50 protein-coding genes and 2 riboswitches (1 of these 52 running past the window's edge) are annotated in these 57671 nt (G+C 39.6%); of the genes, 40 read left to right on the plus strand and 10 right to left on the minus strand.

What is annotated here, in order from left to right; translation table 11 throughout:
* Nucleotides 1-128 precede the first annotated feature (128 nt).
* The 4 genes from U1E44_RS14310 to U1E44_RS14325 form a co-directional block, all read right to left on the minus strand.
* Nucleotides 129-1583 (minus strand): NupC/NupG family nucleoside CNT transporter, encoded by a 1455-nt coding sequence (locus tag U1E44_RS14310; RefSeq protein WP_323673909.1) that lies wholly within the window; start codon nucleotides 1581-1583, stop codon nucleotides 129-131.
* A gap of 18 nt (nucleotides 1584-1601) precedes the next feature.
* Complete coding sequence (locus U1E44_RS14315) at nucleotides 1602-2225, minus strand: bifunctional nuclease family protein (RefSeq protein ID WP_322931789.1); 624 nt, start codon at nucleotides 2223-2225, stop codon at nucleotides 1602-1604.
* 88 nt (nucleotides 2226-2313) lie between these two features.
* Complete coding sequence (locus tag U1E44_RS14320) at nucleotides 2314-3282, minus strand: electron transfer flavoprotein subunit alpha/FixB family protein (protein ID WP_322931790.1); 969 nt, start codon at nucleotides 3280-3282, stop codon at nucleotides 2314-2316.
* A gap of 53 nt (nucleotides 3283-3335) precedes the next feature.
* Nucleotides 3336-4082 (minus strand): electron transfer flavoprotein subunit beta/FixA family protein, encoded by a 747-nt coding sequence (locus U1E44_RS14325; RefSeq protein ID WP_322931791.1) that lies wholly within the window; start codon nucleotides 4080-4082, stop codon nucleotides 3336-3338.
* A 353-nt stretch (nucleotides 4083-4435) separates the two neighbouring features.
* Here U1E44_RS14325 and U1E44_RS14330 point away from each other — a divergent pair, with 353 nt between their 5' ends.
* From U1E44_RS14330 to U1E44_RS14345, 4 genes are all read left to right on the plus strand, one after another.
* Complete coding sequence (locus tag U1E44_RS14330) at nucleotides 4436-5413, plus strand: pyruvate dehydrogenase complex E1 component subunit beta (RefSeq protein WP_322931792.1); 978 nt, start codon at nucleotides 4436-4438, stop codon at nucleotides 5411-5413.
* A 165-nt stretch (nucleotides 5414-5578) separates the two neighbouring features.
* Entirely contained in the window at nucleotides 5579-8074 is a 2496-nt protein-coding gene (locus U1E44_RS14335; protein ID WP_322931793.1) for a DUF5686 family protein, read from the plus strand.
* 426 nt (nucleotides 8075-8500) lie between these two features.
* Entirely contained in the window at nucleotides 8501-9028 is a 528-nt protein-coding gene (locus U1E44_RS14340; RefSeq protein ID WP_322931794.1) for an inorganic diphosphatase, read from the plus strand.
* Nucleotides 9029-9148: 120 nt separating this feature from the next.
* On the plus strand, nucleotides 9149-11536 hold the full coding sequence (locus U1E44_RS14345) for a sodium-translocating pyrophosphatase (protein WP_322931795.1): 2388 nt from the start codon (nucleotides 9149-9151) through the stop codon (nucleotides 11534-11536).
* 74 nt (nucleotides 11537-11610) lie between these two features.
* Here U1E44_RS14345 and U1E44_RS14350 read toward each other — a convergent pair whose 3' ends face one another.
* Complete coding sequence (locus U1E44_RS14350) at nucleotides 11611-12225, minus strand: deoxynucleoside kinase (protein WP_322931796.1); 615 nt, start codon at nucleotides 12223-12225, stop codon at nucleotides 11611-11613.
* A 296-nt stretch (nucleotides 12226-12521) separates the two neighbouring features.
* On the opposite strand from U1E44_RS14350, the gene metK reads away from it, so the two are divergent.
* From metK to U1E44_RS14480, 26 genes are all read left to right on the plus strand, one after another.
* Nucleotides 12522-13778, plus strand: coding sequence for a methionine adenosyltransferase (gene metK, locus U1E44_RS14355; protein WP_322931797.1), 1257 nt, complete (start codon nucleotides 12522-12524; stop codon nucleotides 13776-13778).
* 76 nt (nucleotides 13779-13854) lie between these two features.
* A riboswitch (SAM riboswitch) is annotated at nucleotides 13855-13966 on the plus strand.
* Nucleotides 13967-14100: 134 nt separating this feature from the next.
* Nucleotides 14101-17487 carry a bifunctional aspartate kinase/homoserine dehydrogenase I gene (thrA, locus tag U1E44_RS14360; protein WP_322931798.1) on the plus strand — a complete coding sequence of 1129 codons (3387 nt, stop codon included), beginning with the start codon at nucleotides 14101-14103 and terminating at the stop codon, nucleotides 17485-17487.
* 146 nt (nucleotides 17488-17633) lie between these two features.
* Nucleotides 17634-18410: a hypothetical protein gene (locus U1E44_RS14365; protein ID WP_322931799.1), complete on the plus strand. Its 777-nt coding sequence runs from the start codon at nucleotides 17634-17636 to the stop codon at nucleotides 18408-18410.
* 354 nt (nucleotides 18411-18764) lie between these two features.
* Nucleotides 18765-19937 (plus strand): trans-sulfuration enzyme family protein, encoded by a 1173-nt coding sequence (locus U1E44_RS14370; protein ID WP_322931800.1) that lies wholly within the window; start codon nucleotides 18765-18767, stop codon nucleotides 19935-19937.
* Between the two features lie 533 nt (nucleotides 19938-20470).
* On the plus strand, nucleotides 20471-20887 hold the full coding sequence (locus U1E44_RS14375) for an RrF2 family transcriptional regulator (protein WP_322931801.1): 417 nt from the start codon (nucleotides 20471-20473) through the stop codon (nucleotides 20885-20887).
* Nucleotides 20888-21095: 208 nt separating this feature from the next.
* Complete coding sequence (locus U1E44_RS14380) at nucleotides 21096-21719, plus strand: phosphoadenosine phosphosulfate reductase domain-containing protein (RefSeq protein WP_322931802.1); 624 nt, start codon at nucleotides 21096-21098, stop codon at nucleotides 21717-21719.
* A gap of 55 nt (nucleotides 21720-21774) precedes the next feature.
* Nucleotides 21775-22725 (plus strand): sulfate adenylyltransferase subunit CysD, encoded by a 951-nt coding sequence (gene cysD, locus U1E44_RS14385; protein ID WP_322931803.1) that lies wholly within the window; start codon nucleotides 21775-21777, stop codon nucleotides 22723-22725.
* 82 nt (nucleotides 22726-22807) lie between these two features.
* Nucleotides 22808-24055, plus strand: a complete 1248-nt coding sequence (locus U1E44_RS14390; protein ID WP_323673910.1) for a sulfate adenylyltransferase subunit 1 — start codon at nucleotides 22808-22810, stop codon at nucleotides 24053-24055.
* 197 nt (nucleotides 24056-24252) lie between these two features.
* Nucleotides 24253-26343, plus strand: a complete 2091-nt coding sequence (locus U1E44_RS14395; RefSeq protein WP_322931805.1) for a hypothetical protein — start codon at nucleotides 24253-24255, stop codon at nucleotides 26341-26343.
* A gap of 4 nt (nucleotides 26344-26347) precedes the next feature.
* Nucleotides 26348-27160, plus strand: a complete 813-nt coding sequence (cobA, locus tag U1E44_RS14400) for a uroporphyrinogen-III C-methyltransferase (RefSeq protein ID WP_322931806.1) — start codon at nucleotides 26348-26350, stop codon at nucleotides 27158-27160.
* The gene (locus tag U1E44_RS14405) at nucleotides 27160-27741 is read left to right on the plus strand and encodes a precorrin-2 dehydrogenase/sirohydrochlorin ferrochelatase family protein (protein ID WP_322931807.1); all 582 of its coding nucleotides are present in this window, start codon (nucleotides 27160-27162) and stop codon (nucleotides 27739-27741) included. The genes cobA and U1E44_RS14405 overlap by 1 nt, the downstream gene beginning before the upstream one ends.
* A 35-nt stretch (nucleotides 27742-27776) precedes the next feature.
* Nucleotides 27777-28838, plus strand: a complete 1062-nt coding sequence (locus U1E44_RS14410; RefSeq protein ID WP_322931808.1) for an NAD(P)/FAD-dependent oxidoreductase — start codon at nucleotides 27777-27779, stop codon at nucleotides 28836-28838.
* Between the two features lie 123 nt (nucleotides 28839-28961).
* A riboswitch (SAM riboswitch) is annotated at nucleotides 28962-29067 on the plus strand.
* Between the two features lie 248 nt (nucleotides 29068-29315).
* Nucleotides 29316-30317 carry a homocysteine S-methyltransferase family protein gene (locus U1E44_RS14415; protein WP_322931809.1) on the plus strand — a complete coding sequence of 334 codons (1002 nt, stop codon included), beginning with the start codon at nucleotides 29316-29318 and terminating at the stop codon, nucleotides 30315-30317.
* A 24-nt stretch (nucleotides 30318-30341) separates the two neighbouring features.
* On the plus strand, nucleotides 30342-30698 hold the full coding sequence (locus tag U1E44_RS14420; RefSeq protein WP_322931810.1) for a four helix bundle protein: 357 nt from the start codon (nucleotides 30342-30344) through the stop codon (nucleotides 30696-30698).
* Nucleotides 30699-30715: 17 nt separating this feature from the next.
* The gene (metH, locus tag U1E44_RS14425; protein WP_322931811.1) at nucleotides 30716-33421 is read left to right on the plus strand and encodes a methionine synthase; all 2706 of its coding nucleotides are present in this window, start codon (nucleotides 30716-30718) and stop codon (nucleotides 33419-33421) included.
* A gap of 130 nt (nucleotides 33422-33551) precedes the next feature.
* Nucleotides 33552-33797, plus strand: coding sequence for a hypothetical protein (locus U1E44_RS14430; RefSeq protein WP_322931812.1), 246 nt, complete (start codon nucleotides 33552-33554; stop codon nucleotides 33795-33797).
* Complete coding sequence (gene metF / locus U1E44_RS14435; RefSeq protein WP_322931813.1) at nucleotides 33794-34747, plus strand: methylenetetrahydrofolate reductase [NAD(P)H]; 954 nt, start codon at nucleotides 33794-33796, stop codon at nucleotides 34745-34747. The genes U1E44_RS14430 and metF overlap by 4 nt, the downstream gene beginning before the upstream one ends.
* A 94-nt stretch (nucleotides 34748-34841) precedes the next feature.
* Nucleotides 34842-35948, plus strand: a complete 1107-nt coding sequence (locus tag U1E44_RS14440) for an acyloxyacyl hydrolase (RefSeq protein WP_322931814.1) — start codon at nucleotides 34842-34844, stop codon at nucleotides 35946-35948.
* A 1-nt stretch (nucleotide 35949) separates the two neighbouring features.
* The gene (locus tag U1E44_RS14445; RefSeq protein ID WP_322931815.1) at nucleotides 35950-36729 is read left to right on the plus strand and encodes a head GIN domain-containing protein; all 780 of its coding nucleotides are present in this window, start codon (nucleotides 35950-35952) and stop codon (nucleotides 36727-36729) included.
* A 126-nt stretch (nucleotides 36730-36855) separates the two neighbouring features.
* A complete protein-coding gene (locus U1E44_RS14450; protein ID WP_322931816.1) occupies nucleotides 36856-37962 on the plus strand; it encodes a serine hydrolase domain-containing protein in 1107 nt (368 codons plus the stop codon).
* 188 nt (nucleotides 37963-38150) lie between these two features.
* Nucleotides 38151-38483 (plus strand): YtxH domain-containing protein, encoded by a 333-nt coding sequence (locus U1E44_RS14455; protein WP_322931817.1) that lies wholly within the window; start codon nucleotides 38151-38153, stop codon nucleotides 38481-38483.
* A gap of 2 nt (nucleotides 38484-38485) precedes the next feature.
* On the plus strand, nucleotides 38486-38839 hold the full coding sequence (locus U1E44_RS14460; protein WP_322931818.1) for a hypothetical protein: 354 nt from the start codon (nucleotides 38486-38488) through the stop codon (nucleotides 38837-38839).
* Complete coding sequence (locus tag U1E44_RS14465; protein ID WP_322931819.1) at nucleotides 38836-39039, plus strand: hypothetical protein; 204 nt, start codon at nucleotides 38836-38838, stop codon at nucleotides 39037-39039. Before U1E44_RS14460 ends, U1E44_RS14465 begins: the two co-directional genes overlap by 4 nt.
* Nucleotides 39040-39620: 581 nt before the next feature.
* Nucleotides 39621-39782: a DUF1328 family protein gene (locus tag U1E44_RS14470; RefSeq protein ID WP_322931820.1), complete on the plus strand. Its 162-nt coding sequence runs from the start codon at nucleotides 39621-39623 to the stop codon at nucleotides 39780-39782.
* Nucleotides 39783-39807: 25 nt separating this feature from the next.
* The gene (locus tag U1E44_RS14475; protein ID WP_322931821.1) at nucleotides 39808-40032 is read left to right on the plus strand and encodes a hypothetical protein; all 225 of its coding nucleotides are present in this window, start codon (nucleotides 39808-39810) and stop codon (nucleotides 40030-40032) included.
* 635 nt (nucleotides 40033-40667) lie between these two features.
* A complete protein-coding gene (locus U1E44_RS14480) occupies nucleotides 40668-41693 on the plus strand; it encodes a helix-turn-helix domain-containing protein (protein ID WP_322931822.1) in 1026 nt (341 codons plus the stop codon).
* A 190-nt stretch (nucleotides 41694-41883) separates the two neighbouring features.
* Here U1E44_RS14480 and gldA read toward each other — a convergent pair whose 3' ends face one another.
* Nucleotides 41884-42786, minus strand: coding sequence for a gliding motility-associated ABC transporter ATP-binding subunit GldA (gene gldA, locus U1E44_RS14485; RefSeq protein ID WP_322931823.1), 903 nt, complete (start codon nucleotides 42784-42786; stop codon nucleotides 41884-41886).
* Nucleotides 42787-43155: 369 nt separating this feature from the next.
* Here gldA and U1E44_RS14490 point away from each other — a divergent pair, with 369 nt between their 5' ends.
* The 10 genes from U1E44_RS14490 (at nucleotide 43156) to U1E44_RS14535 (ending at nucleotide 53584) form a co-directional block, all read left to right on the plus strand.
* Complete coding sequence (locus U1E44_RS14490) at nucleotides 43156-43983, plus strand: prephenate dehydratase (protein WP_322931824.1); 828 nt, start codon at nucleotides 43156-43158, stop codon at nucleotides 43981-43983.
* The gene (locus tag U1E44_RS14495) at nucleotides 43980-45125 is read left to right on the plus strand and encodes a pyridoxal phosphate-dependent aminotransferase (RefSeq protein ID WP_322931825.1); all 1146 of its coding nucleotides are present in this window, start codon (nucleotides 43980-43982) and stop codon (nucleotides 45123-45125) included. Before U1E44_RS14490 ends, U1E44_RS14495 begins: the two co-directional genes overlap by 4 nt.
* 230 nt (nucleotides 45126-45355) lie before the next feature.
* Entirely contained in the window at nucleotides 45356-46216 is an 861-nt protein-coding gene (locus U1E44_RS14500) for a prephenate dehydrogenase (RefSeq protein WP_322931826.1), read from the plus strand.
* An 11-nt stretch (nucleotides 46217-46227) separates the two neighbouring features.
* Complete coding sequence (locus U1E44_RS14505) at nucleotides 46228-47310, plus strand: bifunctional 3-deoxy-7-phosphoheptulonate synthase/chorismate mutase type II (RefSeq protein ID WP_322931827.1); 1083 nt, start codon at nucleotides 46228-46230, stop codon at nucleotides 47308-47310.
* Between the two features lie 704 nt (nucleotides 47311-48014).
* Nucleotides 48015-48689 (plus strand): head GIN domain-containing protein, encoded by a 675-nt coding sequence (locus U1E44_RS14510; protein ID WP_322931828.1) that lies wholly within the window; start codon nucleotides 48015-48017, stop codon nucleotides 48687-48689.
* A gap of 56 nt (nucleotides 48690-48745) precedes the next feature.
* Nucleotides 48746-50275, plus strand: a complete 1530-nt coding sequence (locus tag U1E44_RS14515; RefSeq protein WP_322931829.1) for a CocE/NonD family hydrolase — start codon at nucleotides 48746-48748, stop codon at nucleotides 50273-50275.
* 185 nt (nucleotides 50276-50460) lie between these two features.
* The gene (rsgA, locus tag U1E44_RS14520) at nucleotides 50461-51411 is read left to right on the plus strand and encodes a ribosome small subunit-dependent GTPase A (protein ID WP_322931830.1); all 951 of its coding nucleotides are present in this window, start codon (nucleotides 50461-50463) and stop codon (nucleotides 51409-51411) included.
* Nucleotides 51412-51864: a D-aminoacyl-tRNA deacylase gene (gene dtd / locus U1E44_RS14525; RefSeq protein ID WP_322931831.1), complete on the plus strand. Its 453-nt coding sequence runs from the start codon at nucleotides 51412-51414 to the stop codon at nucleotides 51862-51864.
* Nucleotides 51865-51874: 10 nt separating this feature from the next.
* Nucleotides 51875-52201: a nucleotide pyrophosphohydrolase gene (locus tag U1E44_RS14530; protein ID WP_322931832.1), complete on the plus strand. Its 327-nt coding sequence runs from the start codon at nucleotides 51875-51877 to the stop codon at nucleotides 52199-52201.
* A gap of 147 nt (nucleotides 52202-52348) precedes the next feature.
* Nucleotides 52349-53584: a 3-phosphoshikimate 1-carboxyvinyltransferase gene (locus U1E44_RS14535; RefSeq protein WP_322931833.1), complete on the plus strand. Its 1236-nt coding sequence runs from the start codon at nucleotides 52349-52351 to the stop codon at nucleotides 53582-53584.
* A gap of 58 nt (nucleotides 53585-53642) precedes the next feature.
* Here the strand turns inward: U1E44_RS14535 and U1E44_RS14540 are convergent, their stop codons facing one another.
* The 4 genes from U1E44_RS14540 to U1E44_RS14555 form a co-directional block, all read right to left on the minus strand.
* Nucleotides 53643-56099, minus strand: a complete 2457-nt coding sequence (locus U1E44_RS14540; RefSeq protein ID WP_322931834.1) for a hypothetical protein — start codon at nucleotides 56097-56099, stop codon at nucleotides 53643-53645.
* A 495-nt stretch (nucleotides 56100-56594) separates the two neighbouring features.
* The gene (locus tag U1E44_RS14545) at nucleotides 56595-56777 is read right to left on the minus strand and encodes a hypothetical protein (protein WP_322931835.1); all 183 of its coding nucleotides are present in this window, start codon (nucleotides 56775-56777) and stop codon (nucleotides 56595-56597) included.
* Between the two features lie 15 nt (nucleotides 56778-56792).
* A complete protein-coding gene (locus U1E44_RS14550) occupies nucleotides 56793-57011 on the minus strand; it encodes a hypothetical protein (protein WP_322931836.1) in 219 nt (72 codons plus the stop codon).
* A gap of 89 nt (nucleotides 57012-57100) precedes the next feature.
* Nucleotides 57101-57671, minus strand: the 3' portion of a protein-coding gene (locus U1E44_RS14555; protein ID WP_322931837.1) for a hypothetical protein. The gene runs 542 nt beyond the window's last position; 571 of the gene's 1113 nt are visible here — the last part of the coding sequence; its start codon lies off the right edge, out of view; its stop codon occupies nucleotides 57101-57103.

The following is a 57671-nucleotide window of genomic DNA, read 5'->3' on the forward strand; positions in this document are numbered from 1 at the left end:
CACCAACCCATCATTTAGAACTCACGGCGTAAACCGGGGAATGATGTAAAATTTACAAGCACCCAAATTGTTTTAATGCTTTAAGAAGGTATGTTTTGGCAACTACGGATCATAAAAAGAACTACAGATTAGCCCAATATCATTCCGGCCATGGCTGCTGATAATAGAGAAGCTAAAGAACCGCCGAGTACGGCTTTTAACCCAAATTCGGATAATAATTTTCGTTGTCCGGGAGCCAAGGAACCTATGCCTCCAATTTGGATGCCAATTGACGCAAAGTTAGCAAACCCACAGAGCATGTAGGTGGCCATAATGATTGATTTGTTGAAGGTGAAGTGTACATTGTTAGAAATATCCTTTAATTCGGCCAATTGGGTGTATCCTACAAATTCACTCGAAGCTAATTTTATACCTAATAATTGACCCATCAATAGAATATCTTCCGTAGCAACGCCAATGAGCCACATTAAGGGCGAAAAAATACTCCCTAAGATGGCTTCTAAAGATAATTTCTCATAAGACGTATGGGTGGCAATCCATGAATTTAAGGACGTGATCTCTCCGAACCATCCGAAAATTCCATTGCACAAAGCGATGAAAGCGACGAAGACAAGGAGCATGGCACCCACATTAACGGCTAATTTTAATCCTTCAGTGGTACCGTTGGCAATAGCATCCAAGAAATTACTTCCAATTTTTTCATGCGAAACCTGAACCTGTAAATTAATGGGCTCTGTTTGTGGGTAAAGTATTTTGGAGATGGTAATAGCACCCGGTGCTGCCATTACCGAAGCGGCCAACAAGTGTTTGGCAAATTGCAATCGCAACACAGGATCATCACCCCCCAAAAAACCAATGTATGCAGCCAAAACTCCACCGGCTACCGTCGCCATGCCACCAATCATCACCAATAAAATTTCGGATTTGGTCATTTTTTCCAAATACGCTTTAATTAATAATGGTGCTTCTGTCTGTCCTAGAAAAATATTTCCTGCCACAGATAGGCTTTCTGGTCCCGAGATTTTAAGTGATTTGGTAAGTAGCCACGCCAAGCCTTTGACTACTTTTTGGATGACTCCCAAATAAAATAACACGGAAGTGAGTGCAGAAAAAAAGATGATTGTTGGTAAAATTTGAAAGGCAAAGACATAGCCGATATTTGGGTTGTCTAGATCTACTAAATTGCCTAACAAAAATTTACTACCCACTAAAGTATAATCCAAAATATTAATGAAAACCCTTCCAACGGCTTCAAAGCCGGATTGAATGAATGGTATTTTTAAAATTCCAATAGCTAAGACAAGCTGTATACTTAATCCAATTCCAACCATTTTCCATTTGATTGCTTTTCTGTTGCTGCTAAAAAGAAATGCGATCAATACCAATACAAGCATGCCAAGAACACCACGAGAAAAACTAGCCACGCCAAATCCTTCGTTGGGAATAATCGTTGGCGTGTCCATATCATTTAGCAAAATAGTCTCCACTAATGTGGTAAGGCTTTCTGGCGGGGGATTGTTTTGAGATAGTACTAAGGAGGGCAAGAAAAGAATCAAACAAAAAAACCAACGGCTATTTTTCATGTAGTATGAGGTCAAGGATCAATTGCGTTTAGAAATCTCATCCCTCAACTTTGCCGCTTTTTCATAGTCTTCATTGGCAACTGCTTTGTCTAATTCCTGATGCAATTCATCTAAAGTTAACTCTTTATAGGCATCGGAAAGACCAGAATCTATTTCTACAGTTTCCCCATCTTGCAATATTTCATCTACAATAATGCTGTCGGCTGTTTCTTCTTTTTCTTTGGAAGAAAATTTCAAAAAGATACCGGCCTTATCCAATATGGTTTTGTACGTAAAAATAGGAGCATTAAAGCGTAACGCTAAGGCTATGGCATCACTGGTTCTGGCATCGATAATTTCTTCAATTTTATCCCGCTCACAAATAATGCTGGAGTAAAACACACCATCGACTAATTTGTGGATAATCACCTGCTTTACCACAATATCGAAACGGTCGGCAAAATTTTTAAAAAGATCATGCGTGAGAGGTCTGGGCGGTTTTATTTCCTTTTCTAAGGCTATAGCTATAGATTGCGCTTCAAAGGCACCTATTACAATAGGGAGCTTCCTGTCGCCTTCAACCTCGTTTAATATGAGGGCATAAGCACCATTTTGGGTTTGGCTATACGATATTCCCTTTATTTTCAATCGAACTAAACTCATACGTATTTTTAACGACTAAAGGGCTGATTAAACAAAAGGGGCAACCAATTATTTAAACAGCCTTTTGAGGGGTACAATTTAACAAAAATTAGGCGTTCTGGGCTTTAAATTCTTTTAATTTTTCGATGAGTTTTGGAACAACTTCAAATGCATCCCCTACAATACCATAATCGGCAGCTTTAAAAAAGGGTGCTTCAGGATCCGTATTGATAACTACCTTTACCTTTGAGGCACTTACACCGGCCAAATGCTGAATGGCACCTGAAATACCGATAGCAATATACAAATTGCTCGCTACAGGCTTTCCTGTTTGCCCCACATGTTCCCCATGAGGCCTCCAACCCAAATCGGATACAGGTTTGGAGCAGGCCGTTGCCGCTCCGAGTACTTGAGCCAATTCTTCTATCATACCCCAATTTTCGGGGCCTTTTAATCCTCTTCCCGCAGAAACGACTATGTCCGCATCTGCAATGGTGGCTTTTCCTACTACTTTGTCAATTTCTATTGATTTGGTTTGGAAAATGCTATTATCTAATTGAGGATCAAAATTTTCAGTAGCAATCGTAGTTTTGTTTTCAACGATGCCATGGGAGTTATTCGCAACCCCAATAATTTTTAGGTCGGAAAGTATTTCAGTGTGGGCAAACCCCTTATTACTAAAAGCGGTTCGTTTTACGGTAAAAGGTTGTGTGCTTTCCGGCAGCCCTACTACATTGGGCACATACCCTCCTTCTAAAATCGTAGTGAGTATGGGGGCTAAATACCGGGTATCAGCGCTAGAGCTCACGACAACTACGGCTGCATTTTCTTTCTTTGCGGCTTGCGCTATAGTGTGCGCGAAAGCGCTGGCGTTAAATGTTTTCAATTGATCGTTGGCAACATTTAACACCTTTGAAACTCCGTACGAACTGAGCTCTTCGGCAGTATGGGCATTCACAGAAACTGCCGTAACCGTAGTATTCAGTTGTTGTGCTAACTGATAGCCGTATGAGGCTACTTCAAAAGCATTTTTTTTGAATTTTCCGTTTTCGGATTCGGCGTATATAAGGATAGACATAGATTGAAAATGGGATTACAAATTAAAAAATTATATGATTTGATGGGTGGTACTTAAAGGACTTTAGCTTCCTGGTGTAAAAGTGTTATGAGTTCGTCAATTTGTTCGGGGCTAACCATTTTTATAGCCCCTTTTGGTGCAGGTTTCTCAAATTTTACATCTTTTGTTGCGCTTTTTACTTCAATAGGGTCTAGTACGTTCAATTTTTTTTGTCGGGCCATCATAATGCCTCGCATATTGGGTATTCGCAAGTCACTTTCTTCGACCAAACCTTTTTGTCCTCCGATAATCAGAGGCAGGCTTGTTGCAATTTTTTCTTTGCCACCATCAATTTCACGAAGGGCAATGGCATTCGTGCCATCGATTTCCAAGCCAATGCAGGTGTTTACGAAATTTATCCCTAACAAGGTTGCTAGCATTCCGGGAACCATTCCGCCGTTATAATCAATAGATTCACGACCTGCGATAATAAGATCATAATTTCCTGCTTTCGCCACGTGGGCAAGTTGTTTTGCCACAAAGAAGCCGTCTGTGGGCGCAGCATTTATGCGTATGGCTTCATCGGCACCAATAGCCAATGCTTTTCTAATGGTCGGTTCTGTTTCTACCCCGCCAACGGTGATTACGGTAACCGTAGCTCCTTGCTTTTCTTTTAACCACATGGCTCTGGTTAATCCAAATTCGTCATTAGGGTTTATCACAAACTGAACACCATTGGAATCAAACTGGGTGTTGTCTTGGGTAAAATTTATTTTAGAAGTCGTATCTGGAACATTACTTATGCATACTAAAACATTCATGGATTAACGTTTTTATAGGTTCAAAAATGAGAGGCTAATATAAGGATTAATTTTCAAATTTACTATGCATGCATAGTAAATATATTATTTATTTTATACGGGCTACTGAATGAATTGGTATATAATTTCCTATTTTTGCTTCGTTTTTAACTGAAAAATATAAACCAGTATCAACTCGTAAAAAATTAATGTTCACTCCGGTTTTAGCTTTGTTTAACGGTGTTGTTAGTGAGCAGTAACGTTAAAACGGTATTAGTGTCATAGGATAAAAACCAAAATGAGACAATAAAAGATTGGTGAAAGTCAGCCGAAATAAACAATTCATAATTAGTGTTTGTAAATAAGTTATATACATGAAAACAATACAATTCAGGGAAGCCATCTGTGAGGCCATGTCCGAAGAAATGAGAACCGATTCATCTATTTATCTGATGGGGGAAGAAGTGGCTGAATACAATGGTGCCTATAAAGCTTCTAAAGGAATGTTAGACGAATTTGGGCCAGAACGGGTGATTGATACGCCCATTTCCGAATTGGGTTTTGCCGGAATTGGAGTGGGCTCTACCATGGAAGGTAACCGACCTATTATTGAGTTTATGACCTTTAATTTTGCCTTGGTGGGGATCGATCAAATCATTAATAATGCCGCAAAAATAAGACAAATGTCGGGCGGACAGTTTAATTGCCCTATCGTTTTTCGAGGACCCACGGCCTCAGCGGGTCAATTGGCTGCTACGCATTCGCAAGCCTTTGAAAGTTGGTACGCCAACTGTCCGGGTCTTAAAGTAGTAGTACCTTCTAATCCTAAAGACGCTAAGGGGCTTTTAAAATCGGCGATTCGCGATAACGATCCTGTAATCTTCATGGAGTCGGAACAGATGTATGGCGATAAAGGTGAAGTTCCGGAAGGAGAATATACCATACCACTAGGTGTTGCAGATATTCGCAGGGAAGGAAAGGATGTTACCATTGTTTCTTTTGGAAAGATAATTAAAGAAGCCGATAAGGCCGCAGAAGAATTAGCCAAGGAAGGCATTAGTTGTGAAATTATTGATTTACGTACCGTGCGGCCTATGGATATAGACGCCATTTTAAAATCGGTGAAGAAAACCAATAGACTGGTAATCCTTGAAGAGGCTTGGCCTTTTGGCAATGTGGCTACAGAGATTACCTATCAGGTGCAGTCTCAAGCTTTTGATTATTTGGATGCGCCCGTAGTAAAAATCAATACAGCAGATACACCGGCACCGTATTCGCCGGTATTATTGGCCGAATGGTTGCCCAATCATGACGATGTCATCAAAGCCGTTAAAAAGGTGTTGTACAAATAATAAAGGAATTCTATTGTAAAGCTACAAGGACTTCGACGACTATGTGTTGGTCGAAGTTTTTTTAATAAGGCCTATTTGAGAATACATCTACTTTCCAAACGTTATTATAGTATCGGTATTTGGGTTAGCATTGTTGATTAATAAACGTCTAAACGACTTTTGTAGATGAGAGGCCTCCTTTTTGTAGTTCTTATTCTTTTTTCTGAATTTATTGTGGCGCAAACCAAGGTAAGTGGCATTGTCGTAGATGAAGATGGGGCACCCATTTCCTTTGCCAACGTCATGTTTAAAAATTCTACTGAAGGAACCATAACCAATGATGATGGTCGGTTTTATTTGGAGTCGGACAAAACCTATCCCGTACTTCTCATCTCCTTTATTGGTTTTGAGCCACAGGAAATAGAACTTGCGGCAAAAGTAAATTATAACCTCCGCTTTACCTTACTGGAAGGAAGTGAACAGTTGCAAGGCTTTGTCATTTATGCCGGAAAACAGTCTAAAAAGAACAATCCGGCGATCGATATTTTGCGAAAAATTTGGGAGCGGAAAAGAGCGAATGGTCTGCGCATGTTTAAACAATATGAGTATGACAAGTACGAGAAAGTAGAGTTCGACCTCAACACCATAGATAGCGCTTTAATGCGGAGTAAAATTTTCAAAGGGCTCGAGTTCGTTTTTGATGATTTAGACACTTCCAAGATTACGGGAAAAACCTATTTACCTATTTTTTTGAACGAGACTTTCTCCAAAGTGTACGGAGACAATGAAACAAAATCGGAAAAGGAAGATATTTTAGGGAATAAAAATTCGGGGTTTAGCAATAATCAGGCCTTAATAGCTTTCGTAAAAGACTTGTATTCCGATTATGATATCTATGAGAATTACCTCAAATTTTTCGATAAAAGTTTTACGAGTCCACTTTCCAAAACCGGAATAGACACCTACAATTACGTGTTGGCAGACAGTGCATTTATAGATCATAAGTGGTGCTATAATATCATATACTATCCAAGACGAAAGAACGAACTTACGTTTAAAGGTGATTTTTGGGTAAATGATACCACTTTTGCCATTAAAAAAATAAATATGGCGGTTACAAAAAGCGCCAATATCAACTGGGTAAAGGAGATTTATATTGAACAGGAATTTGAGGTGCTAAACGATTCGGTCTTTTTGTTAAAACGCGATTATATGCTCAGCGATTTCGCCTTGAATAAAAAGGAAAGTTCCAAAGGAATCTATGGAAAAAGAACCTCGATATTTAAAAATTACCGTTTTGATAACCCCAAACCAAGACCCTTTTACAAAACGGAGAGCAATGCCTTTGATCCTTTAGTGATCAATAGAGCCGATGCTTTTTGGGAAACCAATAGGTTAGAGCCTTTAAGCAAGGACGAAAAAGGGGTGTATGCCCTCTTAGATACGCTTAAAACAGTGCCAAAATTTAAGACCTACTACAATATTGTTAGTATATTAAACTCCGGTTACGTGGAAGTAGATAAGTGGAATCTTGACTTTGGCGATGTCTATAGCGTTTTTGGATACAACCAAGCAGAAGGTATTCGTATTCGCGGAGGGGCTCGTACCTATTTTGGGCAAAACGACCTCTGGCGTTTGGAAGGATACTTAGCCTACGGCTTTGATGATCAAAAATTTAAACACGGATTTTCGGCCAAGTGGCTGGTCGATCAAAAAAGCAGACTCATTCTCTCCGGCGGAAATCGTCGCGATATTGAGCAGTTAGGGATAAGTCTTACCTCTACAAATGATGTGCTAGGGCGCAGTATTGCCTCATCTTCTATATTGTCTGTAGGTAATAATGACCGTTTAAGCAATATTAACCTAACCACTTTTAATATTGAAATGGAGCCTTGGACTAATTTTAGAATTGGAGTGGGCAGTTCCTACAGAGTGCTTAGTTCGGCCTTACCGGACGCCTTTAGTTTAGATTATATAGACCCGACATCGGTTACAGGAATTTCTTCGGAAATAAAGCAAGTAGACCTTACCACGACACTAATTTACACTCCTGGAAAAAAAACCATAGGCTATGGCGTAGAACGTTTGACTATTAATGACAATTACAGTACGCTGTTTTTTAGATACACCAAGGGTATCGATGGTTTCTTGGAGAGCGATTTCGACTATGAAAAAGTACAATTTTCATATACCCAACCGTGGGCCTTAGGAGGCTTTGGAAGGCTATTAACAACTATTGAATTGGGGAAAACCTTTGGGGAAGTTCCTTTGGGCTTGCTCAACGTAATTCCTGGGAATCAAACCTTATTCTCCTTGTATAATACCTTTCCTAATTTAGATTTCTACGAATTTGTAACAGATACCTATGTGGCTTTGCATATGGAACATAATTTTAATGGTAGGTTGTTTGCAAGGATACCATTTATGCGCAAGTTAAACCTGCGTGAAATTGTTGGTCTTCGCGGAGTATGGGGCAAGTTGTCCGATGAAAATATAGCTTTGAGCAGCCCTACCAACATACCTCTTCTTGCGCCGGAAGACAATATTTACTGGGAATATTCTTTTGGTGTAGGTAATATTTTTAAAATATTTAGAATCGATTTTAACTTTCGAGGAAATTATTTGGATAGTCCCGAGGCACGCCCCTTTAGCGTAACGGGTACCTTTGGCTTTGTGTTTTAACAGCAGCTATTTTTTTAGAGGAACATTTTCTATGTGGCGCAACCATTCCAACAGGGTGTATTTTACGTAAAGCATTCTAAATTGGGTCGCAGCCTTTAATTTTTCAATCTAAAGATTCCCCGACCCTTGGGTCGGGGTTTCCTATTTACCTCTCCTTTGGAGAGGTCGGAACTGTCTTTTTGCAGTTCCGGGTGAGGTGAAATACAAAATTTCGGTTTTTGGCCCAAAGGCCAAAATGAAACTGGCAAAATACCCCTATGGCTTGCCTCGGGGATAGTCAGTTTCAAGAATTTTTTTATCTTTTCAGAGGGCGCCACAATTTTGCGAAGGACATTCTTTTTTCACGAGTATTTCTTGGACTTTTATCGATTTTAAAAAGGCATAACCAATATTCAAAGTATATTTGCATCCTAAAATAGGAGCAATATGAATGCCAATGAGTCCATTTCTTTTGATGTTTTAATAGAGATTCCCAAGGGGAGCAGAAATAAGTATGAATACGATTTTGTATTGAATAAAATTCGTTTCGATCGAATGTTATTTTCTTCTATGATGTATCCGGGAGACTATGGTTTTATTCCGGAGACTTTGGCTTTGGATAAAGACCCGCTAGATGTTTTGGTGTTAGGTACAGAACCTACCTTTCCGATGGTAGTTATGGAGGTAAAGCCAATAGGTGTTTTTCATATGACCGATGAAAAGGGACCCGATGAAAAAATTATCTGTGTTCCGGTTTCCGATCCTATTTGGAATCAGAACAAGGATATAAGTGATTTGAATCCACACCGCTTAAAGGAAATTGAGCATTTTTTTCAAGTATATAAAGATTTGGAAGAAAAAAAGGTAGACGTAGGAGGCTGGGGCAATGCGGAAGAAGCCATTAAAATATATCATAAATGTGTAAAGCGCTATGACGAGAGTGAACACAAAAAGAAACGCACCTTTACTATATAGTCCACCTAGGAATAAAAGATAAAATATCAAAGTCGACCTTAATAATAGGAGTCGACTTTTTTTATTGTTGTCATTTTTATACATTTGCCGCCAATTAAATAACAAAATCTCAAACTAATCATGGAATTAATCGTAAAGTTTCTACCTGCCTTCGGTCTGCTGGCTCTCGTTTTTGTTTTTCTTAAAAACGGCTGGATTTCCAAACAGGAAGCAGGTAACGAAAGAATGACAAGAATTGCAAAGAATATTGCGGATGGTGCGATGTCTTTTTTAAAGGCAGAATACAAGATTCTTTCAATATTTGTTATCGCCGTAGCCATCTTGTTGTATTTTAAGGGTACAGCAGAAACCGGATCTCACGGTATGGTAGCAGTATCCTTTATTGTGGGTGCCATTTGTTCTGCCTTGGCGGGATTTATTGGCATGCGCGTGGCTACAAAGGCTAATGTGAGAACCACACAAGCAGCCAGAACCTCGCTCGGAAAGGCATTAGAAGTCGCCTTTGCAGGAGGTGCAGTAATGGGTCTTGGCGTTGTGGGGCTTGGCGTTTTGGGGCTAAGTGGTTTATTCATAATTTATCAAGAAATATGGGCCGGAGCCGATAATTTATCCCTAGTGCTAAATGTGCTTTCTGGCTTTTCATTAGGTGCCTCTTCTATAGCTTTATTTGCCCGTGTAGGCGGCGGTATTTATACCAAAGCTGCGGACGTAGGTGCCGATCTTGTGGGCAAGGTAGAAGCCGGAATTCCAGAAGATCACCCTTTAAATCCTGCTACAATTGCAGATAATGTGGGCGATAATGTAGGTGACGTAGCCGGTATGGGTGCCGATTTGTTTGAGTCGTATGTGGGGTCTATCATAGGAACCATGGTTTTAGGAGCCTTTATCATCACCCCCGATTTTGCAGGATTAGGAGCAGTGTACCTGCCTTTAGTTTTAGCCGCTGTCGGAATTGTAATGTCTATCATTGGCACTTTCTTTGTAAAGGTTAAAGATGGAGGAAATCCACAATCTGCCCTAAATATAGGTGAGTTTGGATCTGCCGGTTTAATGGTGGTCGCTTCTTATTTTATAATCAATGCCCTTTTGCCCGAAACAGTGGCAGGCCTACCTTTTGGCGCTAACGGCGTTTTCTTTGCTACATTGGCGGGTTTAATTGCCGGGTTGGCTGTAGGGAAGATTACTGAATATTATACAGGTACGGGAACAAAACCGGTGAGCTCTATCGTTCGTCAGTCAGAAACCGGAGCGGCTACCAATATCATTGCAGGATTGGGGGTTGGTATGATGTCTACGGCAATACCAATTCTGCTAATAGCAGCTGCCATTATTGTGTCGCATTATTGTGCCGGCTTATATGGCATTGCCATTGCAGCCGTTGGGATGTTGGCCAATACAGGGATTCAATTGGCTGTAGATGCGTACGGTCCTATTTCGGATAATGCGGGTGGTATAGCAGAAATGGCCGAATTACCCAAGGAAGTACGGGAGCGCACCGATAAATTGGATGCCGTAGGAAATACTACAGCGGCCATTGGAAAAGGATTTGCAATTGCTTCTGCGGCATTAACTGCGCTGGCCTTATTTGCTGCATTTATGAAAGTGGCCAACGTCGTCGCTATTGATGTGTCTAAGCCAGATATTATGGCAGGTTTGTTGGTAGGAGGAATGCTTCCTTTTGTGTTTTCTGCCCTTTCTATGAATGCCGTGGGAAGAGCAGCCATGGCTATGATTGAAGAAGTACGTCGACAGTTTCGCGATATTCCTCAGTTAAAAGCCGCCTTGGAAGTAATGCGTAAGTATAATTCGGATATGTCTAAGGCTACTGAAGCAGATCGAAAAATATTTGACGCTGCCGATGGGTATGCCGAATACGATAAATGTGTGGCCATATCTACAAAAGCTTCCATTAAGGAAATGGTTCTACCCGGACTATTGGCCATTGCTGTGCCTGTTGCGGTTGGTTTTTTTGGTGGGTCAGAAATGTTGGGTGGACTTTTGGCAGGGGTTACCACTTGTGGGGTGCTAATGGCTATTTTTCAATCGAATGCAGGCGGTGCTTGGGATAATGCCAAGAAAATGATAGAAGCCGATGGTCGTAAAGGAACAGAAGCGCACAAAGCTGCTGTAGTAGGAGATACTGTTGGCGATCCTTTTAAGGACACCTCAGGCCCTTCTTTAAACATATTGTTGAAATTGATGTCTGTGGTAGCTTTGGTTATTGCGCCAAGTATTGCTTTAGATGTAGCTACCGGTACTGCGGCTAGCAGCATTGAATCGGAAACCAAGACCAATGTCATTATAGAAGTAAATGCGGCCAGTGAGGATTTAGCACAGGCCACCATATCGTATACTACCTTGGTTAACGGTGAGCAAGTAACTCAGGAAAAAACCTTTAATGGAACTCAAAAAGAAGTAAAGGCACAGTTAGAAGCTTTTGAAAATGGAATTAATGCCACAGGTTCTGAAGCTGAAAAGGTGATTCAAAGAATCGATATCAGGAAATAGATTTTCCAGAAAAGAAACTATAAAAAAAACCCGGAAATTTTTCCGGGTTTTTTTTGTTTTATAAAATTTTTCGCTCAAAACAATCCGTTGATCTCCGCATCAATTTTAGTGATGACCTGTCCTAAATCTTCAGGATTGTCTACAAAATCCAATTTATCTACATCAATAACTAAAAGATTTCCTTTTATGTAGCTTTGCGCCCACGCTTCGTAGCGTTCGTTTAATCTGCTTAAATAATCTATAGAAATCGTATTTTCATATTCCCGACCCCTTTTGTGTATTTGGTGCACGAGATTCGGAATAGAACTCCGTAAATAAATCAATAAATCCGGGGGCTGTACCAGGCTTTCCATCAATTCGAACAAGCCTGAATAATTTTTAAAATCCCTATTCGTCATCAAGCCCATGGCATGGAGGTTGGGCGCAAAAATAAATGCATCCTCGTAGATGGTCCTATCCTGTATGATATCTTTACCGCTTTCTCTAATCTGTAAAATTTGCCGATATCGGCTATTTAAAAAGTAAATCTGAAGATTAAAGCTCCATCGTTCCATCTGATTGTAAAAATCATCTAAATACGGATTGTCGTCTACTTCTTCAAAATGAGCCTCCCATTTATAGTGTTTGGCCAGTAATTTGGTCAAAGTGGTTTTTCCTGCGCCAATATTTCCGGCAACTGCGATATGCATTTTTAATCGTAATTAAAGGTTGGTGTTTATGTATTGTGTATTTCTGGGGATGCACAATATACGAAGTATCCGGGGGATCAAAAAAAATACTTGTTGAAATGCGCACTTAATTTAAAACAGGATAAATTTTTATTTCTTCTGCAATTATGTACTTTTGCCCTGTACAAGAACGAGGAGGGATTTGACTGATTGCAACCTCGATAAAAATGCTAAAGCAGTTATGGTTTGATGTTCCATCATTTCATAATCTTCTTTCGACGTTCACGTCAAATCCATCTTAAAAATTACATTAGTTTATGGCCTATCTTTTTACGTCCGAATCGGTAAGTGAAGGACATCCGGATAAAGTAGCAGATCAGATCAGTGATGCCCTATTAGATAACTTTTTGGCATTCGATCCCGAAAGTAAAGTAGCTTGCGAAACCTTGGTAACCACGGGGCAAGTGGTTTTAGCGGGTGAAGTAAAAAGCAGCACCTATTTAGATGTACAACAAATTGCGCGCGACGTCATTAACAAAATAGGCTATACCAAAGGAGAATATCAATTTAGCGGCGATTCTTGCGGTGTTATTTCCCTTATCCATGAACAGTCCAAAGATATTAATCAGGGTGTAGATCGCAGTGAAAAGGAACAACAAGGGGCCGGAGATCAGGGCATGATGTTTGGCTACGCCACCAAAGAAACAGATAATTATATGCCTTTGGCCTTAGATCTTTCACACCGCATATTAAAGGAATTGGCAGCTTTACGAAGGGAGCAGAAGGAAATTACCTATCTACGACCCGATGCCAAGGCTCAGGTAACCTTGGAATATTCGGATGAGAACCAACCTGTGCGTATCGATACCATTGTAGTATCTACCCAACACGATCCTTTTATGGCAGATGACGATAACATGTTGTCAAAAATAAAGCACGATATTCAGCATATTTTAATTCCAAGGGTTAAGGCTCAGCTTCCTAAAAGTCTACAGGTTCTTTTTAATGACAAGATCACCTACCACATAAACCCTACCGGAAAGTTTGTTATCGGTGGGCCGCATGGGGATACCGGTCTTACCGGACGTAAGATTATTGTGGATACCTATGGTGGCAAAGGAGCCCACGGGGGCGGTGCATTTAGCGGAAAGGATCCAAGTAAAGTAGACCGGAGTGCTGCTTATGCTACGCGCCATGCCGCCAAGAATTTAGTAGCAGCAGGTGTGGCCGACGAGATTTTGGTGCAGGTTAGTTATGCCATTGGGGTTGTAGAACCCACTTCCATTTTTGTGGATACCTATGGTACTTCAAATGTACCTTTAAGCGATGGAGAAATAGCCAAAATAGTAAATCAATTGTTTGACATGCGGCCTTTTGCGATCGAAAAAAGATTAAAACTGAGAAATCCTATTTATTCTGAGACGGCAGCTTACGGACATATGGGGAAGATGCCTGAGACGGTGGTGAAAGTGTTTGAGTCGCCTTATAATGGTAAGATTGAAATGCAAGTAGAACTGTATACTTGGGAGAAATTAGATGAAGTGGATAAGGTAAAATCGGCATTCAATTTATAATTTTAAAAAAATACTAGGAAAAAACGAAATTCCAGTACTATCTTTGTGCAGTAAAAGTTCAAAAATACATTTTGATAAGTTATCAAGAAAGGTGGAGGGAATAGACCCTTTGAAACCTTAGCAACCCTTTGCTTCCAAATGCAAAGAAGGTGCTACATTCTATCCGCCGATGGCGGACTAGATAACGAAATTGATTACTTCTGGTAATTGTCTCTTTCTTATAACGTATTTAAATTGTAATTCATTGTCATTATACCAATGAAGGTTTTGGCTTTAGTGTAATTAAAGAAAAAACTGAGTTAAATACGATTTAATTTGTACTATGTTACACCATATTAAACTACCAAATTTTACAACACTGAAAGGAAGCACTCAGGATATTTCGCTTTCCTATCAGTTGTTTGGCCCTAAACTGCATACTGCGCCTATTGTAATGGTAAATCATGCCCTTACCGGAAATTCTAATGTAGCCGGAAAGGATGGCTGGTGGTCTTCTGTAATTGGAGACGGAAAATGTATAGATACCGAGAAATTTACAGTATTGGCATTTAATATTCCAGGGAATGGATACGACGGATTTGTCATAGAAAACTACAAAGATTTTGTGGCTCAGGATATCGCTAGAATATTCTTAGTAGGATTAGAGGCACTACATATTAAACGCATTTATGCGTTAATTGGAGGTTCTTTGGGGGGTGGTATTGCTTGGGAAATGGCGGCCTTAAATCCAAACCTTACCGCACATTTAATTCCTGTAGCATCGGATTGGAAATCAACCGATTGGTTAATTGCCAATTGTCAAATTCAAGAACAGTTTCTCGTAAATTCTAAACAACCGGTACACGATGCCCGTATGCATGCAATGTTGTGCTATCGTACACCGGAATCCTTTAAGGAACGTTTTAAACGAAGCACCAACGAAGAGCTTCATGTTTTTAATGTAGAAAGTTGGCTTACACATCACGGTAAAAAACTACAAGAGCGATTTCAGTTATCGGCCTATAAATTAATGAATCAGTTGCTAAAAACGATCGATGTAACCCGAAATGGCGAAGATACGTTCCGCGATTTGCAAAACAGCGAAACCAATATTCATATTATTGGGGTAGATTCGGATCTCTTTTTTACAGCGAAGGAAAACAAAGATACCTTTAAACAATTGGCACAAGCCAACAGCAATGTTACCTATGGCGAAATACAATCCTTGCATGGACATGATGCTTTTCTTATTGAATTTGAGCAGATGGAACAATTGCTCAAAGGTGTTTTTGACAGTAATGGAAAAACCAAAAAGGTTAAAATTTTAAAGTTTGGAGGTAAATCGCTGGCCAACGGCGAAGGTATAGCCAATGTATTGCGGATTATTGCTGTAAAAGTTGAGAATGGCGAGCATATTGCCGTTGTACTTTCAGCTCGGGAAAAAGCTACAGATGAGTTGGAAATTATTTTAAAAAAAGCCGCAAAGGGCAAAGATTATAACAAAGAGTTTAGTTCCTTTAAGAAGTATCAGCAACATACCTTTACCCAAGTAGATTTGCAAACGGAATTTGCACGACTAGCCCGCTTATTTGATGGGGTGGCCATGTTAGGCGATTACAGTTCAAAAATTAAAGACGAAGTACTGTCTTATGGAGAACTTATTGCGGCCAAGGTAGTTACTCAATTATTGCAAGAAAAAGGAATTGCATCGCAGTTAATCGATGCCAGAGCATTGATTAAAACGGATAAGGCATTTGGCGATGCCAATGTTATGGAATTGATAACAAAAGAAAATGTAGTGCGGGCATTTGCAGCCTTACCGCCAGATACGGTACCCATTATTACAGGTTTTATAGCATCTAATATCGATAATGAAACCACTACCTTAGGACGTAATGGCAGTAATTATACGGCAGCCTTATTGGCTAATTTTTTGAATGCGGAAGAATTGCAAAACTACACCCATGTAGATGGGATTTTTACAGCGAATCCGGATTTAGTACCCGATGCCAAGCGGATCGCCGAATTGTCGTACAGCGAAGCTAATGAACTGGCCAATTTTGGAGCCACCATTTTGCACGCCAAGACCATAATTCCGCTGATAGAGAAGAATATTCCGTTACGTATTCTGAATACCTTTAATGGCGATAATGAGGGTACGCTCATTAGTGCCAAGACCAGTAAAGAAGGCATTAAGTCCCTGTCGGTCATAGAACATGTGGCACTCGTTAATTTAGAGGGAAGAGGGTTGTTAGGAAAGGTCGGAGTTGATGCGCGCATTTTTAAAACACTGGGAGCTAATAAAATAAGTGTAAGTATTATAGCGCAGGGTTCTTCCGAAAGAGGTATTGGTTTGGTCGTCGCCTCAGATAAGGCAGCATTGGCTAAATCGGTTTTGGATGAAGAATTCGAAAGCGATTTTCACTCCAAAGACATGAATAGAATTACGGTTACAGAAGATGTTTCTGTGATATCCATAGTGGGGCAAGATCTAAGTACCTTTCATAAACCTTATAATGCACTTATTAAAAATCAGATTGTACCCTTGTTGTTTAATAATACGGTTACGGGAAAGAATGTGAGTTTGGTCGTTCGCAGATCAAATCTAACGAAAGCCCTGAACGTAATGCACGGTCAAATTTTTGGTATCAGTAAGAATATAAATGTAGCGATTTTTGGTCATGGCAACGTGGGAGGTACTTTAATAGATCAGATTTTGAAATCTACCTTGGCCATAGAAGAACGCAAAGGGTTAAAACTAAATGTGTTTGCCGTGGCAAATTCAAGAAAGGTTCTGCTCCGCAAGAACGGAATTTCAAACAGCTGGAAAAATGATATTGAGGCTCATGGCAAATCCTATAGTATCCATGATATTTTTGATTTTGCTCGGGAAAATCATTTAGAAAACTTAATTGCGATTGACAATACGGCCAGTGAGGACTTTGTAGCGCATTATATCGATTTTATAGAAAACGGGTTCGATATGGTTTCTTCAAACAAAATTGCCAATACATTGGGCTTTCACTACTACCAACTCCTACGGGAGGAATTGGCAAAAAACCAGAAACAATACCTTTATGAAACCAATGTCGGTGCAGGATTGCCACTTATAGACACCATTAAATTACTGCATTTATCGGGCGAGAATATTACCCGTATTCGGGGAGTTTTCTCTGGTTCTTTAAGTTTTATGTTCAATACTTTTTCAGAAGAGGAGGTTCCTTTTTCTACCATCTTAAAACAGGCCATGGGTAAGGGCTATACCGAACCTGATCCGCGAGAAGATCTTTCGGGCAACGACGTGGGTCGTAAACTACTCATTTTGGCGCGGGAATTGGATTTGCGAAATGAATTTTCGGATATTGAAATCCAAAATTTAATTCCCCAGACCCTTCAAAAGGGAAAAGTGGATGCTTTTTTGTATAATTTAGAGGCGTTAGATGCCGCACTTCAAAAAATTAAGGATCAGCAAAAACCCATGCATGTACTGAGGTATGTCGGGGATTTGGATGGTGATTTGCAAAAAGATAAAGGTAACTTATCGGTAAAATTAGTCTCTGTCCCTAAAGAAAGTGCATTGGGGCAAGTAAAAGGATCAGATTCCATTATAGAGATTTACACAGAATCCTATGGAGATAATCCTTTAGTAATACAAGGTGCCGGTGCCGGTGCTGCAGTTACGGCAAGAGGTGTTTTTGGCGATATTTTACGCATCGCAGAAAAAGGATAAAAACGCTTTTAATGAAATGCATAGAAGGGGTATACACCATCAAATGGAACGTTATAAGACAGAGCAAACAAAATTTTAGGAAATAGGCATGGTTCATGTTTGCTTTTTAAACATTGAAAAAAGAAGGAACACTTAAAAGTAGTTGTATGAAAGAAAAAAGTAAAGTAATTAGTTTGTTTGATAAAAAAATGAATTTTCGAAATGAAATTGAAAATTACTCGGATCTTTTAAATGATTTTATTGCGCCGTTTCAGAACGACTTTCCGGAAGCGTATGAATTGCATGATGTTGTCCAATTTGCAATCTATGCCTGGAATTTTGCCAACATGAAAAATGAATTACCTGCAGCGGAATTTGAAAAGGTAAGGCATCCTCCTTTAATGCCAGACGAAGAAAATGCCATACTTCAAAAAATGCTTGCTTTAAAAGGAAGTAAATTTGCAAAATACTCCAATTATATCCTTGATTATGCACTTGAAGAGGTAGAAGAAGGGGAAGAAGATATGAAATTAACACTGCAAACTGCTGGATTTGAAGAATTTATGATCCACCTACAAAGTGAGACGGCCGATTCCCATACTCAGGAAGATTACGAAGAGAACTACATAAACAGGTATGCCGTCATTGTAAAGCCGAGACAACCTTTTTTCGATTGGCTAAATGCGCTATATCCTGACGATAAAATTGATGAAATTGACGAAGCTAATGTGTATCTGGTAGATGACGCTATTGGAGATCTTGAAAAATGGCTTCAAAAAAAATTTGATAAATTCTTTACCATGGAATTGTATGAATGGCATACCCGTAAAAAGGATTGGCCTCAAAAACGCAATTTTAAAATGTTTAAACAATGGTTTCAAGTAGATGTGGCAAGTATGGTATACGATATGGAGAAAATACCTGTAAGCAAGGCGCTATTTTAGTTTTTTTTTGACGCTATATGAGTAGGAATCATCCGAAATGAAGCCATAAAAAATAAGGAAGGAATTTTCATTCCTTAGAGAACAATTAGGCTGCCAAATATGAGGTGCACCTTCAGGTGTTTTCTATCTTTTTTTAAGTAAGTTCGGATACGATTTCCTTATAGCGAGTATCGAAAAGACAAGTAAAACGATACAACAAAAATTCATATCCACCTTTGTAAATAAAGAATAACATTTTAAAGGAAATAAGATCAACCAGCACTACCTGAGCCTGCGGAACACGGTTGGGTAAAGAGTTCCCCAACCCTAGGAAATGCTGAAAATAAAGTATACAATTTATGAAATTTTGTAAGAATGACTAAAAAGCGATATCAACCCGAAACAGAAGCTATACGCACGCAAGCGCAGCGAACCTCATTTATGGAACACGCTGTACCGCTGTACCTCACCTCCAGTTTTGTTTTTGAGGATGCAGAAGACATGAGAGCATCTTTTGCCGAAGAGAAAGATAGGAATATTTACTCGCGGTATTCCAATCCCAATTCGTCCGAATTTATAGAAAAAGTGTGTCAAATGGAAGGAGCGGAGGCAGGTTTTGCCTTTGCGTCTGGGATGGCCGCCGTATTTTCTACCTTTGCGGCACTCCTACAAAGCGGCGATCATATCGTTTCGTGTCGAAGTATTTTTGGATCTACGCATAGTTTGTTTACCCAGTTTTTTCCAAAGTGGAATATTACAACCAGCTATTTCGGGATCGACCAATTGGATGCTGTTGAAGGGCTCATTACACCGCATACCAAAGTAATCTATGCCGAATCGCCTACCAACCCTGGTGTAGATGTGCTGGATTTAGAGGCGCTATGTAGTATCGCCAAAAAGCACAATCTTATTGTGATCATTGATAATTGTTTTGCGACGCCCTATTTGCAGCAACCTTTAAAGTTTGGTGCCGATTTAGTAATCCATTCAGGCACTAAATTAATGGATGGCCAGGGTCGGGTTTTAGCCGGGATCACGGTGGGCAATGCAGCACTTATCGATAAGATATATCGTTTTGCACGAATTACAGGTCCTACCTTATCCGCTTTTAATGCCTGGATATTGAGCAAGAGTCTAGAAACACTGGCTGTTCGGGTAGATCGCCATTGTGAAAATGCCCTTCAATTGGCTACTTTTTTGGAGAGTCACCCTAAAATAAATTGGGTGAAATACCCTTTCTTAAAATCGCATCCCCAATATGAAATAGCCAAAAAGCAAATGAAAGCCGGAGGTTGTGTGGTGGCATTTGATGTAAAGGGCGGAATAGAAGCAGGGCGTCGGTTTTTTGATGCGATAAAATTATTGTCATTATCGGCCAATCTTGGTGACGCCAGAAGCATTGTAACCCATCCGGCGTCTACCACTCACAGTAAATTATCAACAGAGGAAAGGGCTTTGGTGGGCATTACCGACGGTATGGTGCGCGTTTCTGTAGGTTTAGAGCATATCGATGATATTATCGGCGATATTGCACAGGCGTTGGGATAGGTATTTGGCAGTGTTTGTATCCAAATACACAAAAGGTAGAATAAGCATAGAATACCACCCATAGTACTCAAGGTAGTAGCAGTGCTATTTTAAAAATGTGCGCACTCCTTGTTCCTTTGGATTTGAGTTCTTCAATCTAAAGATTCCCCGACCCTTGGGTCGGGGTTTCCTATTTATCGCTCCTTTGGAGAGGTCGGAACTGCCTTTTTGCAGTAGCGGGTGAGGTAAAATACAACACTTCGGTTTTTGGCCTAAAGGCCAAAAATGAAACTGGCGAAACCTGTACTGAGCGCAGCAGAAGTATACCCCTATGGCTTGCCTCGGTGTAGTCAGTTTCAGGAAATTTTTTATTTTTTGCCCTGACTCAAAGGATACATCCAAGAAATCTTCATTACTTCTTTCAGGATCGAGGCAAAGAATGAAGACTTTAGGGTTAAATAGGCACTAAATAATCAAAATGCACAACGGGTTGTGCTTATAAGATTTTGGTTCATTCTTATTTGTTAAATTCCAAAATTCCCTATCTTCGTACTATGCTATCAAAAAAGACCAAATACGGATTAAAAGCTTTGGCTTATCTGGGTTCCCAAAAGGACAAAACGCCGGTGCAAATTGTGGAAATTGCGGAACATGAGAATATTTCCCAGAAATTTTTGGAAAGCATTCTGCTCACCTTGCGAAAAACAGGGTTTTTGGGATCCAAAAAGGGGAAAGGCGGGGGGTATTACCTCATAAAGGACCCTGCGGATATTCCTATGATAACCGTAATGCGAGTGCTAGAAGGACCTATTGCCATGGTAGCCTGCGTTAGTCTTAACTTCTATGAAAAATGCGATGACTGCCCTGATGAAGCGGGCTGTGCGGTAAATAAGTTGATGGGAGCCGTAAGAGACAGCACATTGGAAGTGTATAAAAAGAACACCTTGGCCGATTTAATTCGGAAATCCTAAAATCACCCTAATTTTTTTAGTAAAATTCAATTCCTTGTTGTTTTTTGTGACAAATCATTAAAATAACATGGTTTACGTAATATTAATGCGCTTTTAACGTCTTAATTGGCAAATATGTATTAAATTTGTAAACCCTATCAAATCTATAGGATATAAGAAATAGTAAGCATTAAATTGTCATAAGGCATATTAAAAAAGAATTCTAAGAATGGCACTTACGGAAGCAGAAATTATCGCATTAAATGCGCAACTTAAAACCGCAGCACCGGAGGAGATTATTTCTTGGGCGGTAAACTATGGTAAAAATCCTGTAGTTACAACCAATTTCCGGCCTTATGAGGCGGCTATACTGCATGCTGTAGCTGCAATTAAAAAAGACATACCAGTCATTTGGTGCGATACGGGTTACAATACCCCTCATACCTATAAGCATGCGGAAAGTGTGATCCAAAAATTAGGATTACAGGTGCAATTGTACGTGCCCAAACAAACAGCAGCACACAGAGATGCCCTCATGGGTATCCCTGCCATAGATGATCCTAGACATGCCGAATTTACGGATCAAGTAAAGCTAGAACCGTTTAGGCGCGCGATGGAAGCGCACAAACCTGATGTTTGGTTCACGAATCTCAGAAAGGGGCAAACCGCACTGCGAGACACCTTAGACATTTTAAGTGTGAGTAAGGATGGTGTTCTTAAAGTGAGTCCTTTTTATCATTGGAGCGATGCCGAGTTGGATGTGTATTTAAGCGAAAATAACCTCCCCAACGAGCACCACTATTTTGACCCCACAAAAGCGTTGGAAAACAGAGAGTGTGGGTTGCATACCTAAAAAATAAAAATCAATAAAATAGTTACGGGATACCTACCCTTACACGGAGAAACTTATGTCGCATACAGAAACCTTAACGTCTCTAACAAAGACCAAAACAGAAACCCTTTCCGTATTGGATATTAATCCATTAGAAAGTGAAGCTATTTATATCTTTAGAGAAGTAGTTGCTCAATTCGAAAAACCGGTACTCTTGTTTTCAGGAGGCAAAGATTCCATCACTTTAGTGCGGTTGGCGCAAAAAGCCTTTTTTCCGGCAAAAATTCCCTTTCCGTTGCTGCATATAGATACGGGTCATAATTTCCCGGAAACAATAGCGTTTCGCGACAAACTGGTAAAGGAATTGGGCGTGGAGCTTATTGTGCGAAACGTGCAAGATTCTATAGACCAAGGCAAAGTGGTAGAAGAATCTGGGAAATACGCCAGCAGAAATATGTTGCAAACCACCACGCTTTTAGATGCAATTGAAGAATTTAAGTTTGATGCGTGTATTGGTGGTGCACGCAGAGATGAAGAAAAGGCAAGAGCTAAAGAACGGATCTTTTCGGTTCGAGACGATTTTGGTCAATGGGATGAAAAAAACCAAAGACCGGAACTTTTCGACATGCTTAACGGGCAAATAGAAATGGGGCAAAATGTACGTGTTTTTCCAATTAGTAATTGGACAGAATTGGATGTTTGGAGCTATATTCAAAAAGAGAAAATAGAAATCCCTTCAATTTATTTTGCGCATCAACGCAACATATTTGTGAGAGACGGACTTATTTGGTCGGCACAAGATGATGTGGTTTTTAGAGCGTCGGACGAAAAAGTGGAAGCGCGTACCGTACGTTTTAGAACGGTTGGCGACATGTCTTGTACAGCAGCCGTAGAGTCCGATGCAGATACCATCGACAAGGTGGTCTCGGAAATACGAGAATCTAAAATTTCTGAACGCGGAGCACGTATCGATGATAAGCGTTCCGAAGCAGCGATGGAAAAAAGAAAACAACAGGGATATTTTTAATCGGGTTTAGCGGTATTGGTTGTTCGTTGATACTATGTTGCGAACAACACCAACAACCATAAACTCACAACAAACAACGAAATTGGAAGTACTAAAAATAGCAACAGCAGGCAGTGTAGATGACGGTAAAAGTACCTTAATCGGTCGGTTACTGTACGATACCAAATCGTTAACAGATGATAAGCTAGAGGCCATAGAACGGACCAGCAAGCAGAAGGGATATGATTATTTAGATTTTTCCTTGGCTACTGATGGTTTGGTCGCCGAACGCGAACAAGGTATTACCATAGATGTGGCCCATATTTATTTTTCAACCCTTAAAAAAAGCTACATCATTGCAGATACGCCCGGTCATGTAGAATATACAAGAAACATGGTTACGGGAGCATCAACTTCTCAGGTAGCTATTATTTTGATTGATGCTCGCAAGGGGGTAATTGAACAGACCAATCGTCATTTTTTTATTAATAATTTGCTTAGAATTAAGGATGTAATCGTGGCCATTAATAAAATGGACTTAGTCGATTTTTCTGAGGAACGCTACAATGCCATCAAGGCCGATTTTGAGCACTTAATGGCCAAGCGAGATTATCAAGAACAGAAAATAACCTTTATTCCGGTTAGCGCTTTAAAAGGAGACAATGTGGTAAATGAGTCTCAGAATATGCCTTGGTATACCGGAGAAACCCTATTACAACATTTAGAGAAACTAGATCGAAAAGATATCTATAATGTGGGTACGCCTCGCTTTCCAGTACAATATGTAATTCGGCCAAAAACAGAAGAGTTTCACGATTTTAGAGGTTTTGCCGGTAAAGTATATGGGGGCGAATTAAGTGTGGGTGATGAAGTTGTAGTACTTCCTTCTATGACCAAATCACGAATCAAAGAAATTTATTTTTACAATAAAAAATATCAAACCGCCACAAGAAGGTCGTCTATTACGATAACACTAGAGGATGAGGTAAATATCAGCAGAGGAGATATGTTGGTAAAGGTGGGGGATTTGCCTACTATCGACAAACAATTATCGGCCACTGTAGCATGGATGGACTCCCAAAAACTGACCTCCGGAAGTAAATATGTGCTACAGCATGGTGTAAATAAGGTATTAGCCAAGGTAGAGGCCATTGAGCATAAAATATTACCGGATTACTCCGGTATCGATAACCAAGTAAGTGCTTTGGGAATGAACGATATTGCACAAGTATCTTTTAAGTTAAACCGGCCTGTTTATTTTGATGCCTTTAAAAGGCATAGAACCAACGGCTCATTTATTTTAATTGATACCAATACCAATGCCACGGCCGGTGTCGGATTTATTAATTAAATGTAGGTGCGTCTATTCGAGTAAAATACTTTACGAATTTTACATTGGTAACGGCGAACCTAATAAGTTCTGAATAGGAAAATAGAGGCCCTAAAAGCGGTAAGGTGTAGCATAATATACCCCTGACGCCGCCACGAAAATGAGGCAGATTGTTTAAAATTAACCTATACATAATATAGGAAAAATAGAGTATAATTATGCAGAGTTTTAGATCAGAAATAGAAAATCCGATTGTACAAAAGGATATCCTAGACTTGGAAGCCAAAATTCATTTATTTAAAGAAGGAAAGATAGATGAAGAAAAATTTCGAAGCCTGCGTTTAGCACGCGGAATCTATGGTCAGCGTCAAGAAGGAGTACAGATGATTCGAATGAAACTTCCCTATGGCAAGGTAAGTTCCAAACAGCTTCGACGCATTTGCGAGGTGTCCGATGAATACTCTACGGGACGCCTACATATTACAACACGTCAAGATATTCAAATTCATTATGTAGATATTAGCCGCACTCCCCAATTGTGGTCGGAGTTAGAAAAGGATGAGGTTACCATTCGAGAGGCCTGTGGCAACACGGTGCGCAATGTTACGGCCAGTGAAACCGCAGGTATAGATCCTAACGAGCCGTTTGATGTGTCTCCTTATGCGCACGGACTGTTTCAATATTTTTTAAGAAATCCTATCGGACAGGAAATGGGTCGGAAATTTAAAGTTTCCTTTTCTGCCAGTGACGCCGATACCGGACTTTCATATATGCACGATTTGGGCTTTATTGCCAAAATTGAAAATGAAGTACTCGGATTTAAGGTGATGCTGGGGGGCGGATTGGGTTCGCAGCCCCGACATGCCGACGAATTATTCAGCTTTCTTCCGGCAAACCAGATTATTCCGTTAATGGAAGCCGTAGTACGGGTTTTTGATCGGTTTGGAGAACGCAAAAGTCGCGCAAAAGCTCGCTTGAAATTTTTAATAAAGGATATCGGATTAGAAGCTTTCAAAGCACTTTTGGCTCAGGAAAAAACGGCTGTACCGTTCGACACTTTTGAAATTGATGTAGCAAACTATCCCAAAGTACAAATAGCCAAAACTACAGTTCCGGAGGTTCAAATTGCAGATCAAAAGGCGTTTCAACGGTGGAAATCGACAAACATAGTGTCCCAAAAACAAAAAGGGTATGTCGCCATAGGTATTAAAGTACTATTAGGCGATTTTTATACAGACAAAGCTAGAGCTTTGGCCGATTTGGTAGAAAAATATGCCGCTTCGGAATTGCGATTTTCGTTACGGCAAAATATTTTAATTCCCTTTGTTGCAGAGGATCTCATTCCTTTTTTCTATACCCAATTACAACAATTAGGCTTCACAGAAGAAGGGTACAATAAGGCCGTAGATATTACAGCTTGCCCAGGTACCGATACCTGTAACTTGGGTATTTCCAGCAGTACCGGTATTGCTGAAGAATTGGAACGGGTTATCAAAACCGAATACCCCGATTACATTTACAATAAAGATGTGGTCATTAAAATTAGTGGTTGTATGAACGCTTGCGGACAGCACAACATGGCCGATATTGGTTTTCAAGGGATGTCTGTGAGGACTAAAAATAAACTAGTAGCTCCGGCCTTACAAGTCTTGCTAGGTGGCGCCAATTTTGGCAACGGCACAGGGCGTTTTGCAGATAAGGTGATAAAAGTACCCAGTAAAAGAGGCCCGGAGGCACTGCGTTTAATTCTAAATGATTTTGACGCCCATGGTAACGGACGTTCTTTTGCCGCGTATTACGAACAAAAAGGACAAATGTATTTTTACGATTATTTAAAACCCCTTTCCGATGTGGATAATTTAACGGCAGATGATTTTATAGACTGGGGTAATACTGAAAAATACGAGCAAGCCATAGGTGTCGGAGAATGTGCCGGGGTAGTTATAGACCTAATAGCTACGCTTTTATTAGAGAGCGAAGAAAAGATTCAAAATGCACAGCAGGCTTTAGATCAGGAAAAGTGGGCAGCCGGTATTTATCATACGTATTCGGCTATGGTAAATGCCGCTAAGGCATTATTGATTGCCGAGAATTTAAAAACTAATACGCATGCCGGTATTATTGCCGATTTTGATGCCACTTTCGTTGCTTCGGGAAAAATTAGGTTACAAACTTCTTTTGAATCTTTGGTATATCAGTTAAATAAGAATAAACCAACAGCGCATTTTGCGTATCAGTATTTAGAAGCTGCTAAGGCATTTTTAGACACGGTTGGCGAATATAGAACTAAAGAATTGGTGGAAGCCTAGGAGTATGCGCATAGAAAAGGCAAATCAGGAAAACATATATGCCGGAAAAGCGCCTCGTCTTACGGTGGTAGGCGCTGGTCCTGGCGATATCGAACTCATTACATTAAAGGGGATTAACACCCTTAAAAGTGCAGATGTTGTTTTGTACGATGCCTTGGTAGCCACCGAATTGTTGCAGTATGCGCCCCACGCAGAGCATATTTTTGTGGGCAAGCGCAAAGGATGTTATGCCTATCAACAAGAACAGATCAACGAGCTTATTGTGAGTTGCGCAAAATCTCATGGTCATGTGGTGCGCTTAAAGGGAGGAGACCCCTTTGTTTTTGGGCGTGGCGCAGAAGAAATGGCCTATGCCGCAGCACAAGGCATAGCTGTAGCAATGGTACCCGGAGTGTCTTCGGCCTTATCCGTTGCGGCAATACAGCATATTCCCGTCACTAAAAGAGGCGCTGCCGAGAGTTTCTGGGTAATTACAGGAACTACAAAGGAACATCGGCTTTCTCAAGATGTGCACCTGGCAGTAAAATCTAATGCTACTGTGGTCATTCTAATGGGGATGTCAAAGTTGGCATCAATAGTGGCCTTATTCAAAAAAGAAGGAAAAGGGCAGCGGCCTGTGGCTATTATTCAAAACGGTACCACTGCAGAAGAAAAAATAGCCATAGGAACGATAGCGACCATAGAAAGCGAAGTTCAAAAGCAAAAATTGACGAACCCCGCAATTATTGTTATTGGAGAAGTGGTTTCGCACAGAGCAGCCTTGTTGCAGTTGCAACCGGCTGAATTAAGTCGTAATTTTGTTGAAAAATTAGGCTGATGGAACGGAATAATTTATACCCCATATTTTTAAAAGCATCAAACCTCAATATCCTTATTGTAGGCGGCGGCCATGTGGCGGAAGAAAAATTGAATTTCCTTACGAAATCGAGTCCGGATGCCAAGGTGACCATGGTATCCCCAATGTTCCGAGAAGGTACTATGCAATTAGCGAATCAATTTGGTGTTGAATTAATTACCGATGTGTATCATCCAAAGTATGTAGCCGGTAAACATATGGTAATTGCCACCACAGATGTTCCTGAAGTAAACATACAAGTGTATACCGATTGCAGAAAAGAAAGCAAGTTGGTTAATGTCGCCGATAATCCCCCGTATTGCGATTTTTATATGGGCGGTATCGTTACCAAAGGCAATGTAAAAATTGCGATTTCCACCAACGGCAAATCGCCTACCACTGCTAAACGATTGCGGCAGTTTTTTGAGGAGGTCATACCGGAGGATATCAGTAATATGGTAGCAAACCTACATGACTACAGAAAAACGCTCAAAGGTGACTTCGAAGAGAAGGTAGAAAAAATGAATGAAGTCACAAAAAAGCTAGTAGAAAAATCTTTTTAGAAAATTTACGTTTTATAGGAATAACACAGATTAGAATGATTAAAACAGATATTATTATCATTGGCGCAGGCCCCACAGGGTTATTTACCGTTTTTGAGGCAGGCTTATTAAAACTTAAAACACATCTCATAGATGCTCTTGCGCAACCCGGAGGGCAGTGTTCTGAGATTTATCCTAAAAAACCCATATACGATATTCCCGGATTTCCGGAAATTTTGGCCGGCGAATTGGTCTCTAATTTGATGGAGCAGATTAAACCTTTCGAGCCCGGATTTACCCTAGGCGAACGTGCGGAGACCTTAGATAAATTAGAAGACGGCTCTTTTGTTGTGACCACCAATAAAGGCACTAAACACCACGCTCCCGTCGTTGTTATTGCCGGTGGTTTAGGTTCTTTTGAACCCAGAAAACCGTTAATCCCCAATATTCTAAACTACGAAGATAAGGGGGTTTCTTATATGATAAAGGATCCGGAGGTGTTCAGAGATAAAAGGGTGGTTATTTCAGGCGGTGGAGATTCGGCCTTAGACTGGGCCATTTATCTTACGAATGTAGCTTCAGAAGTTTCCTTAGTACACCGTAGAAATGAATTTAGAGGTGCCTTGGATTCGGTAGAAAAAGCATCAGAATTGGCAAAACTGGGAAAAATAAGACTGTTTACCGAAGCAGAAGTTACCCAAATTCAAGGACAAAATCAGCTAGAAGCTGTTATCATAACGCATAATAATCCTGAAAAAGGAACCACTTTTTTGGAGACGGATTATTTTATTCCCTTGTTCGGCCTTTCCCCAAAGTTGGGTCCCATCGGCGATTGGGGTCTCGAAATTGAAAAAAATGCAATAAAGGTGAACAATGCCAAAGACTACCAAACCAATATTCCCGGGGTATTCGCAATTGGCGATGTCAATACCTATGAAGGAAAACTAAAATTAATACTTTCCGGATTTCACGAGGCTGCCGTCATGTGCCAGTATGCCTATCAAATCATCAATCCCGGAAAGCGTTACGTTATGAAATATACCACGGTGGGTGGCGTAGAAGGCTTTGATGGCAGTAAAAAGGAAGCTAAAAAAGAAGTAGTACAAAGCATTTTTTAGAAAACCGAATGCTGCCTTTAGAAGGTAAACGATCTTATACTATGGGCTAAAAAACAGGCTATATTCCTTGCTTTTGCCAAGGCTGTGCCGTTACTTTGCAGCCCGTTCATTATCAAATTGAAATTGTTATCAAGAAAGGTGGAGGGAATAGACCCTTAGAAGCCTTAGCAACCCTTTATCTGTAAAGAAGGTGCTACATTCTATCTGCCCATGGCGGACTAGATAACTCGGAAAAAGGTAAAAAATGCTGCTTTTCCTTTCTTGATACATCACTTTTTTTAGCGTTACCCTTTTGTAAAACAAATGGGTCGGGCTATACGCTGTATCTTTTTCGCTTTTTTTAAAGCGAAAAAGGATGTCGCTCCTATCCCTAACGCAAAAAGGATTGCGAAAATAAAAACGGGAAAGACAGCAAAGCACGTACATTAAGAATAGAGAGGAATGCCGAGGTGTTAGGATCAAAATTGAAAAAAATAAATGAAAAACATAGCGCAAATATTAAAGGAGCGTATACTGGTTTTAGACGGTGCCATGGGCACCATGTTGCAACGCTATAAATTCACCGAAGCCGATTTCCGTGGCGAACGCTTCAAGGATTGGCCACATCCGCTACAGGGCAACAATGACTTGTTGTCCCTTACCCAGCCCGATGCTATTGCCGCCGTACATCGCAGCTACTTTGAGGCCGGAGCCGATATTGCAGAAACCAATACTTTTTCCGGAACCACCATCGCCATGGCCGATTACCACATGGAAGAATTGGTGTACGAGTTAAACTATGAATCGGCTCGGATTGCCAAAAAAGTCGCCGACGAGTTTACGGCCAAAGACCCTCATAAACCTCGTTTTGTTGCGGGAAGTATCGGGCCAACCAATAAAACCGCCAGCATGTCGCCCGATGTAAACGATCCCGGATATAGAGCTATTTCTTTTAACGAACTTAGAGTTGCCTATAAACAGCAGGTAGAAGCTTTATTGGATGGTGGGGCAGATCTTTTATTAGTAGAAACTATTTTTGATACACTCAACGCCAAAGCGGCCCTGTTTGCTATAGAAGAAGTAAAGGAAGAACGGCAGATTCATGTGCCTATTATGGTCAGTGGCACTATTACCGACGCATCAGGTAGGACCTTATCAGGACAAACGGCAGAAGCATTTTTAATTTCTATTTCGCATATTCCTATATTATCGGTCGGGTTTAATTGCGCTCTAGGAGCCAGTCAATTAACACCCCATTTGGAAGTCATATCCGCAAGAACGGATCATTTTATTTCAGCCCATCCCAATGCAGGATTACCCAATGCTTTTGGAGCATATGATGAAACCCCAGCGCAAATGGCAGCACAAATTAAAGAGTATATGGAAAAGGGACTAATAAATATTGTTGGAGGCTGTTGCGGCACCACCCCGGAACATATTAAGGCAATTGCGGAGTTGGCTGTAACGTATAAACCAAGACCGTTGTCGGTTGTCGGTTGATGGTTGTTCGGAAATTTTTTTAAAATGGATTATACAGAATTGGAAGTGTGGAAAGAAGCTAGGATTTTGGTTCATATGATTTATAATATAACAAAAAAATTCCCTTCAGAAGAATTATATGGTTTAACAAATCAAATACGACGCTGTGCCGTGTCAATTCCTTCAAACATTGCAGAGGGTTGTGGGCGGAGAACCTCGGCTGATACGATTCAATTTTTACACATAGCTAGGGGTTCTTTATATGAATTGGAAACACAATCTTTTATTGCAATAGACCAAAATTATTTAAACAAAGAGGATTTTGATTCTGTTTTTAATCAGATCGTAAAGTGTAAAAAACTTATAAATGGTTTTATTAATTATTACAAAAAGACAAAATAACGTCTGGAAAAAACACAATGAAACTATCAACAGACAACGGTCAACAGACAACTAGATTTTTAAAGCTAAGCGGACTTGAACCTCTCATCATCACTCCGGAAAGCAATTTTGTGAATGTTGGGGAGCGTACTAATGTGGCGGGTTCTAAGATGTTTCTTAGGCTTATAAAGGAGGAAAAATTTGAAGAAGCTTTAAAAGTAGCCAGAGACCAAGTAGAAGGTGGTGCGCAAATCATCGATATTAACATGGATGATGGGCTCATCGATGGCAAAGAAGCCATGGTAAAGTTCCTTAATCTGGTAATTGCCGAACCGGATATATCCAGAGTTCCTATTATGATTGATAGTTCTAAATGGGACATTATTGAGGCCGGCTTGCAAGTGGTACAAGGAAAATGTGTGGTAAACTCCATCAGTTTAAAAGAAGGGGAGGCGCAATTTATGCATCAAGCCAAACTCATAAAACGCTACGGAGCTGCCGTAATCGTCATGGCCTTTGACGAGGTTGGTCAGGCCGATAATTACGACCGGCGTATCGAAATCGCAAAACGATCGTACGATATTTTGGTAGATAAAGTGGGTTTTCCGCCGGAAGACATCATCTTCGATCTCAATATTTTTCCGGTGGCCACGGGAATGGAGGAGCATAAATTAAATGCGCTCGATTTTATAAAGGCCACTTCTTGGGTACGTAAAAATCTGCCATATTGCAGCGTTAGTGGTGGTGTAAGCAATGTATCCTTCTCCTTCCGCGGAAATAATCCGGTACGGGAAGCCATGCATTCTGTGTTTTTGTACCATGCTATAAAGGCAGGGATGAATATGGGTATTGTCAACCCCACCATGCTGGAGGTCTATGACGATATTCCCAAAGATTTGCTGGAACGGGTAGAAGACGTAATTCTCAATAGAAGGGACGATGCCACGGAGCGTTTACTGGATTTTGCGGAATCGGTGATAGGGAAAACCAAGGAAAGCAAGGTAGATCTATCATGGAGAACAGAGCCGTTACAAAACAGAATTACCCGCGCTTTGGTAAAAGGAATAGATGAGTTTATTACCGAAGATGTAGAGGAAGCCAGACAGCAAGCCAATAAACCCATAGAAGTTATTGAAGGCCATTTAATGATTGGGATGAATGTGGTGGGCGACTTATTTGGGAGCGGTAAAATGTTTTTACCTCAAGTCGTAAAATCGGCGCGTGTTATGAAAAAAGCAGTAGCCTATCTGTTACCATTTATTGAAGAAGAAAAACTCCTTAATCCTCAAGTAGGCGATGAAAAGGGAAACGGTAAAATCTTAATGGCGACGGTGAAAGGCGATGTCCACGACATTGGAAAAAATATAGTAAGTGTAGTACTGGCCTGTAACAGTTATGAAATTGTAGATTTAGGGGTAATGGTACCCCCAGAAAAAATTATGGCTGCAGCGATAGAACACGAAGTAGATATTATTGGTTTGAGTGGCTTAATTACGCCGTCTTTAGATGAAATGGTCTTTTTAGCCAAAGAAATGGAGCGTCAAAATTTTAAAATCCCTCTGCTCATTGGAGGAGCCACCACCAGTAAAGCCCATACTGCTGTAAAAATTGATACGCAATACAGTGAAACCGTGGTGCATGTTAATGATGCCTCCAGAGCGGTCACCGTAGTAGGCGATCTTTTGCAGAAAGAAACCTCACAGGCGTATAAAAAAGGAATTAAAACGGACTATGCCGATTTTAGGGATAAGTTTCTGAAGCGAACTAAAATAAAGGAATATAAAACGCTCGCCCAAGCCAGAGCGAATAAGTTCAAGATTGATTGGAATAGTGCCGAAATTATAGAACCAAAAGAATTGGGCATTCATGTTTTTGAGGATTTTGATTTGCGAAAATTAGATGATTTTATAGATTGGTCGCCCTTTTTTAGAAGTTGGGAACTACATGGAAAGTACCCGGATATTCTAAAGGATGATGTCGTAGGGGAACAAGCTGTAGCGCTTTTTGACGATGCCAGAAAGATGTTGGAAACAATTTTTAAAGAAAAAAAGCTGAAAGCTAAGGCAATTTTCGGCTTGTTTCCGGCGAATACGGTTGGGGATGACGATATTGAGGTGATTACGGCCGGTAAAACCTATACATTTAGAACGCTACGGCAGCAGTTGAAACGAAAAGAAGGTGTGGCAGATTATGCGCTGGCCGACTTTATAGCGCCAAAAAGCACTGGAAGACAAGATTATATTGGATGCTTTTGCGTAACCACGGGATTCGGGGTAGATGAAATGGCAGATGCCTACCGTGAGAATCTGGATGACTATAATTCTATTTTAGTGAAGGCCTTGGCAGATCGTTTGGCAGAGGCGTATGCCGAATATCTGCATAAAGAAGTACGAAGGAACTATTGGGGCTATGCGGCCGACGAAAACCTGTCTAATGAGGCATTAATTAATGAAACCTATAAAGGCATCCGTCCGGCACCGGGATATCCTGCGTGTCCCGATCATTTAGAAAAACGAACCATTTGGGAAATGCTCGATGTAGAAAATACCATTGGGGTAAAACTCACTGAAAGTTTGGCCATGTGGCCTGCTTCTAGTGTAAGCGGCTATTATTTTGCAAATCCGGAAGCAAGGTATTTTGGGCTAGGAAAAATTAAGGAAGATCAGGTCGAAGATTTTGCCAAGCGCAAAGGAATACCTTTGGATGAAGCAACGAGATGGTTGGCCACGAATATAGCAGATTGATGATGTTGAGATAGAAACCCAAGTCTAAATAAGTAATTTCCCTCTGGAAGGGAAGCTCGTCCGGAACATGTTTTCGGTAGGTTAAGGGAGTCGAAATAGAAACAACGAACCAACACAATAAAATAAACACTTGAAACAAAAATTCATAGAATTATCATTGGGAAGCCATCTCATATCGCATGGTTATACAACTGATAACAAAGAGATAACCGAAGAAGTGAAAATAGAAGGTTTTTCTAAAAAAATAGTTGCGATTTCCAGAATTAAATCAGTAAGTGAAAAATATATCTTGATAGATTACCTAAGTGGCAGATGGATTTATTGGGAGTATGAAGGGGATTATAAATTTATAAAAAGGGTATTGTTGGAAAAATGAAAGTAACAGACCATATAAAAGCAGCAAACGGAAACACCTTGTTTTCCTTTGAGTTGATACCGCCCGTAAAGGGACGCAGTATTCAGGAATTGTACAATAACATCGACCCATTGATGGAGTTCAATCCGCCATTTATTGATGTAACCACTTCTAGGGAAGAGTATATTTATATTGATAAAGACGGACTTTTAGATAAAAAACTGACGCGGATGCGCCCTGGCACCGTGGGCATTTGCGCATCCATAAAACACAAATACAAGGTAGATACCGTGCCGCATGTGCTTTGCGGTGGGTTTACAAAGGAGGAAACGGAGTATATGCTTATTGATTGTCAATACCTGGGTATCGATAACGTAATGGCATTAAGAGGCGATGCCATGAAAGATGAGAAATATTTTGAACCAACTAAGGGTGGACATGCCTATGCAAGCGATTTGGTAGCCCAAATTAGGAATATGAGTAATGGGAACTACCTTCATGAAGTAGTGGAAACCGATAATTGTATTGATTTTTGCATTGGCGTAGCCGGCTATCCCGAAAAACATTTGGAAGCTCCTTCTTTAATATCAGATTTAAAAAGGCTTAAAGCAAAAATAGATGCCGGTGCCGATTATGTGGTTACACAAATGTTTTTCGACAATCAGAAATATTTTCAGTTTGTGAATGCAGCACGCGACATAGGGATTACGGTACCCATTATTCCCGGGATTAAGCCTATAGCGGTAAAAAAGCACTTGCAACTCTTGCCTCATGTTTTTAGAATCGATATTCCACAAGATCTTATTGATGCGGTAGATCATTGTAAGAATAATGCCGAGGTACGGCAAGTGGGTATAGAATGGAGTATTCAGCAATCTAAAGAATTAAAAAAGGCCGGTGTTCCCGTGTTGCATTATTACTCTATGGGAAAGTCCGACAACATTAGGGCGATAGCCAAGGAAGTGTTTTAGATACAATAGCGTCTGGGTGCTATCTCGGTTTTTTTGGGTTTTCTGCCATAATTGATGCCTAGGCAACCATTATATTTTCCTATTTTTGCGCCCAATGGATATAAAACCCTTTTTAGGTCTGTTTTTTTTAACTGCTTTTGGTTTGGCTCAAGAAAGTGGTGAAGAAGTAAAAAGGTATACGCTGGATGCCAACCAGTTTAATGGTTCTATTTTATTACACAATCCCGATATTTCACATTTAATTACCGGCCATCCTTCTGGAGTAATCTTAAGTTACAACAGAAAAACCTACGGATTTCAAGAATGGGAACGTCGTTACAATTACCCAGATGTAGGTGTTTCCTTTGTGTATCAAGATATGGGGAATAGTATTTTAGGGCAGAATTTTGGAATCTATGCTCATTATAATTTCTATTTTTTTAATCGTAATGTTCAGTTTCGGTTGGGGCAAGGTATTGCCTATAATACCAACCCGTACGATAAAAACCGAAATTTTAGAAACAATGCCTACGGAAGCCATTTATTGAGTTCTACCTATTTTATGCTTAACTACCACAAAGAGAACCTCATTGCAGGGTTGGGGTTCAAAGCCGGACTTTCCGTAATTCACTATTCTAATGCAAATTTTAAGGCACCCAATACTTCTACCAATACCTTGGCATTAAACGTAGGTGTCACCTATGACTTAGACGGGGGTACTGCGCCTGTAGCATATCATAAGGATACTCTACGAAATAAAATAACAGAACCCATTCATTACAATTTTGTGTTCCGAAGCGGCATTAATGAGAGTGATGTCATTAATTCCGGGCAATTTCCATTTTATATCGTGTCGGCGTATGCCGATAAACGCCTTAGCAGGTACAGTGGCCTTCAGTTGGGCACAGAGGTATTTTTTTCTAATTTTTTAAAGGATTTAATACGTTTTCAGTCCATTGCCTTTCCGGAAAATAATGTGGCTATAGACGATGATTATAAACGTGTTGGCTTGTTTTTGGGGCACGAGCTCTATATCAACAAAATGTCAGTGGTTACCCAATTGGGGTACTATGTGTACTATCCTTTCGATTTTGAAGGACGGGTTTACAATAGAATTGGCTTAAAACGCTATTTTGGCTCCAAAGTTTTTGGTGCAGTAACCTTAAAATCGCATGGAGCTAAAGCAGAGGCCGTGGAATTTGGAATTGGAATACGCCTGTAATATGAGAACGACCAAATACATACAAAACCTACAAAAATGGATAGCGTTGCTATCTTTGGCGCTATTCATAGGCTGTAACGGCGAAAATGTCCCTGATTGTTTTCAAAATGCAGGTGATCTAGTTCGGGAAGATATCTCGGTGGCCAACTTTACCAAGATTACCGTTGGGAAAAATGTACAATTGGTTTTACAGCAAGGTGATGAAATTCGTGTCTCCGTAGAAACCGGAAAATTTCTACTTAACGAGGTATCGGTAGAGGTGAAAGACGATCGTTTGCTTCTAATAGATACTAACGATTGTAATTTTGTTCGGAGTTTTGGCCTGACAAAGGTGTATGTTACTGCCCCGAATATTACGGAAATTCGCAGCAGTACAGGTTTTCCTATACGAAGCGAAGGGGTTTTGCGGTACCCTAATCTTGCCTTGCTTTCCGAAAGTTTTACCGATCCGGAAGCCGATGTAACCAGTGGTGAGTTTACTTTGGATTTGGAAACAGAAAGCCTTTCCATTGTTTCCAACGGACTGTCCTTTTTTAATCTCCGGGGTAGTACCAACAATTTTCAAATCACTTTTGCTGCCGGTGATGCCCGTTTGGAAGCTACCGAATTAATAGCGCAACACATTACCCTAAATCACCGAGGAACCAACGATATGCGCCTAAACCCCCAACAATCCTTACAGGGAATTATAAGAGCTACAGGAGATGTAGTCGCTATAAACAGACCGCCATTGGTGGACGTACAAGAGCTTTTTAAAGGGAAGTTGATATTTAGGGAGTGATGTATTTAAATTTTGAATTTTGAACTTGATACTTGAACTTGATACTTGAGCTTGAACTTGATACTTGATCTTGTATTTGTATTTGCTTTTTGAGCTTATATTTGAAAATTTTAAACCATAAGCATTTTGAAACCGATAGCTTCGTATGTACGGGAAATGCTTGTTTCGCTTCGTATTTTGGGAAATTCCCCAAAACTTCAGGGCTTGACGAAGGCGGATGCTTTATTGGCCAGTCTCATCCGAAAAAAAAAGGTACCCGGCTTGGCCATTACCGTAGTAAAAGATAATGCTGTTTTTTTTCAAAAAGGATATGGCTACGCCGATATAGCGAAAAAGATACCCGCAGACCCAAAACGCAGCGTTTTTAGGATTGCCAGTGTGTCCAAACCGATAGCAGCCACGGCGCTCGCTAAGATGGTACAGGAAGGGCTACTAGATTTGGACGCTTCTTTTTATACCTATGTACCCTATTATCCTAAAAAGAAATATGACTTTACCATTCGGCAATTGGCGAGCCACACTGCGGGAATACGAGGGTATCGGGGTAAGGAATATGCACTAAATCAGCCTTTTTCCATCAAGGAAAGTATTGCAGTATTTAAGGATGATGCCCTTCTTTTTGAACCAGGAACAGCGTATTTCTATAACAGTTTTGACTGGGTTTTAATTTCTTTGGCCATGCAAGAAGTGAGCGGTATGCCTTTTGAAACCCTTGTAGCGCACTATGTCTTGGAGCCATTGGGCCTCACAAACACCTTTCCGGAAAAAACCGATGCCTTACCACCCGATACAGTAGTCTTTTATTCCAAAACAGTAAACGGATTTACCAATGCAACACCGGTAAATAACTTGTATAAGTTGGCAGGTGGGGGATATTTATCCACCTCCGAAGATATAGCACGATTTGGTCAGGCATATTTAAACCGAAGTGTTCTGGATGAAGGAGCTGTTGCTCAGTTTCTTACTTCCGAAATAATCAATGGAACACCAACCTATTATGGTTTAGGCTGGCAGGTAAGTCGGGATACAAAGGGCCGACCATATTACGGCCATGTAGGCAATGGAGTAGGGGGTTATGCCCTTTTTTATGCCTACCCAGAAGAACAAATGGTGTTTTCCATCCTAATGAACAGCACAAATCCCGGAATTGAGAAAGATTTAGATGAAATTGTGGATGTTTTGATAGGCTCCCAACATCCAAACACCAAGCATCAAGAGAATTCAGCAGCATAATCTCCCTCCTTGGGAGCGGTTAGTGTAGGTCAGCCTTTGAAAGAGCTTTCAAATATGCGGTGGCGCACCTACCAGTACCGTGTTTTTAGGTACTGCTTTTTCAATCCTGTTAACTTTAAAATCGATAGCGTTAATGATTGCGAAGTAGAGGCCGTAATTTTGAGGTTTAACTCTTAAAATAAATACAAATGAGCAACAACAGTAATAATGTTTTGGTAGGGATTCTAGCAGGCACAGCCATAGGCGCCACTTTAGGAATACTCTTCGCGCCCGACAAAGGCACCAAAACCCGGAAGAAAATTGCAGACCAGGCGCTTGCAACTAGAGATACATTCTTAGATGAGGCAGGTCATATTAAAGAGAATCTAGCAAACTCATTCAATTCTAATAAAGATAGCCTGGAACAAAAGGTAGAGTCCTTAGTTTCAGATGCCAGCTATAAGGCGGAGGATCTTATCAGTCTGTTGGAAAACAAATTAACAGATTTAAAAGCAAAAAACAAGAAATTGCAAAAAGGATAAGAATGAGTGTTATTGATTCCATTAATGATACCACGGCGAAGGCATTAGATTTTGGGGAAAATTATATAGCTAAATCAGGAGCGTATTACCGGTTAAAAATTTTTCAGCAACTTACAATTTCTTTTTCTTTTTTCTTTAAGTTGATCGTGCTTGGCAGTTTGATTTTTCTGGGGATGATTTTCTTAACAGTAGCGGGTTCCATGGCCTTAGGCGACTATTTAGAAAGTTTGCCTTTGGCCTGTGTAATAATTGCTGGCGTATTATTCTTAATTGCGCTTATGATCTATATTTTAAGAAAAAATATTGATAAGAAGGTTATTGAAAAACTATCTACCACTTTTTTTGACGAAGAATGAAAAGAAGCTATACATCGTTTCAAGAGATTGAATTAGACCTGAAAAAATTACATCTAGAGCGAAAAATTGCTTTGGAGGAACTAAGAGGGCTTCGGTATGAATTTGAGGATATTATGAAACCTTACCACTGGATACAAACCGGGCTGGGAGCTTTAAAACGTATGGGCATTATCTTCCTTGTTCGGCGATTATTTAAATAAAACACCGCCAGTGTTTAAAAATAATTTAGGATAGGGGTTTTGGTTTCTCGTTTCGCTTCTCAGAAAGTTATATCATTTAGTGTGGTATATTCTTTGAATCCAGGATTTGTTCAAAATACCGAAAAAATAAACCCAGGCTCTAATGTTTCCGAATTTTAATCTGTAAAAGCGAGTAGTGATCTTGCGTGAGGTATTTGGAGAAGATTTCGTTGTCTTTGAGTCTCTTTTTTTGGGATCGTGACTAAATCTGGGTTCAATTGGCCGGCATCAATTTTGGAGGTCGTTATTGTTACTATCCAAGATTTCAAAAGAAGATACTCATAAGAGCCATAGCATAGCATTTCCAGAAATTTTTTAAAGAGGAAAACGTTAAGAATAGGCTTTGAAATCACTATGGTATAATACAGATCCTGAAATACTTTTCTAAGATATGGGATCGTGGCCAAATAAATGAGATTTTTTTAATGCGTTAATTATTAAATGGATACGGTTAATTGTTTTTTTTCACTATCCTAATATTTGTACTATAAAATTGGAAGACCACCGGTTTTAAATAGGTTTAACATTAAAAAATTAATACTATGTTACGTTGGACAGTCACTTTTATAATTTTGGCAATAATTGCCGGCATCTTTGGTTTTGGAGGAATAGCTGCTGGTGCGGCTGGTATAGCTAAAATTCTTTTCCTCATTTTTATAGTACTTTTTATCATTTCCTTAATTACAGGAAGACGAAAAATTTAATTGAACTAAAATAACATCAAACCAAATGAAAAGACAGATAATAAATTTAGCACTTACATTGTTTGCAATCGTATCCCTTACTGCATTTTCTTCTTGTAGAGAACAGAAGTCCAATGAAGAGAAATTAAAAGATGGGATAGAAAAAGTAGGAGAGGACATTGAAGAAGGTGTAGAAAAGGTCGGCGATGAAATTGAAGAAGGAGCGAAAAAGGTAGGCGACAAAATTGAAGATGCTACAGACGACAATTAGGAGGTAAACTTTTGTTTGCAATATGAAAAACGGATGAATCTCCACTGAGGTTCATCCGTTTTTTTATGGATATGCAGAGACCGTAAGTGGGGCATACGAAATACCCACCACCTGCGACTCCGAATGAAGATTTCAAACTTAATTTATTTTGAAACTCTGCCAATTTACAGCGGTAATAATAGGCGCTAATGCTATAGAATACTTCGCACTTTACTTGGAATAACGTGCGTACTACACATCCTGCGATCGTTTTTAAAGTACGGTAACGGTTAGGTTATATGTGCACCATGTATACCGGTTGTACTGGTTTTTTAAACGCTATTCTATATTAAAATCCTGTGTAAGACAAAAGGGTATGGAAATTGGATTTTGAAAAATAAGGAATAATTACCTTGCTTTAAAGGATTATATTTTGTATATTCTTTATTCATGGGATAACTTCTATTACCCAATTTTACACAGCTCGTGCTTGTCTTTAAATCGTATAACCAATTGATAGCAGATTAGTTACTATTTGTTTGAAGTAGTGGCATGATAATTCCTTCTAAAAGGTGTAAATAGCTCATGGATTTATTGATTTGCATCTCATGTAATTATTTAAGTTCAGTACTAATATTAACCCTGATCATCGTATTATGAAGACAATTAAAATATCAGGTTACGACCTCGCAACTAATTTAAGTCAACTCACCACATTTTTGGGTGGAAACGTAGTAGCCAAGAGTACAGAAGCTACTTTAGATTTTGACTGTCATGAGGTTCAAGGTAAGGCAAAAGGCTATCAGTTAGGAAATGGTATGTCTTATTTGGAGTTGGAAATTAACACCAAAGAAGATCTCATGATCGTTCAGCACCACGAAGATGAAAATATAGTCAACTTTATATATATTTCCACGGGATTTATAACCCATTCTTTTGATCTAAAGGAAGGGAAAATTAAATTGAAAAAACTGCAACCTATACTCATTAAAAATTCCGGAACAGCAAATCATTTTCAATTAAAAAGTCATGTACTTCATACAATTTCTATCATTAGAGTACCTATGGAAAGTGTAACGCATCCAGAGAGCGGCTTTTCTTATTACCATGTTTTAAAGGATGCTTTAGATCAATTCTATCTTAGCACTCATACAGTTTACTTGGCGTCTCATAATTTAAAAGTATTGACTAAAATTCAGGAATTACGCGATCTTAGAAGTCAAGGTATTGCAAAATGGCTTTTTGTGGAGGGCATTATTAATACTGTACTGGGAATGTTTATAGAGCAGTTGGAAGAGGATTTGGAGGGTGCTGAAAAACGGACTGGTTTGCTCACCAAAAAAGAAATGAAAATCATACAGGAAATGAGCACCTCAATAAAAAATTATCCCGATGTGCCGTACACCTTAAAGTTTTTGAATGCCAAAACAGGGATTTCACCATCCAAATTGCAGGAAGGATTTAAGCTTTTGCACAATAGGACGGTTACAGATTATATTCGAAATATAAGGGTAGAGACCGGAGAGCACTTAATTAAAACCACAGAGATGAATATTTCAGAAATTGTTTACAGTATAGGACTTACCAGTAGAAGTTATTTTTCTAAGATTTTTAAGGAAAAATACAATTGCAGTCCAAAGTACTATCAAGAACACCAAAATACGTTCGCTGGTACTCTTTAATTTTGTGAGCAATTTCTTAGAATAAACAGTCTTTGTAATGTATACATGGGTTTGCAATCCCTGTATGAGACTCCACCATCTTTTCGGATGACGTATTTCTTATCAATCTAATTTACAATAGAAATGGGTACATAACATTTCAGCGAACCTTTTTTAAAGAAGATGCTTTTATCCTCCTTTTTAGGAGAGGTTAGAGGACAACTCCCGTCAATTCCGTAAATAAACTTTCTAGATTCTTATTTTTTCTGCTTAACTGCAAGGTTTTTAGCTCGTTATCGTGCGCAAAATCGAAGAGTACGGGTCGCATATCCACAGTAGTGTTAAAGGTTACCTCATACACAAAACCACCGGTGTTTTTTACCTGAACCACATAGGGCAATTTTTGCAGTAAGGCTTCCTCAATTCGGTAATCAAATTCAACTTCAATAATTTGCTCGCCTTCCTCCTGTAATTCCGAGAGTTTTTTGTCGGCCACCAGAACCCCTTTATTGATAATCAGCACCCGATCGCAGACGGCCTCTACCTCTTTCATAATGTGGGTAGAGAGCAAAATGGTTTTTTCTTTTCCTATTTCCCGAATGAGTTTTCGTATTTCCAGCAACTGATTGGGATCTAAACCTGTGGTAGGCTCGTCCAAAATCAATACTTCCGGGTCGTGCAATAAGGCTGCTGCCAAACCAACACGTTGCCGGTATCCTTTGGAAAGTTGCCCGATTTTTTTATGGGCTTCCGGTAGTAGTCCGGTTTGTGCTATGACCTCGGTTATTTTTGCTTTGTTTACCTTATATACCGAAGCGTTGAATTCCAAATATTCCTTTACGTACATTTCCAGGTACAACGGATTGTGCTCGGGAAGGTATCCAATGCTTTTTTGCACCTCTTTTTTTTGTGTTAGGACATCATATCCATTTACGGTAGCTTCACCTTTATCGGCCTTGTGGTAGGTCGTTAAGATCTTCATCATGGTAGATTTCCCAGCGCCGTTGGGGCCCAAAAATCCAACGATCTCTCCCTTTTTTAGGGAAAATGAAATTGTATTTAGTGCCTTTTGAGTACCAAAACTTTTAGAAATATGCTGTACGGTAATGGACATGGCTTAAATTTTATCAAAAATAAACATTTCAGAATCAATCCAAGGAATAAAATATAGTCTGGGCATAGGTGGTTTTCGTAAGAATGGCATAAATTACCAACCCCATAAAACATTAGAATAAAAAAAATTACAGATTAAACTTGAATTTTAAATATAATTATTACTTTAGCCGAGATTTTACATCAAATGACAAAACAATATTTCTGGAACGGTTTTTATTTTTACTTCTTTTTTAAAAGAGAAGCGGGACTGTTGTAGGATATTTTTAAAATAAATAGATACCAAAGTCCCGCCAAAATCGGGGCTTTTTTTTTGAACAATTTTAAAAGAATTTTATAACCCACGCGGCCTAACGGTTGCTAGCAAGGAATGAAACTAAAAATAGCAATTCAAGGCATCAAAGGTTCTAACCATTATCAGGTGGCTAGAGATTATTTTGGAGAAAATATTGATTTGGTAGAATGTATGTCTTTTGATAAAATGGTAGATCATCTACTACAAAAAACTGCGGATAAAGGGGTAATGGCCATTGAAAATTCCATTGCAGGATCTATTATTCCCAATTATGCCCTTGTGTACCAGAACAACCTTCATATTATAGGCGAAAGGTACCTAAGCATACATCATAACCTAATGGTTTTAAAAGGGCAAACAATGCAGGATGTTAAGGAAGTACATTCGCATCCCATGGCATTATTACAATGTAAGGAGTTTTTTAGGGACTATCCTCATATAAAACTGGTAGAGGATGCCGATACGGCAGAAACGGCACAGCGCATTCAGGCACAACAATTAAAGGGAATTGCCGCAATAGCACCCAAGGTGGCATCAGAACTGTATGATTTGGAAGTCATTGCATCGGAAATCCAGACGATTAAGAATAACTCTACGCGTTTTATAATTATAAAAACCAAAAATAAGGTATTGCCGGAGAATGAAATTAACAAAGCCTCGCTTCGTTTTCTTACAGATCATAAAAGAGGAAGTTTAGCCGCAGTGTTGAATGTGATGAGCGATTGCCGACTAAATCTTACTAAAATACAATCCTTGCCCGTCATTGAGCGACCTTGGAAGTACGCCTTTTTTGTAGATGTTACCTTTGATAATTATGCAGATTATGCAAAGGCGAAATCACTTTTGGGAATTATGGCCGAGGAATTTAAAGTATTGGGCGAATATAAAAATGCACGACTATGATCACTACGGCCGATAGATTAAAAACGGTGGAAGAATACTACTTCTCCAAGAAATTGAGAGAAGTTAGAGGGCTTATAGCGGAAGGAAAGCCGATAATTAATATGGGTATTGGGAGTCCCGATTTAGCGCCTGCGCCGGAAGTTTTAGAAGCTGTACGCGCATCGCTAACGGATAATGGTGCTCATCAATACCAAAGTTATCAGGGTTTGCCGGAATTAAGGGAGGCCATTGCAGTGTTTTATCAATCTAAATTTGGAACTGTAGTAGATCCGGCAAGCGAGATTTTACCGCTTATGGGTTCTAAGGAAGGAATTATGCATATCAGCATGGCTTTTTTAAACCCCGGTGATGAAGTGCTTATTCCCAATCCCGGATATCCTACCTATACCTCGGTGACTAATTTAGTGGGCGCTGTTGCAACCTATTATGATTTGGTCTCAGAAAAGGGCTGGTTTCCCGATCTAGAAGCACTACAACAACAGGATTTGTCCAAAGTAAAATTAATGTGGGTAAGTTACCCGCACATGCCCACTGGAGCTACGGCCAATAAAGAACAATTACAATCGCTTTTAGATTTTGCAAAAAGGAATCATATTTTAGTGGTAAATGATAACCCTTACAGTTTTGTGCGTAATGAAAACCCCATCAGTATTTTAGAGATCGATGGAGCCAAAGAAGTAGCTCTGGAATTAAATTCGTTGAGCAAGACATTTAACATGGCCGGTTGGCGCGTGGGGATGGTCTTGGGAAATACGGAACATATCAACGCCATTTTAAAGGTAAAAAGCAATATGGATTCCGGGATGTTCTACGGGATTCAAAAAGGGGCTATTGCCGCCTTAAAAAGTAGTGAGGCTTGGTTTCAGTCGCTCAATACCGTTTATGAAACACGAAGAAAGTTAATGTTTCAATTGGCAAACACATTGAATTGTACCTATGATGAAAAGGCTGTGGGAATGTTTGTTTGGGCAAAATTACCGGAAGGAAGCCTTTCTTCAGAGCAGTTTGTAGATGAAGTATTATACGATAAAAATATCTTTATCGCCCCGGGAACTATTTTTGGGAGTAATGGGGAAGGCTATATTCGTTTTTCATTATGTGTTACAGAAGACAAAATAAGGGAAGCGATAGGGAGGTATTAGTATGGAGTAGTACGTAGCGAGAAGTGAAATCTTTCGAGATTATTGTGAAAATGTATTAATGTGAAAATGTATCAATGTGAAAATAAACCGAGATAGCAACTAAGTTTGCGATATACCTATTAGAATATTCAGTTTACATCAAAGAAAAACAAAGAATAATAGCGCAAACGATTAACCAACAACGAATAACGAGGAACGAATAACGAACAACGAACAACGTGCAATAAAAAATGAATGTATTTGTAATTGGTATCGGGTTAATTGGCGGATCTATGGTTAAGGACATCAAAGGTTTGTATGCCCATGCCAAAATTTATGGGATAGATGCCAATCCGCTGCATTTGGAGGAAGCCCAAAGTTTAGGGCTTATCGATATAAAATCAGATTTTGACCAATTGCATCTAGCGGATGTAGTCATTGTAGCTATTCCGGTAGATGTTCTATTAACGGTGTTACCTTCAGTTTTAGATTCCATTTCGGATGAGGCTGTGGTTTTTGATGTGGGCTCTACCAAATCCCAAGTATGTAAGGTGGTAGAAGGGCATGAAAGAAGGCGCAACTTTTTGGCATGCCATCCCATTTCCGGCACTGAATTTTCAGGGCCATCTGCTGCTGTTGAAGGGCTCTTCCAAGATAAGACCAATATTATTTGTGAGGTAGAAAAAACGGCTTTTAAACTGCAGGAAAAAGCCTTGGAATTGTTTAAGCAGCTCGGAATGCGTATTCGGTATATGAATCCTGAGGCGCATGATAAGCACATTGCGTATGTATCACATTTGTCACACATCAGCTCATTTATGTTAGGAAAGACAGTAATTGAGAAAGAGAAAAATGAACGTGATATTTTTGACATGGCGGGAAGCGGATTCGAGAGCACCGTTCGGTTGGCAAAAAGTTCGCCGGCCATGTGGACGCCCATTTTTAAACAGAATAAAGAAAATGTAGTAGAAACTTTAGAAGAATACATTCAAAACTTAAATGATTTTAAAAAAATGCTTCTCCAAGATGATTATGAAGGCATTTACAACGAAATGAATAACACCAATAAAATAAAACAAATATTAAACGGAATACCACAAAACAAGAAATAATAGCGTAAAAAATGGAAAATTCAAAAGAAATGAGGACTTGGTTAGACGACATGAAATTAGACCACCCATTGGTCATTGCCGGTCCATGTAGTGCAGAAACAGAAGATCAGGTGCTCAGAATAGCACATGAGTTAAAGGATACCGATGTAAATTACTACAGAGCAGGAATCTGGAAACCCAGAACACGTCCGGGAATGTTTGAAGGCGTTGGCGCTATTGGGTTAAAATGGTTGCAACGGGTTCAGGAAGAAACCGGAATGAAAACCGCTACCGAGGTGGCGAACAGAGCCCATGTAGATTTGGCATTAGAGAATAATGTAGATTTGTTGTGGATCGGTGCACGATCTACCGTAAGTCCGTTTATCATTCAGGAAATTGCAGACGCTCTGGAAGGAACAGACAAAATCATCTTGGTTAAAAACCCTGTGAATCCTGATTTATCACTTTGGTTAGGGGCTATAGAACGATTGGCCAAAGCCAATATAAAAAAATTGGGCGTAATCCACAGAGGCTTTTCTACCTACGAAAAAACAAAATATCGCAACATTCCGGAATGGCAATTGGCCATCGAGTTGCAAACTAAATTCCCGGATTTGCCTATTATTAATGATCCTTCGCACATTACAGGAAAAAGAGATATGATTTTTGATGTATCGCAAACTGCGTTAGATTTAAATTTTGACGGGTTAATGATAGAAACCCATGATGATCCGGATAATGCCTGGAGCGATGCTGCCCAGCAAGTAACACCGGCACGTTTAATTCAGATTATGAAGGATTTGAAAATTAGAAAAGAAACCGATCAAGAAATGGATTACACCAGTAAGCTGAGTAACCTTCGCGCTCAAATAGATATTATGGATCATCAGTTACTCGACATCCTAGGGAAACGAATGAAAATTTCTGAAGGAATTGGTGCGTTAAAGAAACAAAAGAATGTGGCGGTTTTGCAAAGTGCTCGTTGGAACGAGATTCTCGGTGCTATGATTTTAGAGGGAGAAACCAAAGGACTCAGCGAAGAATTTGTGCTGCGGTTGTTCAAGGCCATTCATCAGGAATCCATTAACCATCAGGAAAAGATTATCAATGCTTAACTACGTAAACCCGACGACAAGTCGGGTTTCTTATTTATTTTAAAGAAAAATCGGACTCCTCCCTTTGTATAAAGGGAGGTGGCTTCGCTAAGCGAAGACGGAGGGATGGATCTGGTATTCCGGTAGTAATATTATCCATTTAAAGCCATTTCCTCTAGAGCAACCGTGGAGGTTGGAATCTCATAAAGGTAGGGTGTTAAATTATCTAAGGAATGTAATGTGCGCATCATAAAAAGTCTTTAATCTAAAGAAACCCCGACCCTTGGGTCGAGGTTTCTTATTTATCGCTCCTTTGGAGAGGTCGGAACTGCCTTTTGCAGTTCCGGGTGAGGTAAAATACAAAATTTCGGATTTTGGCCCAAAGGCCAAAATGAAACTGGCGAAATACCCCTATGGCTTGCCTCGGGGATAGTCAGTTTCAAAAAATTTTTTATTTTAAAGAAAAATCGGACTCCTCCCTTTGTCTAAAGGGAGGTGGCTTCGCTAAGCGAAGACGGAGGGATGGATCTGGTGTTCCGGTAGTAACACTCTCCATTTAAAGCCATTTGCTATAGAGCAACCGTGGAGGTTGGAATCTCATAAAGGTAGGGTGTTAAATTATCTAATGAATGTAATGTGCGCATCATAAAAAGTCTTTAAATTTAAGAAAAAGTGTAACAACAAGGATGTTAGGTCATCTTTACCTAAACTAAAACACATAAAACATGAAAAGAATAGTCACTATAGTCTTGATGATGGTAGCCGGTACTGCTTTTTCGCAACGCATTGTAGATAAGCAAGTAGGCAATTTTAAAGAAGTAAAAGTTTTTGATTTAATTGAAGTCAACCTGATTCATTCTGACGAAGACAAGGTGTTGATCAAAGGAAAGAATGTGGATGATATCCAAATTGTCAATAAAAACGGCAAACTTAAGATCCGGATGCAATTGGATAAAATTTTCACGGGAGAAGATACTTTTGTAGAAGTATATTACACCAAACTGGATGTAATTGATGCCAATGAAGGATCCAGAATAACGTCTAATGCCCAGATGCATCAAAATAGCATTCAACTTAGGGCTCAAGAAGGTGCAAAAATAAAAGTAGGCTTAGATGTGGCCTATGTGGATGCAAGAGCGGTTACCGGGGGAATCATTGAGGCATCGGGATTGGCAAAAAGTCAGGCCATCGTTCTAAATACCGGTGGAATTTTTGAAGGAAGGGCGCTACGAACTGAAGATTCAAAAATTAAAATTAGTGCCGGGGGCGAATCTGAAATTTATGCCACGGAAAGTGCAGATATTACCATAAGAGCCGGTGGTGATGTACATGTGTACGGCAATCCAAAAGAGATAAATAAAAACACATTTGCCGGTGGAAGAGTGCACATAAAAGGGTAATTTTAGAGCATCAGAGGAGCAAAAATTGCTCCATTTCTTAAAAATAGGATCACGATATGGCGCAACGCATATTCCTACTATTTCTATTGTTTCAGGTACACGCAGGGTTTAGTCAAACCTCATTACAGAAAATTGCGTTGCGCAATGGGAGCATGGATGTTGGATTTCGGCACTATCTTTCTGCCGACAGCACACGAACATATAACAGAATATTCGATTGGCGCACTAAAAGTGTAGCACGACCAATTCCGATAAGCTTGTGGTATCCTGCTAAAGAAACTATAAACAACACAGAACCACTCAAGATTATAGAATACTTCGAAATTTTGAAAGTGGAAGAAGAATGGGAGTACTTACCCAATGAGCAATTGTTAAATTGGTTTTACTATCCAAATACGGTTGCCAATCAAAATCACCTTAAAGAAAAAACCACGGCATATAAGCATAATGAACCTATATATGGCCGTTTTCCGGTAGTGATTTACACACCAAGTTATCAGGCATCTTCAATAGAAAATTTTGCTTTATGTGAGTTTTTAGCAAGTCATGGCTATATTGTTATTTCCAGTCCGAGTCGGGGCACCGAAAATAGATTTTTTGAGGGTGGAACGGAAAAGGACTTGGAAACACAGGCAAGAGATGTGGAATTCTTGATTAAAGAAGTTGGAAAGGTACAGAATGCCGATTATAACCGTATTGCAACAATGGGCTTCAGTTTTGGGGGAATGGCTAACATGCTTGCACAAATGCGAAATAAGAATATTAAAGCGGTTATAAGTTTGGATGGCAGTGAAAGGTATCAGTATACTACTTTAAAAAGGTCACCTTTTTTTAATATCGAAAAGATAGATATTCCCTACATGCATCTAGCACAAAAGGATATTCCCGAACTGGTTTTAAAAGAAGACAACATAAATGCAGAACTCAATTACGAATTCGAGCTTTACGACAGTATTGTTTATAGTGATGCATTCCAATTAAAGTTTCATAACCTAACCCATTCGCATTTTAGTACGTTGGGTGTTCTTTTTGAGCCACGGGACCAAAGACAGGATAAGAGTGATTTGGAAATAATGGAATCATACAGATTGGTTTCAGAATATACCTTAAATTTTTTGAACGCCTTCTTTAAGGATGATACAGGCGCTGTACATTTTTTAGAAAATGAACCTTCCGAGAATAGAGTGGAAAAAGGCTTAATTACCAAACAATTTAAGAAGAAGAAAAACCTACCAATGAATTTCCAGGATTTTAATGAATTAGCGTTAAAACAGAACTACGAACATCTATATGAACTGTACAAATCCATTCTGGAAAAGAATCCGACGATGCAATTGCCAGAAGGCAATCTAAACAATCTTGGCTTACAACTGGTTTTCAATCCTAAGACCTCGCAAAAAGGGATTAATGTATTTTTGTTTGCAACAGGGATTTATCCAAATTCTGCCAATCTTTTTGATAGCTTGGCGGAGGCCTATTTATTTATGGGAGATAAGGAAAAGGCCATAGAAAACTTTAAAAAATCTTTAAAACTAGATTCTCAAAACCAAAATGCGGTAGATCGTTTGAAATTACTTGAGAACTAAAATCAAACAACATTCTTTAAGGAATTAGTGAACTGGAATTTTTGGATTCTAAAAAATCCTGAAGTTTTTGCGGACTTTTTTTGGATGATTCTGACTTTTATAAAGCGGCATGCCATCAAATATACAGCAATTGTTAAAGGGAAAAATCGTTATTTTGTCATGGAACTATAATTTTAAAAACAAGAATGACAGGAATAGTGTATAAATCTACCGGAAGTTGGTATACCGTAAAGGCCGAAGACGGTAGTTTTTATGAATGCACTATCAAAGGGAAGTTTCGGATAAAAGGGATAAAAAGCACCAATCCCGTAGCCGTGGGAGATCGTGTTACCTTCGACATTGAAAAAATAGGGGATGAAACCATTGGTATTGTTACCGATATTGCCGAGAGGAAAAATTATATCATCCGTAAATCGGTAAATCTTTCCAAACAGACCCATATTATTGCTTCTAATTTAGATCAGGTGTTTTTAATGATCACCCTTAACAACCCGCCTACATTTACCAGTTTTATAGATCGGTTTTTGGTTACTTCTGAGGCGTATCATATTCCGGCGGTGTTGTTGTTCAATAAAATAGATACCTATAGCGATGTCGAAATAGAGGAGATAACGTATTTGATTACTATGTATGGTGCTATTGGCTATACCTGCATAGCGATTTCGGCAACAACCGGAAAGAATATCGATGCAGTAAAAGAATTAATGAAAGGGAAAACCAGTATGTTTTCCGGGCATTCCGGCGTGGGTAAATCTACCTTAGTCAATGCCATTGCACCGGATTTAAATCTAAAAACTACCAAAATTTCTACCCAACATGCGCAGGGACAGCATACCACTACTTTTGCGGAAATGTTCGATTTAGAAATGGATGCTCGTATCATAGACACACCCGGCATCAAAGGATTTGGGGTGGTAGATATGGAAAAAGAGGAAGTAGGTGGCTATTTTCCGGAATTTTTTAAATTGAAGCCATCTTGTAAGTTTCACAACTGTCTTCACTTAGATGAACCCCATTGCGCCGTAAAAGAGGCTTTGGAGCGCGATGAGGTGGCTTGGAGTCGTTACAGAAGTTATGTACAGATTGTTACCGGAGAAGAAGAAGGATATAGAACAGCTATGTACGAACAAAAATAGATGAGGGCAGTTATACAACGAGTTTCAAGAGCAAGTGTCACCGTAAATTCGGAAGTCATAGCAAAAATAGACCACGGGTTTCTTATTTTACTGGGCATAGAAGATGCCGATTCAGTAGAGGATCTACACTGGCTATCAAAGAAAATAGCAAACCTTCGGATTTTTAATGATTCGGAGGGTGTAATGAATTTGTCCTTGAAAGATATTGATGGAGATGCCATAGTGGTGAGTCAGTTTACCTTGCATGCGGCAACGAAAAAGGGGAATAGACCTTCCTATATCAAAGCTGCTAAACCTGAGGTTGCAATTCCGCTTTATGAAAAATTTGTTCACCAAGTAGAAACAGAATTAGAAAAGAAAATTGGCACAGGTGTTTTTGGGGCTGATATGAAGGTGGAACTTCTGAACGATGGCCCGGTAACGATACTAATCGACACTAAGAATAGAGAATAAATAAAATCAGATGAACATACAAAACGCACAACAAACGGTTGATGATTGGATAAAAGCCCACGGTGTTCGCTATTTTAATGAGCTTACCAATATGGCGCAACTCACAGAGGAAGTAGGTGAGGTAGCTCGCATTATTGCCCGAAGATATGGCGAGCAAAGCGAAAAAGAGTCCGATAAAGATAAGGATTTAGGAGAAGAATTGGCCGATGTACTCTTTGTGGTGCTCTGTTTGGCCAATCAGACCGGAATTGATTTGCAAGAGGCCTTCGACAAAAAATTAGATCTAAAAACCAAGCGCGATCACGATAGACACAATACCAACGAAAAGCTGAAATAATGGTATATTTGCTTTTTTGATCGGGGTCTGTAGCATAAGGCGCTTTCGCAATACCTTTCGGGTTTCTCAAAAAAGCACTAAACCTTACATAAAAGCGGTACTATCCTTCAAAACCTGACCGTAAAATTACATAAATACAATAGCATTTTGAAAATTCAACTTACGCCTCCTATTATAAAACGGATCCAAGCGAATATAGAAATCACCGGTTCTAAAAGTGAATCTAATCGCTGTTTACTGCTAAAAGCGATATATCCAAACCTTAGTATAACCAATAGTTCTAATTCCGATGATTCGGAAGTGATGGAAAAAGGGCTAAAAATTGATACCGGAACGGTAGATATCCATCATGCCGGTACAGCCATGCGGTTTTTAACCAGTTATTTTGCCTCACAGGAGGGAAAGGAGGTTGTCTTGACGGGTTCAAAACGGATGACAGAACGCCCTATAAAGGTGTTGGTAGATGCCCTAAGAAGTCTTGGGGCAGCGATATCGTATGCGCAAGAAGAAGGCTATCCGCCACTAAAAATAACAGGAAAGAAACTTACCAAAAGTAAGGTGAGCCTTCCGGCAGATATCAGTAGTCAGTACATTTCATCTCTGTTGCTCATTGCACCAAATTTAGAAAACGGCTTGGAGTTGGAATTGTTGGGTAAAATTACATCCGTTCCCTATATTAAAATGACCTTAGGCTTGTTATCTCAAATTGGAGTACCTAGTACTTTTCAAGGCAATACCATAAAAGTAGTTCCAAAACCAGCTGTAGGCGCTATAAATGTAGTGGTAGAGTCGGACTGGAGTTCGGCCTCTTATTTTTATAGTAGTATGGCTTTGGCGGAAGTGGGGTCGGAAATCACCTTGTCGTCTTACAAAAAGGATAGCCTTCAGGGCGATAGCGTCTTAGCGGAAATTTATACCGATTTTGGAGTAACCACGACTTTTGTCGACAATAGGATTATCTTAAAAAAAGAAACGCAATGTTTGCGGCAATCTATTACTATTGATCTGGCCAATGCTCCGGATATTGCCCAAACCATTGCAGTGAGCTGTTTCGGCTTGGAAATGGAGTGCCATCTTACCGGATTGCATACGCTAAAAATTAAGGAAACCGATCGTTTAGAAGCTTTAAAAACAGAACTATCGAAACTAGGAGCATCTATTTCGGTGACGGACAAAACCCTTACGTTAGTAGCGTCAAAAGTAATTAGGGAAGGGATCGCCATAGACACCTATAATGATCACCGAATGGCTATGGCTTTTGCGCCCTTAGCGCTAAAAACCCATCTTATCATTAATGATGCAGAAGTGGTTTCAAAATCGTATCCCGACTTTTGGAGCGATATGGAAAAATTGGGTATTGGGGTTGTGTCTTCCATGGAATGATGTTGTTTTTTTATAGGAGATAAAGCAATCAAAGTTATAAGAAGCCTCAAAAAAAACTTCAATACATTTTATAGACAATGAGGGAATTATCCAAATCTTTTACCACCAATGCCAGCTTGCCATCCTTATCCATTTCGGCAAGATCGATCATGGAGTTGCCCATTACAGGGAAATTGGGAATGGCCTTACCATTACTATCAAACAAATATACTTTTCGATTCTGAAGATCGGTAACGCTCACGTAGATTTTATTCTTTATCACAAACAATTTCGGTTTGCTGTACATCCCCAAGTCTAACACCAGCTTTTTGTCTTTTATTTGCAAGACATTATCGTTCATTAACACCAATGTTTTTGTAGTGGCATCCATTCCGTGATCGCGCTGCAACGCCAATGGAGTGGTTTTTATTTTCCCGGTTTCTTCAATCTGGTGCAATGCCCCTTGGGTATCGGTCATCGTAAACGTATCTTCATAAAAAACCACTTCGTTTTCAGAAAAATCGATTTTTTCGGCTACCGGAATTCGTGGCCTCCCGGTACGATCCAATATCTTTATATGACCCGATTTTTGTCGAAATACCAAATAATCCCTTTTGCCGCTTCGGATGTGTTTGGGCGTGCCAAGGATAGGATTTTCGGCTTCGGTATAGGTGAACCCCTTTACTATTTCTCCTTTAGCATTATACATATGTATTTTGGTGCCATGTACCACCACAAAGCGATACTCCTTAGTTCCGTCATAGTCAAAAACGGCAAGGGGATTTAGGACTTCGCCATCAAAAGAGGTGTTAAATGGCTTTACTTCCTCTCCGTTTCGGTCTAAAATTAAAAAGTGATGGTCTGTGGTAAAAGCCAATTGCAGTCGGCCATTTTTGTATATATCTACCTGTGTAATAGGCCCTTGAATTCTTCCGGACAACTGTTTTTTCCATAGCACCTTGCCATCAGTGGAAATAAGATAGAGGTAATTCTCTATGTCCTGAACTACAATTTCCTTTTTACCGGTTCTATGGTTAAGTACAAATTGCGGCTGGGTAGCTAGTGCTGCATCCAATTGCACAGAGAAAAGCGCTGAAACGCTATTGGCCCGGTTTTGTTTTTCCATTTTTTGAATGACCATGTTGGTGTGATAAAATCCGGCATCAGAAACGATTTGAGCCGCAAATACATAGTCAGACAGGGAGGCTTTTTCAAAATCCCTTACCACTTCGTTGGCAAAATCGGCTTTCATAATTTGAGATAGTCCTGCGGCATTGGCAATGAATAAAATACTACTTTCATCGGCAAGCTGGTTCATGCTTGTTTTATATACGTTGGTTTGTTCAAAGGTGTTCCCATTTTTAAAGTTAGAAACTATCATTTGCAAGGTTTCTTGCTCTGCGGCAAACACAAACGAATTTTCTAAAATGGTATAATATTGGGCGGTAAAATTTTGTACTAAGGGATTAAAGTAGGTGTTAAGAAAATCATTTTGATTTAATTCATTAATCTCGTTACCCAAATAATCCAAGGTGTTTCGTTCTAAACCGTCTAAAAATGTGGCAATAGTTTCGGAACGGTCGGCATTCAGCACCACGGCTTTGGTAGTATTCATAAAGATATTACCAATTTCAACCACGTTCTTAAAAAGGGTGTCCATGGGTGCCGAACGATCCAAATAGTGTTGCTGATTTTTGGCAAAAATAGAATACTCCGTAAAAGTATAGGACAATAAGGCATCGGTATTGGCAGGTGCCATGTAAGCAGTCGTGTTATTCCGTGGGTTAGTATGGTTAAAGAGGTTAACAATACTTTGTACAGAATCATTGGCTATGTTAACGCCATTGAGTTGGAGTTGTTCTTGCACCGCATCTACATCTAAAGCCACAAAATCGGTAAATTCAGAAATCGCAACCGATTTGTCTGAGGTTAGTAAAGCACCGAAAACGGGATTGGCTTTTTGTGTGTTTATAAAAATAGTAGCCGCTTTTGAAGTATTGGCCACCTTAAGAAATTTTTGAAGTTGTGTATCAACAGTTAAACTTTGACTGCGAACAATATTCTCTAATGGGATTTGCGAGGTGCTAATGAAAACGATGTCATTTAACCTAAGACGGAAAAACAGTACTTCATTGACCACATATTTTTCAATAGTTCTATTTTCATAGGTTAGGGTTTCTATTAGTTTATCTGATACATTTTCTAACTTAAGCAAGGTTTTCTCGGCATGCGAAATATACACAAGCTCAAAATTCGCTTTGCCGACTTCTAAAAAGGCCAAAAAGCTTTCTCCGTTGGATTGTACATAGTGTAGGGCTTGCGTTTTGTTGCGTATGGTACTATAGACTCCGGTTTTTGAAAGCTGTTTTAGAAAATTGTTGTTTTTAAGTTCACTCTTAAAGGTAGCATCCTCGTTAATACGAATAACGACGGCTGCATTGCTGGGAATATATGGTAAAAGTGAAGAAACTTTGGGTTTTTCCGGGCTGCAACTACATACCATAAAAAGAGTGAGTACAAGAATCTTGGCCTTCATGAGATCTGCTTTTGCGCAAATTTAGGATTTTAAATGTGGTAGTTGAAGTTGTTCTGGCAATTGCCTTAATTTTTTTCCTATTAATCATAGGTTTGTTTGGAAATGGCGATGAGAACTCGATTGGGCATTGCCGTAACCGTTTAATTTTATGCGTCAATCCTAATATTGAATCTGATGAATTTGGATATAAATAGAAAAATGAATGAAGGCCGTTAGTTGAAGTTAAAGTTACTCACGGCCATATAAAAGTATGTTTATTGGATTGATGGAACATCACTCCTGTGTAATACCCAGATAATCAATTACCTTTTCATAGGTCATTTTAGAAAAGTCCGGTTTATTTCCTTTTCCGGACAAAGTTTGACTGGGAATTAGAACATATCTGAATCTATCTGATGGGTTAAATAAAACATCCGGTTCATCATCATTTCTTATATATCTTAGCTTAAGAGATCCAGCGCTAAAAAAGTAGGTAAACCTATGCGTAGTTGTTCCTCAGCTAATCGTTATAGGAAGCAAAGCTGCATGGCTGGGTGGCCAAATTTCCGTTACGAAACGGGAGAAGCGTCCATAAACTAATAATGTGCCCGAATTGTAAAGGGCTTCATCCAATTCTGGAATAGCTACCTCAAATTCGGCATAAGCGGTATAGCCATTCACCACAGCAACCTGACCCACAGGGCCAAACCAGTCTTATGCAATAATATTTGCGTTACCGTCTTGTCCGTCTTCCACATCTTGTCCGGTTTCGCCTTGAGATCCGGCTGGGCCTTGAATCCCCTGAGGACCTGCAATTCCTTGTGGACCTTCGGAGCCTGTATCACCATATTTTGAACAAGCTCCAAAGCTCAATAAGAAAACAAGGGTTAATATTTTAAGATTTGTCATTGAATTTTTTGATGGATTTTTCATGTTTATACAGGTTTAAAGTTGATATTAATAGTTAGTAAATTGCCGATTCTAGTATGAAAAAGGCGTTTGATACGGTTTTTTTATATTACCTAATTAATGGGCATCATTAGGGTTTTACTTAGTTCTTTTGCGCGTTCAGCTATTTCTTTTTCTATCGCTTTCGTTTGTTGTTCATAATTTCTTCGGCATTCGCTTCCTTGTTGGTGCGGGGGACAATTTTTTCTTTGTTCCCTGAGGCGGGCTATTTCTTCTTGTTTTCCTTTTAGCCACGAAACGATGTCATTAGCTCTTTCAATTCCAGACTGTAAATGGTAGTCAAAAGGGATTACCTTGTAATTTTTGGTATTGACACCCCACTCTTCAATTTTTTCAAGGTGAATTAGCTTCATAACCCCTTCCGGCATTTCTGTGATAGCTAAAAACTTTTGCTTTTTTTCCAGAACATCTTTAAATACCCCTACGCCAAAGCCCATGAGGGGAACACCGGTAGGGATTTGAGCTTCCTCTTTGGCAAACCAAAAGGTCACTTCCTTTTGGCCCCCTTCAGCTAAAGTGTACTTGCCCCGATATGCTTCCAAAGGGCTATCCCTATCAACAACTACCGAATTGTCTTTAGCTGAGTTCAAAACCTCCAAACTTTTTAAATAGGTATCTGTAAGC

The sequence above is a fragment of the Aurantibrevibacter litoralis genome (assembly GCF_034651555.1).
Taxonomy (GTDB): Bacteria; Bacteroidota; Bacteroidia; order Flavobacteriales; family Flavobacteriaceae; genus Aurantibrevibacter; species Aurantibrevibacter litoralis.

Excerpts from the sequence above, each read along its gene's own strand:
- U1E44_RS14310 (WP_323673909.1), bottom strand. The coding sequence starts at position 1,583 with ATGAAAAATAGCCGTTGGTTTTTTTGTTTGATTCTTTTCTTGCCCTCC.
- U1E44_RS14315 (WP_322931789.1), bottom strand. The coding sequence starts at position 2,225 with ATGAGTTTAGTTCGATTGAAAATAAAGGGAATATCGTATAGCCAAACC.
- U1E44_RS14320 (WP_322931790.1), bottom strand. The coding sequence starts at position 3,282 with ATGTCTATCCTTATATACGCCGAATCCGAAAACGGAAAATTCAAAAAA.
- U1E44_RS14325 (WP_322931791.1), bottom strand. The coding sequence starts at position 4,082 with ATGAATGTTTTAGTATGCATAAGTAATGTTCCAGATACGACTTCTAAA.
- U1E44_RS14330 (WP_322931792.1), top strand. The coding sequence starts at position 4,436 with ATGAAAACAATACAATTCAGGGAAGCCATCTGTGAGGCCATGTCCGAA.
- U1E44_RS14335 (WP_322931793.1), top strand. The coding sequence starts at position 5,579 with ATGAGAGGCCTCCTTTTTGTAGTTCTTATTCTTTTTTCTGAATTTATT.
- U1E44_RS14340 (WP_322931794.1), top strand. The coding sequence starts at position 8,501 with ATGAATGCCAATGAGTCCATTTCTTTTGATGTTTTAATAGAGATTCCC.
- U1E44_RS14345 (WP_322931795.1), top strand. The coding sequence starts at position 9,149 with ATGGAATTAATCGTAAAGTTTCTACCTGCCTTCGGTCTGCTGGCTCTC.
- U1E44_RS14350 (WP_322931796.1), bottom strand. The coding sequence starts at position 12,225 with ATGCATATCGCAGTTGCCGGAAATATTGGCGCAGGAAAAACCACTTTG.
- metK (WP_322931797.1), top strand. The coding sequence starts at position 12,522 with ATGGCCTATCTTTTTACGTCCGAATCGGTAAGTGAAGGACATCCGGAT.
- thrA (WP_322931798.1), top strand. The coding sequence starts at position 14,101 with ATGTTACACCATATTAAACTACCAAATTTTACAACACTGAAAGGAAGC.
- U1E44_RS14365 (WP_322931799.1), top strand. The coding sequence starts at position 17,634 with ATGAAAGAAAAAAGTAAAGTAATTAGTTTGTTTGATAAAAAAATGAAT.
- U1E44_RS14370 (WP_322931800.1), top strand. The coding sequence starts at position 18,765 with ATGACTAAAAAGCGATATCAACCCGAAACAGAAGCTATACGCACGCAA.
- U1E44_RS14375 (WP_322931801.1), top strand. The coding sequence starts at position 20,471 with ATGCTATCAAAAAAGACCAAATACGGATTAAAAGCTTTGGCTTATCTG.
- U1E44_RS14380 (WP_322931802.1), top strand. The coding sequence starts at position 21,096 with ATGGCACTTACGGAAGCAGAAATTATCGCATTAAATGCGCAACTTAAA.
- cysD (WP_322931803.1), top strand. The coding sequence starts at position 21,775 with ATGTCGCATACAGAAACCTTAACGTCTCTAACAAAGACCAAAACAGAA.
- U1E44_RS14395 (WP_322931805.1), top strand. The coding sequence starts at position 24,253 with ATGCAGAGTTTTAGATCAGAAATAGAAAATCCGATTGTACAAAAGGAT.
- cobA (WP_322931806.1), top strand. The coding sequence starts at position 26,348 with ATGCGCATAGAAAAGGCAAATCAGGAAAACATATATGCCGGAAAAGCG.
- U1E44_RS14405 (WP_322931807.1), top strand. The coding sequence starts at position 27,160 with ATGGAACGGAATAATTTATACCCCATATTTTTAAAAGCATCAAACCTC.
- U1E44_RS14410 (WP_322931808.1), top strand. The coding sequence starts at position 27,777 with ATGATTAAAACAGATATTATTATCATTGGCGCAGGCCCCACAGGGTTA.
- U1E44_RS14415 (WP_322931809.1), top strand. The coding sequence starts at position 29,316 with ATGAAAAACATAGCGCAAATATTAAAGGAGCGTATACTGGTTTTAGAC.
- U1E44_RS14420 (WP_322931810.1), top strand. The coding sequence starts at position 30,342 with ATGGATTATACAGAATTGGAAGTGTGGAAAGAAGCTAGGATTTTGGTT.
- metH (WP_322931811.1), top strand. The coding sequence starts at position 30,716 with ATGAAACTATCAACAGACAACGGTCAACAGACAACTAGATTTTTAAAG.
- metF (WP_322931813.1), top strand. The coding sequence starts at position 33,794 with ATGAAAGTAACAGACCATATAAAAGCAGCAAACGGAAACACCTTGTTT.
- U1E44_RS14440 (WP_322931814.1), top strand. The coding sequence starts at position 34,842 with ATGGATATAAAACCCTTTTTAGGTCTGTTTTTTTTAACTGCTTTTGGT.
- U1E44_RS14445 (WP_322931815.1), top strand. The coding sequence starts at position 35,950 with ATGAGAACGACCAAATACATACAAAACCTACAAAAATGGATAGCGTTG.
- U1E44_RS14455 (WP_322931817.1), top strand. The coding sequence starts at position 38,151 with ATGAGCAACAACAGTAATAATGTTTTGGTAGGGATTCTAGCAGGCACA.
- U1E44_RS14460 (WP_322931818.1), top strand. The coding sequence starts at position 38,486 with ATGAGTGTTATTGATTCCATTAATGATACCACGGCGAAGGCATTAGAT.
- U1E44_RS14465 (WP_322931819.1), top strand. The coding sequence starts at position 38,836 with ATGAAAAGAAGCTATACATCGTTTCAAGAGATTGAATTAGACCTGAAA.
- U1E44_RS14470 (WP_322931820.1), top strand. The coding sequence starts at position 39,621 with ATGTTACGTTGGACAGTCACTTTTATAATTTTGGCAATAATTGCCGGC.
- U1E44_RS14475 (WP_322931821.1), top strand. The coding sequence starts at position 39,808 with ATGAAAAGACAGATAATAAATTTAGCACTTACATTGTTTGCAATCGTA.
- U1E44_RS14480 (WP_322931822.1), top strand. The coding sequence starts at position 40,668 with ATGAAGACAATTAAAATATCAGGTTACGACCTCGCAACTAATTTAAGT.
- gldA (WP_322931823.1), bottom strand. The coding sequence starts at position 42,786 with ATGTCCATTACCGTACAGCATATTTCTAAAAGTTTTGGTACTCAAAAG.
- U1E44_RS14490 (WP_322931824.1), top strand. The coding sequence starts at position 43,156 with ATGAAACTAAAAATAGCAATTCAAGGCATCAAAGGTTCTAACCATTAT.
- U1E44_RS14495 (WP_322931825.1), top strand. The coding sequence starts at position 43,980 with ATGATCACTACGGCCGATAGATTAAAAACGGTGGAAGAATACTACTTC.
- U1E44_RS14500 (WP_322931826.1), top strand. The coding sequence starts at position 45,356 with ATGAATGTATTTGTAATTGGTATCGGGTTAATTGGCGGATCTATGGTT.
- U1E44_RS14505 (WP_322931827.1), top strand. The coding sequence starts at position 46,228 with ATGGAAAATTCAAAAGAAATGAGGACTTGGTTAGACGACATGAAATTA.
- U1E44_RS14510 (WP_322931828.1), top strand. The coding sequence starts at position 48,015 with ATGAAAAGAATAGTCACTATAGTCTTGATGATGGTAGCCGGTACTGCT.
- U1E44_RS14515 (WP_322931829.1), top strand. The coding sequence starts at position 48,746 with ATGGCGCAACGCATATTCCTACTATTTCTATTGTTTCAGGTACACGCA.
- rsgA (WP_322931830.1), top strand. The coding sequence starts at position 50,461 with ATGACAGGAATAGTGTATAAATCTACCGGAAGTTGGTATACCGTAAAG.
- dtd (WP_322931831.1), top strand. The coding sequence starts at position 51,412 with ATGAGGGCAGTTATACAACGAGTTTCAAGAGCAAGTGTCACCGTAAAT.
- U1E44_RS14530 (WP_322931832.1), top strand. The coding sequence starts at position 51,875 with ATGAACATACAAAACGCACAACAAACGGTTGATGATTGGATAAAAGCC.
- U1E44_RS14540 (WP_322931834.1), bottom strand. The coding sequence starts at position 56,099 with ATGAAGGCCAAGATTCTTGTACTCACTCTTTTTATGGTATGTAGTTGC.
- U1E44_RS14550 (WP_322931836.1), bottom strand. The coding sequence starts at position 57,011 with ATGAAAAATCCATCAAAAAATTCAATGACAAATCTTAAAATATTAACC.